At 70.8% G+C, this 56,890-nt stretch carries 58 protein-coding genes and 1 pseudogene (1 of these 59 cut by a window edge); 45 read left to right on the top strand and 14 right to left on the bottom strand.

Annotated features, from left to right (window positions below; genetic code table 11):
• The 10 genes from VGF64_08260 to VGF64_08215 all read left to right on the top strand — a co-directional run.
• Positions 1-1,026: the 3' portion of an FGGY-family carbohydrate kinase gene (locus VGF64_08260; protein HEY1634735.1), read on the top strand. The gene continues 309 nt to the left of window position 1, outside the view; only the last 1,026 of its 1,335 coding nucleotides appear in the window; the start codon falls outside the window, past its left edge; its stop codon occupies positions 1,024-1,026.
• A complete protein-coding gene (locus VGF64_08255) occupies positions 1,023-1,493 on the top strand; it encodes an SRPBCC family protein (protein ID HEY1634734.1) in 471 nt (156 codons plus the stop codon). The genes VGF64_08260 and VGF64_08255 overlap by 4 nt, the downstream gene beginning before the upstream one ends.
• A 23-nt stretch (positions 1,494-1,516) precedes the next feature.
• Positions 1,517-1,726 carry a ferredoxin gene (locus VGF64_08250; protein HEY1634733.1) on the top strand — a complete coding sequence of 70 codons (210 nt, stop codon included), beginning with the start codon at positions 1,517-1,519 and terminating at the stop codon, positions 1,724-1,726.
• A 25-nt stretch (positions 1,727-1,751) separates the two neighbouring features.
• Complete coding sequence (locus VGF64_08245; GenBank protein HEY1634732.1) at positions 1,752-3,929, top strand: acyl-CoA dehydrogenase; 2,178 nt, start codon at positions 1,752-1,754, stop codon at positions 3,927-3,929.
• A 92-nt stretch (positions 3,930-4,021) separates the two neighbouring features.
• Positions 4,022-4,453 (top strand): MaoC/PaaZ C-terminal domain-containing protein, encoded by a 432-nt coding sequence (locus tag VGF64_08240; protein HEY1634731.1) that lies wholly within the window; start codon positions 4,022-4,024, stop codon positions 4,451-4,453.
• Positions 4,454-4,506: 53 nt separating this feature from the next.
• A complete protein-coding gene (locus VGF64_08235; GenBank protein ID HEY1634730.1) occupies positions 4,507-4,854 on the top strand; it encodes a hypothetical protein in 348 nt (115 codons plus the stop codon).
• A gap of 126 nt (positions 4,855-4,980) precedes the next feature.
• Positions 4,981-5,391, top strand: a complete 411-nt coding sequence (locus VGF64_08230) for an OB-fold domain-containing protein (GenBank protein HEY1634729.1) — start codon at positions 4,981-4,983, stop codon at positions 5,389-5,391.
• A 20-nt stretch (positions 5,392-5,411) separates the two neighbouring features.
• The gene (locus VGF64_08225; protein ID HEY1634728.1) at positions 5,412-6,608 is read left to right on the top strand and encodes a thiolase family protein; all 1,197 of its coding nucleotides are present in this window, start codon (positions 5,412-5,414) and stop codon (positions 6,606-6,608) included.
• 48 nt (positions 6,609-6,656) lie between these two features.
• Positions 6,657-8,003, top strand: coding sequence for an acyl-CoA dehydrogenase family protein (locus VGF64_08220; GenBank protein ID HEY1634727.1), 1,347 nt, complete (start codon positions 6,657-6,659; stop codon positions 8,001-8,003).
• Between the two features lie 93 nt (positions 8,004-8,096).
• Positions 8,097-8,372: an HU family DNA-binding protein gene (locus VGF64_08215; protein HEY1634726.1), complete on the top strand. Its 276-nt coding sequence runs from the start codon at positions 8,097-8,099 to the stop codon at positions 8,370-8,372.
• On the opposite strand, the gene VGF64_08210 is transcribed toward VGF64_08215, so the two are convergent.
• On the bottom strand, positions 8,369-9,268 hold the full coding sequence (locus tag VGF64_08210; GenBank protein HEY1634725.1) for an LLM class flavin-dependent oxidoreductase: 900 nt from the start codon (positions 9,266-9,268) through the stop codon (positions 8,369-8,371). The genes VGF64_08215 and VGF64_08210 overlap by 4 nt on opposite strands.
• 194 nt (positions 9,269-9,462) lie before the next feature.
• Here VGF64_08210 and VGF64_08205 point away from each other — a divergent pair, with 194 nt between their 5' ends.
• Genes VGF64_08205 through VGF64_08195 form a run of 3 tightly spaced genes read left to right on the top strand, consistent with a single transcriptional unit; the run spans position 9,463 to position 12,605 of the window.
• Complete coding sequence (locus VGF64_08205; GenBank protein HEY1634724.1) at positions 9,463-10,272, top strand: enoyl-CoA hydratase-related protein; 810 nt, start codon at positions 9,463-9,465, stop codon at positions 10,270-10,272.
• Positions 10,273-11,769, top strand: coding sequence for an acetyl-CoA acetyltransferase (locus VGF64_08200; protein ID HEY1634723.1), 1,497 nt, complete (start codon positions 10,273-10,275; stop codon positions 11,767-11,769). It begins immediately after the preceding gene.
• The gene (locus VGF64_08195; GenBank protein ID HEY1634722.1) at positions 11,769-12,605 is read left to right on the top strand and encodes an SDR family NAD(P)-dependent oxidoreductase; all 837 of its coding nucleotides are present in this window, start codon (positions 11,769-11,771) and stop codon (positions 12,603-12,605) included. Before VGF64_08200 ends, VGF64_08195 begins: the two co-directional genes overlap by 1 nt.
• Positions 12,606-12,617: 12 nt before the next feature.
• Here VGF64_08195 and VGF64_08190 read toward each other — a convergent pair whose 3' ends face one another.
• The 4 genes from VGF64_08190 to VGF64_08175 all read right to left on the bottom strand — a co-directional run bounded on the left by VGF64_08190 (position 12,618) and on the right by VGF64_08175 (position 17,149).
• Positions 12,618-13,898 (bottom strand): acyl-CoA dehydrogenase family protein, encoded by a 1,281-nt coding sequence (locus VGF64_08190; GenBank protein HEY1634721.1) that lies wholly within the window; start codon positions 13,896-13,898, stop codon positions 12,618-12,620.
• Positions 13,899-13,989: 91 nt separating this feature from the next.
• The gene (locus VGF64_08185; GenBank protein HEY1634720.1) at positions 13,990-15,120 is read right to left on the bottom strand and encodes a nitronate monooxygenase family protein; all 1,131 of its coding nucleotides are present in this window, start codon (positions 15,118-15,120) and stop codon (positions 13,990-13,992) included.
• Between the two features lie 16 nt (positions 15,121-15,136).
• Positions 15,137-16,303, bottom strand: a complete 1,167-nt coding sequence (locus tag VGF64_08180; GenBank protein HEY1634719.1) for an acyl-CoA dehydrogenase family protein — start codon at positions 16,301-16,303, stop codon at positions 15,137-15,139.
• 12 nt (positions 16,304-16,315) lie between these two features.
• Positions 16,316-17,149 (bottom strand): TetR/AcrR family transcriptional regulator, encoded by an 834-nt coding sequence (locus VGF64_08175; protein HEY1634718.1) that lies wholly within the window; start codon positions 17,147-17,149, stop codon positions 16,316-16,318.
• A gap of 87 nt (positions 17,150-17,236) precedes the next feature.
• On the opposite strand from VGF64_08175, the gene VGF64_08170 reads away from it, so the two are divergent.
• The gene (locus VGF64_08170; GenBank protein ID HEY1634717.1) at positions 17,237-18,130 is read left to right on the top strand and encodes an SDR family NAD(P)-dependent oxidoreductase; all 894 of its coding nucleotides are present in this window, start codon (positions 17,237-17,239) and stop codon (positions 18,128-18,130) included.
• A gap of 4 nt (positions 18,131-18,134) precedes the next feature.
• Here VGF64_08170 and VGF64_08165 read toward each other — a convergent pair whose 3' ends face one another.
• The gene (locus VGF64_08165; protein HEY1634716.1) at positions 18,135-18,731 is read right to left on the bottom strand and encodes a nitroreductase family protein; all 597 of its coding nucleotides are present in this window, start codon (positions 18,729-18,731) and stop codon (positions 18,135-18,137) included.
• Between the two features lie 18 nt (positions 18,732-18,749).
• Here VGF64_08165 and VGF64_08160 point away from each other — a divergent pair, with 18 nt between their 5' ends.
• Both VGF64_08160 and VGF64_08155 read left to right on the top strand, forming a co-directional pair.
• Positions 18,750-20,561, top strand: coding sequence for an AMP-binding protein (locus VGF64_08160; protein HEY1634715.1), 1,812 nt, complete (start codon positions 18,750-18,752; stop codon positions 20,559-20,561).
• 10 nt (positions 20,562-20,571) lie between these two features.
• The gene (locus tag VGF64_08155) at positions 20,572-21,735 is read left to right on the top strand and encodes an acyl-CoA dehydrogenase family protein (GenBank protein HEY1634714.1); all 1,164 of its coding nucleotides are present in this window, start codon (positions 20,572-20,574) and stop codon (positions 21,733-21,735) included.
• Here VGF64_08155 and VGF64_08150 read toward each other — a convergent pair.
• Positions 21,698-23,419: a GMC family oxidoreductase gene (locus VGF64_08150; protein HEY1634713.1), complete on the bottom strand. Its 1,722-nt coding sequence runs from the start codon at positions 23,417-23,419 to the stop codon at positions 21,698-21,700. The genes VGF64_08155 and VGF64_08150 overlap by 38 nt on opposite strands.
• Positions 23,416-24,072, bottom strand: a complete 657-nt coding sequence (locus VGF64_08145; GenBank protein HEY1634712.1) for a gluconate 2-dehydrogenase subunit 3 family protein — start codon at positions 24,070-24,072, stop codon at positions 23,416-23,418. Before VGF64_08145 ends, VGF64_08150 begins: the two co-directional genes overlap by 4 nt.
• 44 nt (positions 24,073-24,116) lie before the next feature.
• Between VGF64_08145 and VGF64_08140 the strand changes: the two genes are divergently transcribed.
• From VGF64_08140 to queF, 3 genes are read left to right on the top strand one after another with little or no spacing between them, the layout of a single operon-like run.
• Positions 24,117-24,887, top strand: coding sequence for an iron-containing redox enzyme family protein (locus VGF64_08140; protein ID HEY1634711.1), 771 nt, complete (start codon positions 24,117-24,119; stop codon positions 24,885-24,887).
• Between the two features lie 39 nt (positions 24,888-24,926).
• A complete protein-coding gene (locus VGF64_08135; protein HEY1634710.1) occupies positions 24,927-25,820 on the top strand; it encodes a hypothetical protein in 894 nt (297 codons plus the stop codon).
• Between the two features lie 17 nt (positions 25,821-25,837).
• A complete protein-coding gene (gene queF / locus VGF64_08130; protein ID HEY1634709.1) occupies positions 25,838-26,188 on the top strand; it encodes a preQ(1) synthase in 351 nt (116 codons plus the stop codon).
• 63 nt (positions 26,189-26,251) lie between these two features.
• Here the strand turns inward: queF and VGF64_08125 are convergent, their stop codons facing one another.
• Positions 26,252-27,364, bottom strand: coding sequence for a homogentisate 1,2-dioxygenase (locus VGF64_08125; GenBank protein ID HEY1634708.1), 1,113 nt, complete (start codon positions 27,362-27,364; stop codon positions 26,252-26,254).
• Between the two features lie 10 nt (positions 27,365-27,374).
• Entirely contained in the window at positions 27,375-27,857 is a 483-nt protein-coding gene (locus VGF64_08120; GenBank protein ID HEY1634707.1) for an Lrp/AsnC family transcriptional regulator, read from the bottom strand.
• Between the two features lie 134 nt (positions 27,858-27,991).
• On the opposite strand from VGF64_08120, the gene VGF64_08115 reads away from it, so the two are divergent.
• The 11 genes and pseudogenes from VGF64_08115 (at position 27,992) to VGF64_08065 (ending at position 39,578) form a co-directional block, all read left to right on the top strand.
• Positions 27,992-28,819 carry a hypothetical protein gene (locus VGF64_08115; GenBank protein ID HEY1634706.1) on the top strand — a complete coding sequence of 276 codons (828 nt, stop codon included), beginning with the start codon at positions 27,992-27,994 and terminating at the stop codon, positions 28,817-28,819.
• Positions 28,816-29,907 carry a 4-hydroxyphenylpyruvate dioxygenase gene (gene hppD, locus VGF64_08110; protein ID HEY1634705.1) on the top strand — a complete coding sequence of 364 codons (1,092 nt, stop codon included), beginning with the start codon at positions 28,816-28,818 and terminating at the stop codon, positions 29,905-29,907. Before VGF64_08115 ends, hppD begins: the two co-directional genes overlap by 4 nt.
• A 58-nt stretch (positions 29,908-29,965) precedes the next feature.
• Positions 29,966-31,195, top strand: coding sequence for a 30S ribosomal protein S12 methylthiotransferase RimO (gene rimO / locus VGF64_08105; protein HEY1634704.1), 1,230 nt, complete (start codon positions 29,966-29,968; stop codon positions 31,193-31,195).
• Positions 31,192-31,818 (top strand): CDP-alcohol phosphatidyltransferase family protein, encoded by a 627-nt coding sequence (locus tag VGF64_08100; protein HEY1634703.1) that lies wholly within the window; start codon positions 31,192-31,194, stop codon positions 31,816-31,818. The genes rimO and VGF64_08100 overlap by 4 nt, the downstream gene beginning before the upstream one ends.
• Positions 31,819-31,914: 96 nt before the next feature.
• Positions 31,915-33,201, top strand: coding sequence for a competence/damage-inducible protein A (locus VGF64_08095; GenBank protein ID HEY1634702.1), 1,287 nt, complete (start codon positions 31,915-31,917; stop codon positions 33,199-33,201).
• An 84-nt stretch (positions 33,202-33,285) separates the two neighbouring features.
• On the top strand, positions 33,286-33,597 hold the full coding sequence (locus VGF64_08090) for a DUF3303 family protein (GenBank protein ID HEY1634701.1): 312 nt from the start codon (positions 33,286-33,288) through the stop codon (positions 33,595-33,597).
• A 60-nt stretch (positions 33,598-33,657) separates the two neighbouring features.
• Positions 33,658-34,542, top strand: a complete 885-nt coding sequence (locus VGF64_08085) for a hypothetical protein (protein HEY1634700.1) — start codon at positions 33,658-33,660, stop codon at positions 34,540-34,542.
• Between the two features lie 3 nt (positions 34,543-34,545).
• Positions 34,546-35,061 (top strand): RNA 2',3'-cyclic phosphodiesterase, encoded by a 516-nt coding sequence (thpR, locus tag VGF64_08080; protein ID HEY1634699.1) that lies wholly within the window; start codon positions 34,546-34,548, stop codon positions 35,059-35,061.
• Between the two features lie 123 nt (positions 35,062-35,184).
• A complete protein-coding gene (recA, locus tag VGF64_08075) occupies positions 35,185-37,545 on the top strand; it encodes an intein-containing recombinase RecA (protein HEY1634698.1) in 2,361 nt (786 codons plus the stop codon).
• Positions 37,546-37,714: 169 nt separating this feature from the next.
• Positions 37,715-37,972, top strand: a pseudogene (locus VGF64_08070) (stage V sporulation protein S).
• A 124-nt stretch (positions 37,973-38,096) separates the two neighbouring features.
• Positions 38,097-39,578, top strand: coding sequence for a MiaB/RimO family radical SAM methylthiotransferase (locus VGF64_08065; GenBank protein ID HEY1634697.1), 1,482 nt, complete (start codon positions 38,097-38,099; stop codon positions 39,576-39,578).
• 21 nt (positions 39,579-39,599) lie between these two features.
• On the opposite strand, the gene VGF64_08060 is transcribed toward VGF64_08065, so the two are convergent.
• A complete protein-coding gene (locus tag VGF64_08060) occupies positions 39,600-41,153 on the bottom strand; it encodes an aldehyde dehydrogenase family protein (GenBank protein ID HEY1634696.1) in 1,554 nt (517 codons plus the stop codon).
• Positions 41,154-41,226: 73 nt separating this feature from the next.
• On the opposite strand from VGF64_08060, the gene miaA reads away from it, so the two are divergent.
• The 7 genes from miaA to VGF64_08025 all read left to right on the top strand — a co-directional run bounded on the left by miaA (position 41,227) and on the right by VGF64_08025 (position 47,968).
• A complete protein-coding gene (gene miaA, locus VGF64_08055) occupies positions 41,227-42,195 on the top strand; it encodes a tRNA (adenosine(37)-N6)-dimethylallyltransferase MiaA (GenBank protein ID HEY1634695.1) in 969 nt (322 codons plus the stop codon).
• Positions 42,177-43,019 (top strand): diaminopimelate epimerase, encoded by an 843-nt coding sequence (gene dapF, locus VGF64_08050; protein HEY1634694.1) that lies wholly within the window; start codon positions 42,177-42,179, stop codon positions 43,017-43,019. Before miaA ends, dapF begins: the two co-directional genes overlap by 19 nt.
• A complete protein-coding gene (hflX, locus tag VGF64_08045) occupies positions 43,016-44,299 on the top strand; it encodes a GTPase HflX (protein ID HEY1634693.1) in 1,284 nt (427 codons plus the stop codon). Before dapF ends, hflX begins: the two co-directional genes overlap by 4 nt.
• Entirely contained in the window at positions 44,296-45,426 is a 1,131-nt protein-coding gene (locus VGF64_08040) for an aminotransferase class I/II-fold pyridoxal phosphate-dependent enzyme (protein HEY1634692.1), read from the top strand. Before hflX ends, VGF64_08040 begins: the two co-directional genes overlap by 4 nt.
• Positions 45,427-45,471: 45 nt before the next feature.
• On the top strand, positions 45,472-46,296 hold the full coding sequence (locus VGF64_08035) for a 2,3,4,5-tetrahydropyridine-2,6-dicarboxylate N-succinyltransferase (GenBank protein HEY1634691.1): 825 nt from the start codon (positions 45,472-45,474) through the stop codon (positions 46,294-46,296).
• Positions 46,293-47,363: a succinyl-diaminopimelate desuccinylase gene (dapE, locus tag VGF64_08030; protein ID HEY1634690.1), complete on the top strand. Its 1,071-nt coding sequence runs from the start codon at positions 46,293-46,295 to the stop codon at positions 47,361-47,363. The genes VGF64_08035 and dapE overlap by 4 nt, the downstream gene beginning before the upstream one ends.
• A 143-nt stretch (positions 47,364-47,506) precedes the next feature.
• On the top strand, positions 47,507-47,968 hold the full coding sequence (locus VGF64_08025; protein ID HEY1634689.1) for a peroxiredoxin: 462 nt from the start codon (positions 47,507-47,509) through the stop codon (positions 47,966-47,968).
• Between the two features lie 33 nt (positions 47,969-48,001).
• Here the strand turns inward: VGF64_08025 and lexA are convergent, their stop codons facing one another.
• On the bottom strand, positions 48,002-48,634 hold the full coding sequence (gene lexA, locus VGF64_08020; protein ID HEY1634688.1) for a transcriptional repressor LexA: 633 nt from the start codon (positions 48,632-48,634) through the stop codon (positions 48,002-48,004).
• Between the two features lie 270 nt (positions 48,635-48,904).
• Here lexA and VGF64_08015 point away from each other — a divergent pair, with 270 nt between their 5' ends.
• From VGF64_08015 to VGF64_08005, 3 genes are all read left to right on the top strand, one after another.
• Entirely contained in the window at positions 48,905-49,333 is a 429-nt protein-coding gene (locus VGF64_08015) for a LysM domain-containing protein (GenBank protein ID HEY1634687.1), read from the top strand.
• 91 nt (positions 49,334-49,424) lie between these two features.
• Positions 49,425-49,895: a transcriptional regulator NrdR gene (gene nrdR, locus VGF64_08010; GenBank protein HEY1634686.1), complete on the top strand. Its 471-nt coding sequence runs from the start codon at positions 49,425-49,427 to the stop codon at positions 49,893-49,895.
• A gap of 12 nt (positions 49,896-49,907) precedes the next feature.
• Positions 49,908-50,939, top strand: a complete 1,032-nt coding sequence (locus VGF64_08005; protein HEY1634685.1) for a 6-phosphofructokinase — start codon at positions 49,908-49,910, stop codon at positions 50,937-50,939.
• 14 nt (positions 50,940-50,953) lie between these two features.
• On the opposite strand, the gene VGF64_08000 is transcribed toward VGF64_08005, so the two are convergent.
• Complete coding sequence (locus tag VGF64_08000) at positions 50,954-51,826, bottom strand: inositol monophosphatase family protein (GenBank protein HEY1634684.1); 873 nt, start codon at positions 51,824-51,826, stop codon at positions 50,954-50,956.
• Between the two features lie 136 nt (positions 51,827-51,962).
• On the opposite strand from VGF64_08000, the gene VGF64_07995 reads away from it, so the two are divergent.
• From VGF64_07995 to VGF64_07975, 5 genes are all read left to right on the top strand, one after another.
• Positions 51,963-52,982: a GntG family PLP-dependent aldolase gene (locus VGF64_07995; GenBank protein HEY1634683.1), complete on the top strand. Its 1,020-nt coding sequence runs from the start codon at positions 51,963-51,965 to the stop codon at positions 52,980-52,982.
• Positions 52,983-53,045: 63 nt separating this feature from the next.
• On the top strand, positions 53,046-53,756 hold the full coding sequence (locus VGF64_07990) for a PIG-L deacetylase family protein (GenBank protein ID HEY1634682.1): 711 nt from the start codon (positions 53,046-53,048) through the stop codon (positions 53,754-53,756).
• 56 nt (positions 53,757-53,812) lie between these two features.
• Positions 53,813-54,364: an NUDIX hydrolase gene (locus VGF64_07985; GenBank protein HEY1634681.1), complete on the top strand. Its 552-nt coding sequence runs from the start codon at positions 53,813-53,815 to the stop codon at positions 54,362-54,364.
• The gene (dinB, locus tag VGF64_07980) at positions 54,361-55,668 is read left to right on the top strand and encodes a DNA polymerase IV (protein HEY1634680.1); all 1,308 of its coding nucleotides are present in this window, start codon (positions 54,361-54,363) and stop codon (positions 55,666-55,668) included. The genes VGF64_07985 and dinB overlap by 4 nt, the downstream gene beginning before the upstream one ends.
• A 161-nt stretch (positions 55,669-55,829) precedes the next feature.
• Entirely contained in the window at positions 55,830-56,204 is a 375-nt protein-coding gene (locus VGF64_07975) for a DUF3040 domain-containing protein (GenBank protein HEY1634679.1), read from the top strand.
• A 34-nt stretch (positions 56,205-56,238) separates the two neighbouring features.
• On the opposite strand, the gene VGF64_07970 is transcribed toward VGF64_07975, so the two are convergent.
• Positions 56,239-56,890, bottom strand: a 652-nt coding sequence (locus tag VGF64_07970) for a hypothetical protein (protein ID HEY1634678.1), incomplete at its 5' end; no start/stop codon positions are given.

Here is a 56,890-nt window from a genome sequence, read left to right as displayed (position 1 = left end):
GGCGCCGACCGCAGCGCCTCTCCGATCAGCGGGGAGCTGGAGGCCTTCGTGGGCTGGTCGGCCAGGCAGCTGCCCGACGCCCGCGGCTACTGGCCCGCTCAGGCGGTGACGAACCACGTGCTCTCCGGCGAGGCGGTCCTGGACACCGGCGCCGCCCTCTCCGGGTTCCCGTTGTTCGACGGACACGGCTGGGACGCCGGCCGGGCCGCGGCCATGGGCATCGACGTGGGCCAGCTGCCGCGCGTCGAGCCGACCGGTGAGGCGGTGGGGAAGGTGGGTGACGCCGTGCTCGCCTCCGGATCGGTCGACGCCCTGGCCGAGCAGATCGTGGCCGGGGCCGACGAGGAAGGCGACGCGCTCGTCATCTGCGGGACGACGCTCATCACCTGGATCGTCCTGCGGGAGTGGCGCCAGCCGCCGGGGTTGTGGACCATCCCCCATACCACGCCGGGAAAGCTGATGATGGGAGGTCCGAGCGGCTCAGGTGGCATGTTCATCAACTGGGCCACTCGCCTGATGGGACGGTCCGACGCTCCGGTCGACCCGCACCGGGTGCCTGTCTGGACCCCCTACCCCCACGGCGAGCGCACGCCCCTGCACGATCCCGACCGCCGGGCGGGGCTGCACGAGCTCGACCTCACCCACGACGCCGCCGCCGTTCGGCGGGCGGCGCTGGAGGCGGCCGGCTTCGTCGTTCGACACCACCTCGACCTCGGCGGCGTGCCCGTGCGGCGGATCGTGGCCACCGGTGGCGGCACCAGGGACCAGGGCTGGATCCAAGCGCTGGCCGACTGCACGGCGGTGCCCGTGGACGTGGTCGCGGTCCCCGAGGGCGGCGCCCTGGGAGCCGCCTTCCTCGCCCGCCAGGCGGCGGGGCTGGAGGTGGCCACGGCCGACGCGGCCCGCTGGGCCCGGATCTCGCACCGGGTGGAGCCGGATCCGCGCTGGGTCGGGCCGGCCGGCGAACGGTACGAGATCTTCCGTCAGCGAAGCGGTGGCCCGCCGGTCGAAGGAGGTCCGGAATGATCCGGGGCGAGGGAGAGGCGATCATCAAGGGGGTGGACCCGCAGGAGGTCTTCGACTTCGTGCTGGACCCCGCCCAGTACACCAAGGCCGACACCAAGATCGTCTGGGTCACGAAGCTGGGGGACACCTCCGACGGCATGATCGCTCGGGAGGACGGCAAGTTCCTGGGGCGCTTCCCAGGCTCGGTCGTCACCCGCTACCGGCTGGAGCCGCCGGGCAGGATCGACGTCACCCTGGAGCACGGGATCCCCCGCGCCCTGCATGCCTGGTTCGAGATCGAGCCCGTCGAGGGAGGCACCCGGGTGCACCATGTGGAGACGATGGATATGGGCTCGCCGCTGGGCTGGCTCTACGACGCCGTGGCCGCGGGCTGGTTCGCCCGGTCCGTGCGACAGGAGGTGGCCGAGATCGCGCGCCTTCTCGAGGCGGGTGAGCGCGGTCGTGGCGCACAGGCCCATGCCACCTGACGCGTGTGTCATCCTTTGGGGTGATGGGGCTGGAGATCTCGATCAACCGCGAGACGTGCATGGGCTCCGGCAACTGCTCGTACTGGGCGGGGGCGGTGTTCGATCTGGACGACGAGGGACTGGCCATCGTGATCGACCCCGAGGGCGACACCGAGGAGCGCATCGTGCTGGCGGCCCAGGGCTGTCCGACCCAGTCCATCACCGTCACAAGAGACGGCGAGCGAATCAGATGACGAGGGGTCGCATGGCGGGGTACCTGTGCCGCTAGGGGTGAGCGAGGAGCACGTCTCGCTCCACCGTGCCGTCCGACGCTGGACCGATGCCTATTGCCCGCCCTCGGTGCCCCGCGCCCTGCTCGATGCCGAGGGCGAGGACCTCCCGGCATTCTGGGGATCCTTGATCGAGCAGGGCTGGCTCGGTCTTCACGTCGCCGAGGCCGACGGTGGCCAGGGGTTCGGTCTTCCCGAGCTGGCCGTCGTCCTCGAGGAGCTCGGTCGGGCCGTGGCACCCGGGCCCTTCGTGCCGACGGTCCTGGCGAGCGCGGCGATCGCCGCCAGCGGGCCGCAAGCCCACCCTCGCGCCTGGCTCCCCGGACTGTGCGACGGGTCGGTGACGGGGGCGGTGGCGCTCGGTCCGTCTTCCATCACGGCCGAGCGTGACGGCGGTGGCGTGCGCCTCTCGGGGCGGGCCCGGCCCGTCCTCGGCGCCGGGCAGGCGGGCGTCTTCGTGCTCCCCGCCACCGGACCCGATGGCGAGCGTTGGTACGCGCTCGACGCCAACGACGTGACGGTCGAGGCCCTGCCCAGCCTCGACCCGACCCGGCGGGTCGGCGAGGTCGTCGTCGACGGCGTGACGGTCGGCACCGAAGCCGAGTTGCCGGGTGTGGACGGCCGGCTGGTGGCGGATCTGGCCGCCGTCCTGCTGTCGGCCGAGTGCGCGGGCGGTGCCGACTGGTGCGTCGATACCGCCGCCTCCCACGCCAAGGTCCGCGAGCAGTTCGGTCGCCCGATCGGCCAGTTCCAGGCCGTCAAGCACCGTTGCGCCGACATGCTCGTCGCCGCCGGCCAGGCCGCGGCCGTGGCCTGGGACGCGGCGCGAGGCGCCGACGACCGCGAGGAAGCAGCCCTCGCTGCGGCGGTCGCGGGGGTGCTCGCCCCGGAGGCATTCTTCACCTGCGCCAAGGATTGCGTGCAGGTCCTGGGTGGGATCGGCTTCACGTGGGAGCACGACGTCCACCTCTATCTGAAACGCGCCGCGTCCGTCCGCGCCCTGCTCAGCGGCCAGCAACCGTGGCGCGCGCGCGTCGCCGACCTCGCCCTGACCGGCGCCCGACGCAGCTTGGACATCGCCCTTCCCGAGGAGGCCGAGCCCGTTCGCGTCGAGGTACGGTCGCTGGCCGAGACCCTGGGCCGGGCCGATGCCCAGGAGGTGCGGCGCCGACTTGCCGACGAAGGGTATGTGGCGCCCCACTGGCCCCGCCCGTGGGGGAGGGGCGCCGGTGCGGTGGAGCAGCTGGTTGTGGAGGAGGAGCTCCAGCGCGCCCGCATCCGCCGTCCTCAGCTGGCCGTGGGGGCATGGGCGTTACCCACGATCATCGCTCACGGCACCGCCGAGCAGCAGGAGCGCTGGGTCGGCCCGACCCTCCGAGGCGAGATGACCTGGTGCCAGATGTTCAGCGAGCCGGGCGCCGGCTCCGACCTGGCCTCGCTTTCCACCAAGGCCACCCGGGTGGACGGGGGCTGGCTGCTGACCGGGCAGAAGGTCTGGACCTCGATTGCCCAGCGGGCCGACTGGGCGATCTGCCTGGCCCGGACCGACCCGGACGCGCCGAAGCACGAGGGGATCACCTACTTCCTGGTCGACATGCGCTCGGTCGGCATCGACGTGCGGCCGCTGCGAGAGCTCACCGGACAGGCCATGTTCAACGAGGTGTTCCTCTCCGACGTGTTCGTGCCCGACGACTGTGTGGTCGGACAGGTGAACGGCGGCTGGCGGCTGGCCCGCACCACGCTCGCCAACGAGCGGGTGTCGATGGGCAGCGGGTCGTCATTCGGACTCGGAGTGGAGTCCCTCCTCCAGCTCATCGCGCCCCGAGCCGCAGACGACCCCGTGGCGATGGACCATCTCGGGCGGCTGCTGGCCGAGGCGGAGTGCCTGGCCGTCCTCGGCTTCCGACTGACCCTGCGGGCGTTGTCCGGCGCCGACCCCGGTCCGGAGTCGAGCGTGCGCAAGCTCGTCGGCGTCGAGCACGACCAGCGGGTCCAGGAGACAGGGATGACGCTGCTCGGGCCGGAGGGGGCGACCGTGGAAGGTGCAGCGGCGCCGTGGACGGGTGGTTTCCTGGCCAATCGGTGCCTCACCATCGCCGGGGGCTCGAGCGAGATCCAACGCAACGTCATCGCCGAGCGCCTGCTCGGCCTGCCGAGGGACCCGTGAGCGGGGGGTCGCTCAGAGCCTGCTCTCGGCCCGGGCGGCGCCCCACCTCCTGTTGTTGACAGTGGTGTCAGGCTTGGCTAGCAAGGGGGCCCATGGGAGAGCAGAAGCTGTTCTTCGAGGACGTGAGCGAGGGTGACGCGGGTCCCGAGGTCCGCCACGAGCTGACGCGCACCGACCTCGTGATGTACGCCGGCGCGTCCGGGGACTTCAACCCGATGCACCACGACGAGGTCAAGGCCAAGGCCGCAGGTCTCCCCAGCGTGTTCGGCCACGGGATGTTCTCGGCCGGCGTCCTCGGGAGGGCGATCACCGACTACGTGGGCATTGGCAACCTCCGCCGGTACAAGGTCCGCTTCGTCAAGCAGACCTGGCCGGGCGAGGAGTTCGTCACGAGTGTCGTGGTGAAGGCCAAGCGCAAGGATGACAGCGAGAACCTCGTCGACCTCGAGTGCGCGCTGACGAACGCCGAGGGCGAGGTCAAGGTGGAGGGTGAGGCCACGGCGGCGCTGCCTTCGCGCAGCTGAGGGCCGGGCGTGCCGCCGTTCTACCCGCGCCGAGCGGGTGCATGATTGGGTCCGTGCCTGAGAAGGAGCCGGACTGGAACTTCCCGTTCGAGGGCCCCCTCCATGAGGTGTTTCCCGCCCTGCACGAGGCCCAGAACGCCTGGTTGGCCCAGATCGACTCGCTGCAGGCCCCCGACCGCAAGACCCACGAGCTGATCCGCATGGTCTGCACCGTCATCCTGCGCAATCCAGAGGGAGTGCAGCGCCACGCCATGCTGGCCAAGGAGGTCGGAGCCACCTGGGAGGAGCTCGTGGGATCGATCATGTTGACGCTCCCCGGCTTCGGCCTGCTCCCCGCGGTGGCGGCGCTGCCATACGCCAGGCGGGGCTTCGACTCGGCTCCCGAGAGCGAAACCGACTGAGGGCCCCCTCGGTCGGAGCCGGCCCGGAAGGCCGGCCCAGTGAATAGGAGGCCGGCTCGGGAGGCCGGCCCAGTGAATCGGAGGCCGGCCCGGGAGGCCCCCCCGACGGAAGGAAGCGACGACGAGATGGCGGATACGCCCTTCCGGGTGCTGCCCAGGGTGACCAGCGAGAACGAGCACTTCTGGCGGGGAGGTGAGGCGGGCGAGCTGCGCTTCCTCCGGTGCTCGAGCTGCGGATACCTGGTCCACCCCCCGGCGCCGGTGTGCCCACGCGACCTCAGCCGGGAGCTCGCGCCCCACACGGTCAGCGGCCGGGCCACGGTGGCGACCTACACCATCAACCACCAGCCCTGGTACCCCGGACTGGACCCGCCGTACGTGGTGGCCATCGTCGAGATCGAGGAGCAGCAGGACCTGCGCCTCATGACCAACGTCGTCAACTGCAATGTGGAGAACGTGCACGTCGGCATGCCGGTGCGGGTGCTCTTCGAGCACCACGACGACGTGTGGATCCCCCTCTTCGAGCCGGCGGCGTGACCGGCCGTGGTACCCGAGGCGTGAGCATCGGCGAGCGCGGCGCCGTCATCACGGGGATCGGCCAGTCCGATGTCGGCCGGCGTCTCAACCGGTCGCCGTTGGGGCTCACCCTGGACGCGTGTCTGGATGCCATCGCCGACGCGGGTCTCACCCGGGAGGACATCGACGGCATCGCCACCTACCCAGGGAACATGAGCACCCCACCAGGCTTCTCCGGGGCTGGCGTGGTCGAGGTCCAGGACGCGCTCCGCCTCGAGCTCGACTGGTACACGGGCGGCATCGAGCTGCCCGGTCAGCTGGGTTCGGTGATCGACGCCTGCGTGGCCGTGGCGGCGGGGCTGGCCACGCATGTGCTGTGCTTCCGGAGCGTGTGGGAGGCGACGGCCCAGGGGACGAAGGGCAGGGCGAGCGTCACCTCGGGCGGCGGTGGCGGGTCCTTCCGGGCCGACGGCTTCATGCAGTGGACCCTGCCGTTCGGCGCGCCCTCGGCCGCCAACTGGATCGCCTGCTACGCCCAGCGGCACTTCCACGAGTACGGCACGACTCGAGAGCAGCTGGCCCACATCGCCCTCAACGCCCGGAGGAACGCGGCTCGCAACCCGAAGGCCATCTACCGAGACCCGATGTCCCTCGACGACTACTTCGCAGCCCGTATGATCTCGTCGCCGCTCTGCCTGTTCGACTGCGACGTACCCGCCGACGGCGCCACGGCGCTCATCGTGTCACGAGCGGACGCCGCGTCCGGGCTGCGCCGGGATCCCATCCAGGTGGACGCGGTGGGTACGGCGATCCGAGGCCGCCCGTCGTGGGACCAGTGGGATGATCTCACCACGATGGCGCTGCGCGATGCCGGCGCCATGTTGTGGGAGCGGACCGATCTGCGCCCGAGCGACGTGGATGTGGCCGAGCTCTACGACGGCTTCAGCTTCATCGCGCTGGCATGGCTGGAGGCCCTCGGCTTCTGCGCCAAAGGTGAGGGTGGCCCGTTCATCGACGGGGGTGAGCGGATCTCCTTGGACGGCGAGATCCCCCTCAACACCAGCGGTGGCCAGCTGTCGGCCGGGCGCCTGCACGGCTACGGGTTCCTACACGAGGCGTGCCTCCAGCTCTGGGGAGAGGGAGGGGACCGTCAGGTCGCGGGGCCGCCCGAGGTGGCGGTGGCGGCCGCCGGTGGCGGCCCGCTGGCCGGCTGCCTCCTGCTCACCCACCGTCACTGACCGAGGCGTAGGTGACGCTGATGTCAGGTCGCACAGTATGGTGACCTCGTGCGACTCCGGTATCGGGACGAGGACGAGGACTTTCGTCGCGAGCTGAGGGAGTGGCTCGAGGCCAACGCCCCGCCCGAGCAGCAGTTCATGGAGGCCAAGCTGTCGAGCGCCCACCTCCCCGACTGGGCCCGGGCGTGGCAGCGCCGGCTCTTCGACGCGGGTTGGCTGGTGCCAGGGTGGCCGCCCGAGCTGGGCGGGCGCAACGCCAACGCCGTGCAGCAGATGATCTACTTCGAGGAGATGGCTGCCGGCGAGATCCCGCGGTCGCTCAACCCGCAGGGCCTGTCTATTGTCACGCCGTCGATCGTCGACCACGGCACGGATGACCAGCGTCGGCTGTGGGCACTGCCGACCCTCCGAGGCGAGATCACCTGGTGCCTGGGCATGAGCGAGCCGGGAGCCGGGAGCGACCTGGCGTCGCTCTCGACCCGGGCGGTCCTCGACGGCGACGGGTTCGTGGTGAACGGCCAGAAGGTATGGACGTCGGGCGCCCATCACGCCGATTGGTGCCTGTGCTTCGTCCGCAGCGACCCGGCGGCGCCGAAGCACCGTGGCATCAGCGCCTTGATCATCGACATGCGATCGCCCGGGATCACCTGTCGACCGCTGCCCGAGCTGACCGAGCCGCACCGCGCCGACTTCAACGAGGTCTTCTTCACCGACGTGAACGTCCCCGCCGCCAACCTGCTGGGCGAGCTCCACGACGGCTGGAGGATCACCCAGGGGTCGCTGTCGCACGAGCGGGGGATGCTGTGGATCGCCAACGCCCACAGCGTCCAGCGGGGGGTGGAGGAGCTCATCGAGCTGGGCCGGGCCCAGGGAGACGGCCGGCCCGGGAGGCCGGCCCAGGGAGACGGCCGGCCCGGGAGGCCGGCCCAGGGAGACGGCAGGCCCGGGAGGCCGGCCCAGGGAGACGGCCGGCCCGGGAGGCCGGCCCTGGGAGACGGCAGGCCCGGGAGGCCGGCCCAGGGAGACGGCAGGCCCGGGAGGCCGGCCGACGACGACGTGTTTCGCGACCGGGTGGCGTCGCTGGTGATCGACGCCCACGCCATCACGCTCCTGGGCTATCGGGGGTTCGGCAAGTTCTCCCGCGGCCAAGCGTCGCCTGAGCACCTCCTCCTCAAGCTCTACAGCAGCGAGGTGGAGCGGAGGCTCTACCTCACCGGCGTCGAGGCCCTCGGCGCCGAGGCCATCGACACCTCGATCCCGGGTCCGGGGGGCTGGCGGGAGGGTGCCTGGGCGGCCCAGTACCTCCGCTCGTTCTCGGGTACGATCGCTGGCGGGACGAGCGAGATCCAGCGGAACATCCTCGCCGAGCGGGTCTTGGGCCTGCCCCGGGGCTGAGGCCAGGCTGGGCGGAAATCACCCACTCGGGCGTCCCAACCCCGTACGGTCGTAGGACGCCCTGGCGGTGGCTGCCGGGGACGAGGAGGTGTCATGAACAAGGCTGAGCTGGTCGACAAGGTGGCGGCCGAGGCAGGCGTGGAGAAACGAGAGGCCGAAGCGGTCCTCGCGGCGGCCTTTCGGGCGGTCGTGGACGGCGTCAAGGCTGGCGACAAGGTGGCCTGGCCCGGGTTCGGGACCTTCTCGGTCTCCCAGCGGGCGGCGCGGATGGGTCGCAATCCCCAGACAGGTGCAGCGATCTCGATTCCCGCGAGCAAGGCGCTGCGCTTCAGTCAGGCGTCGGCGGTCAAGGAGACGCTGAGCAACTAGCGGCGAGCCGGCGACGCTGCGTCCCTGATGACGGGGGCGACGTCGCCGGCGAACCGGGCCAACGTCTCGGGCTCCCCGAAATCCGAGAACTGCAGGATGCACAGCTCCACCCCGAGAGCGGCCTCGGAGGCCAGGGCGGCGGCGATCTCGTCGGCGGTTCCGGCGAGTAGGCCGCCCCACGATCCGAAGCGTCGTTGGGCGGTGGCGACCACCTCGCCGCGATCCTGGCGGCTGGGGGCCAGTGCCACGGGGTGCTGCGTCGAGACCCGGGCCTGCCCGATCTGGTGCCGCAGCACACCGAGCCGGTCGACGGCGGTGGACGGGCAGTTCCACCAGTCGGCGTGGCGGGCCACCAGGGGCAGGGTGAGCCGGGGACCGGCGCCGCCGACGTGGATGGGAACCCGGCCCTGGGCCGGGACCGGTCGCCCGATGGCGTCGGTCAGGCGGTAGTAGCGCCCTTCGTAGTCGAATCGCCGGCCGTCGAACATGAGCCTCAGGATGTCGAGGGTCTCCGACAACCGGCCGGCGCGAACCCCGGGTCCGTCGGCGGCGAAGCCGTAGGCCCGCAGCTCCTGCTCCACCGATCCCCAGCCGATGCCGAGCTCCAGGCGTCCGCCGCTCAGCACGTCGAGCGTCGCCGCCATCTTGGCCAGCAGCGCCGGGTGTCGAAAGGCGTCACACAACACCAGGTGCCCGATGCGGATCCGCGACGTGCGCGCTGCCAACGCGGTTGCGATCGTCCACGCTTCGAAGGTGTCGGCCTCTGGCATCGCCGGCGCGGCGAGATGATCCATGAACCACACCGAATGGAAGCCGTGTGCCTCAGCGGCCAGCACCCGTTCCTCGATCGCCCTGAACGACATGCGCAGCTGGGGCAGGTACAGGGCGTACTCCACCACGGGACTCTATCGTGCCGGTCGCGCTGTTCCTCTGCTCGGACCCCAGCCGGTACCTGACGGGCCAGACCCTGTTGGTTGGACGGCGGCGGCTTCCTCTTCGCTCGAGTCGCCGAGTCACCCCGGAGTCCTGCTCTCGCCATCCCTGACTACCATGTCAGGGTCCGCTGAGCCCCCTGGAGGTCTCCGGCCGCATGCCGATCCACTATGAGGAGCGCGACGGCCACGTGGTGGTGATCACCATCGACCGGCCCGAGACGCGCAACGCGCTGGACATGTACCACTTCCGGGACCTGACCCAGGCGTGGCGGCGCTTCAAGGACGATCCCGACGCCTGGGTGGCGATCATCACGGGCGTCGACGACGCCTACTGCGTCGGTGCCGACCTCAAGACCTACATCCCACAGGTCACGGCGCTGGCGGAGAAGATCGGCTCGGGCGAGGTCACCGAGGTCGACGGCTGTCGGCTGACCGACGGGACGTACGCCGTGTTGCGCAACGTCGAGCTGTACAAGCCGATCGTGGCCGCGGTGAACGGGCCCTGCGTGGCGGGTGGGATGGAGATGCTGGGGGGCGTCGACATCCGCATCGCCAGCCCCGACGCCACCTTCGGGGTGATGGAGCCCAAGCGGGGTCTCTTCGCCGGGGGAGGGACCACCGTCCGCCTTCCTCGCCAGGTGGCGTTCCCGGCGGCGATGGAGTTCCTCCTCACCGCCGAGGCCTTTCCGGCGCAGCGGGCCCTGGAGGTCGGCCTCATCAACGAGATCGTTCCCCGTGAGCAGCTCCTCGATCGAGCGCTCGAGTGGGCCGGACGGATCACCGCCAACGGCCCGCTCGCGGTGCGGGCGACCAAGGAGAGCGTGCTGCGGGGCCTGGCCGTCACCCTCGAGGAGGCCTACAAGATCGAGCAACAGCTGTCGAACATGGTCTTCAAGAGCGAGGACGCCAAGGAGGGGCCTCTGGCCTTCGCCGAGAAACGGCCTCCGCGGTGGAAGGGGAGGTAGGTGGCCGACGTCGATCCCCGCACCCCGTGCCTGATCGGTGTTGGTCAGCGTGTCTGGCGCTCGGCGGACTTCCCGAACGGAGCCCCTGAGCCCCTCGTCATGTGGGACGAGGTGGCGCGCGCCGCCGCTGCGGACAGCGGCCGAGCCGCGGTCCTCGAGCAGCTGGACAGCCTGCAGATCGTGTACTGCCAGAGCTGGCAGTACGACGACCCTCCGGGGCGCCTGGCGGAGCCGCTGGGCGCGTCGCCGCGCCACCGTCTCTACTCGGGTATCGGCGGGACCACGCCCCAGCTGCTGGTGCAGACCACGGCAGAGTCCATCCTCCGGGGAGAGTCGGACCTGGCCCTGATCACCGGAGCCGAGTGCCTCGAGACACGACGCCAGATGAAGAAGGCGGGGACGAAGCCGGCGTGGAGCTACCCGGACCCCGAGCGCAAACCCTTCCCGTTCGAGGCCCCGTTCCACCCCGCCGAGGTGACGCACGAGGTCTTCCAGGCCTGGCTGACGTTCGCGGTGTGGGACATCGCCCGGCGCGCCCATCTCCACATCGAGCCGGAGGCCTACCGCCATCAGCTCGGTGAGCTGATGGCTCCCATGACCGACGTGGCCGCCGCCAACCCCTACGCCTGGTTCCCGACGCGACGCAGCGCCGAGGAGCTGACGACGGCCAGCCCCGACAACCGCATGGTCGGGTACCCGTACACGAAGTACATGGTCTCGATCATGGACGTCGACATGGCCGCCGCGGTCATCATCGCCAGTCACGAGAAGGCTGACGCCCTCGGTATCGCGCCCGACCGCCGGGTGTACCTCAGGGGGTGGTGCTTCGCCACCGATCCGGTGTACGTGGCCGAGCACGATCCCACGTGGGCGTCACCGGCCATGCGTGTCGCGGATGCCGAGGCCCTCCGGGTGGCCGGAGTCGGCATCGACGACGTCGGCCATCTGGATCTCTACAGCTGCTTCGGCAGCTCGATCAACTTCGCACTCGACGCGCTCGGCCTGGCCCAGGATGACCAGCGGGGTGTGACCGTTACAGGGGGCCTGCCCTTCGCCGGTGGGGCGGGGAGCAACTACATGACGCACTCCATCGCCACCATGGCTGACGTCCTCAGGCAGGATCCCGGTGCGCTCGGGTTGGTCACCGGCGTGGGGATGCACATGACCAAGCACGTCTCGGGCCTCTACTCCACGACACCCGGTCCGGTTCGCCCGCCGAGCTCGGCCGAGGTCCAGTCCGGCCTGGACGCCCGGCCCCGGCGGGCGATCCGCGACGTTGCCTCCGGTGAGGCCAGCATGGCTACCTACACCGTCGCCCACGGCCGTGACGGCGCCGCCGACTGGGGCCTGGCCGTGTGTGACCTGCCCGACGGCACGCGTTGCTACGCCAGGATGGAGGACGCCGATCTGCTGGCCGAGGCCGAGCAGCGCGAGCTCGTCGGTGCGCGTGTCGAGCTCGTCCCCGGAGAGGGGAACGTCAATCTGGTGAAGCCCTGATGCTGGCCTCGGACCTCGAAGGCCGCAACGCCGTGGTCATCGGCGGCGGCAGCGGTATCGGGCGAGGCATCGCCCTGGCGCTGGCCGCCGAGGGGATGCGCGTGGTGGTCGGCGACATACAAGGCGAGTCGGCGGCGGCGGTCGCCGAGGAGATCTTGACCACCGGGGGTGCCGCCACCCACGTCAGCGTCGACGGCAGGGACCGCGCCTCCCTGGCAACTCTGGCTGATCGGGCGGTCGCCCGCTACGGCGCAGTCCACGTCCTGTCGACGAACGTGGGAGTGTTCGCCAACCGTCCCCTCGACTCGGCCGCCGACGAGGATTGGTCCTGGATCATCGAGCTCAACCTGATGTCGGCCGTCAGGGCAGTCGACGTGTTCCTTCCGTATCTGCGCGCCAGCGGCCCGCCGGCGGCTGTCGTGGTCACGGCCTCGATGGCCGCCCTTCGGTGCGTGCCTCCTGCCCGGGCTGGTGGGGTTCATCTCGGCTTGTACACCACGACCAAGCACGCCCTTCTTGGCTTCACCGAGACGCTTCGCACCGAGCTCGAACCTGAGGGCATCGGCGTCTCGGTCCTCTGCCCGGGGCAGGTCCACTCCAACTTGATGGAGACGTCGCTTCGGCTCGCTCCGGGCGCCGGCGAACAGCGCACGGATGTCACCACGTGGGCGCAACGGCCGGAGCACGCGATGTCCGGAGAGGAGGTTGGCCAGTGTGTCGTGCGCGGCATCACCGCCAACCGTTTGCACATCCTGACCCATCCGGACGCCCGCGCCGGCATCGAGGCGCGGCACCAGGCCCTGATGGCGGACTTCGAGTATTTCGCCCGATCGTGACGCGGTGCGGCTCTAGTGGCCTCTCGCCATTGACCGCTCGGCGTGATCGGCCCACGCAGCCAGGTCGGGGTCGGCGGCCAGCTGCGTGGCGTACTTCTTCCTGGCTTCCTGGCGCTTGGCGGGCAGGTACTCAGTTGGCCAGAGGCCGGGGTGGGGCCGATAGCCCTTGAGCACGTTGCGGGCGACCGTGACCTTGTGGACCTCGTCGACGCCATCCTGAATTGCCATGGTCGGGGCGCTGGCCCACATGGCCTGGAGGGGAGTGAGGTTGGTGGTCCCGAGCGAGCCCAGGATGTGCAGGGCCCGGTAGGTCACCTCGCGGAGGACCTTTCCGCAGGTGTACTTGCACGCGGCGATCTGGGTGCGGGCCTCCTGGGTGCTGGAGTTGTCGATCGTCCACGCCGTCCACAGGACGAGGAGACGCAGCATGTTGATCTCGGCGTAGGAGTCGGCGATGGCCTCCTGGACCATCTGGTGTTCGCCGATGACCTTGCCGTGTGACTCGCGACTGAGGGCGCGCTCGCACATCATGTCGAAGGCCCGCTTCACCTGGGCGACGGTGCGCATGGCGTGGTGGATGCGGCCGCCGCCGAGGCGCCGCTGGGCAAGGACCTTGGCGCCGTCCTCCGGCCCGAGCAGGTGGTCCAGTGGCACCCGCACGTCGTTGTACCGGACGTGGTTGTGCGTCTGCGGGTAGTCCATGAACTCCACGCCCGGCGTCTCCCGGGGGACCACGAACATGCCGTTGGTGCACATCACGAAGAGGATGTCGGCGCGAGCACCCAGGCTGGTGAACCACTTCTCGCCGTTGATGACCCACTCCTCGCCGTCACGAATGGCGTGGGTGTGGAACAGGTTGGGATCCGACCCCCCCTGGGGCTCGGTCATCGAATAGGCCGAGAAGATCTCCTGGTTCATGAGCGGGCGCAGCCAGCGCTGCTTCTGCTCCTCGGTCCCGTAGGCGGCGAGCATCTCCATGTTCCCCGTGTCGGGGGCGGAGGTGCCGAAGACGACCGGCGCCGAGCCGTAGCGGCCGAGGATCTCGTTGAGGAGCGCCAGGTTGAGCTGGCCGTAGCCGGGACCGCCGAGCTCCTCGTCGAGGAAAAGAGCCCACAGCCCGCGGTCCTTGACCCGCTGCTTGAGCGGATCGGCAAGGGCCTTGGCCTTGGGGTTGCGCGACCAGGGCGCTCCGGGGAACACCAGGTCGAGGGGCTCGATCTCGGTCCGACAGAACTCCTCCACCCAGTCGAGCTGTTCCTGAAAGTCCGGATCGGTCGAGAAATCCCAGGCCACGATCGCCTCCTCTGTGGGCCCACGTCGGCGCGAGCGATGTCGAGATTAGTTCCGGCCCCGGAGACGACGCTGATCGAGGGTAGGCGGCGGGCTAGTCCTTCACTAGGTCGTCGAGGCGCTGGAGGGTGTCGATGAACTCCTCGACCATCTCCAGCACCACCCGGCGGGTAGGTCGCACCGTGTCCATCGAGCCCACGACCTGCCCCACGAAATACGTGACCAGGTCGTTCGCACCGGTGCCCTCTTTGCCGGCGACGCGGTGGATGCGGCGCATGGCGTCGCCGATGAGAAGTGGCTGGATCGGCATCGGCAGGGGGTCGGGGCCGTCGGGACGCTCCCACTCGTCGGTCCACGCTGTGCGCAGCATCCTCGCCGGCTTCCCGGTCATTGATCGTGACCGCACCGTGTCCCCGAGGCCCGCCCGTAGGAACTTGTCCTTGACCACCGGTGGTGTCTCGGCCTCCTCGGTCGTCAGCCACACCGAGCCGCACCACGCGCCGTCGGCCCCGAGGGCCAGGCCCGCCGCCAGCTGACGGCCGCGGGCGATGCCCCCGGCGGCGAGCACGGGAACCGGTGCGACCACGTCGACCACCTCGGGCACGAGCACCATCGTGGCGACCAGGCCCGTGTGGCCGCCGGCCTCGGTCCCTTGGGCCACGATCAGGTCGGCGCCCGCCTGCACATGCCTGCGGGCGTGCTCGACCGAGCCCGCGAGGGCGGCGACCGGGATGTCGGAAGCGTGGGCGCGCTCGATGAAGTGTGTCGGCGGCGGACCGAGGGCGGATGCCACCAGGCGGGTCTGATGCCCGAAGAGCACGTCGAGGAGGGGCGCCATGCTCCTGGGGTCGATCCGCAACCCGCCGATGCCACTGAAGGCTGCGCCGTCGGCGGGGGCAGGCGGCACGTGGTAGCGGCTCAGGAGGTCGTCGACCCAGGCCGCGTGCTCCTCGGGTACGAGGCCTCGCAGCTGGGTGCGATCGAGCCCACCCTCCTCGGCGCCGGCGAACTTCTCGGGTACGAGCAGGTCGACCCCGTAGGGCTTGCCCTTCACCTCCTGCTCGATCCAGCTGAGGTCGATGTCGAGCTGTTCCGGGTTGTGGGCCACGGCGCCGAGCACGCCGCAACCACCGGCATTGGTGACCGCCGCTACGACGTCGCGACAATGGCTGAAGCCGAAGATGGGAACGTCGATGCCGACGAGATCGGTTGCCGCAGTGCGCATGGATGAGTTTCCTCCGTCAGCTCGACCGAGGTAGCCCCAGGATACGTTGGGCGATGATGTTCTTGTTCACCTGGGTAGTGCCCCCGGCGATGGTGAGTGAGCGTGAGGCGAGCAGATCCCGCGCCCAGGGCCCGTCGGCGGCCACCCGACCGAGCACGTCGGCGGCGACCTCGGCGAGGTGTTGCCCGGCCTGGCTCCAGACGAGCTTGGCGACGCTCGACTCGGGCCCGAGCTCCCGCCCGTGGATGGCCGCCGAGAGGGCGCGGTCGCTGAGGAGCTTGAGGAGCTCTCCCTCGAGGTAGACGCCGGCCAGGCGCTGGCGGAGCACCGGGTCCTGCGACGCCGGTCGTCCGTCGATCATGGTCGATCGGGCGAGATCGAGGAGGGTCCTGATCCTCTTGCGCAGCCCCAGGTGGAGATCGGCGACGCCGCCGCGCTCGTGGGTGAGGGTGGTCATGGCCACCCTCCAGCCGTCGTTCTCCGATCCGAGGAGACTCGAGCTCGGTACCCGTACATCGGTGAAGAAGATCTCGTTGAAGTCCCGCTCGCCGGTGATGGTGACGAGCGGGCGGACCTCGATACCGGGGAGCGTCATATCGACGAGCAGGCAGCTGATGCCGCGATGGCGGGACACCGAGGGGTCGGTCCGCACGAGGACCTCGCACCAGTTCGCCAGGTTTCCCAGGGTGTTCCAGACCTTCTGGCCGTTGACGAGGTAGTGGTCGCCGTCCCGCACGCCAGACATCCTCAGCGAGGCCAGGTCCGAGCCGGCGTCAGGCTCGGAGAAGCCCTGGCACCAGATGTCGTCGCCACGCCGCATCCTGGGGAGGAGCCGCCGCTTCTGCTCCTCTGTCCCGTGCGCCATGATCGCCGGGGCGATGTTCGAGATGCCGATGGGGTTGAGCGTCCCTGGCGCGCCGGCCCGGTTCATCTCCTCGGCCAGCACGACCTGCTCCATCACGCCGGCGCCGCGGCCGCCGTACTCCTCGGGCCAGGCGATGGCGGCGTAGCCAGCGTCGGCAAGCTTGGCGTTCCACTCCCGTAGCAGGGCCACGTCCTCGTGGTCGGCGTCGGTCGCGCTGGCCCATGTCGCGCCCCGGAGGCGGTCGCTCAAGTTGGCGTCCAGCCAGGTCCGGAGCTCGTGTCGAAGCTTTTCCGCCTCGGGCGGGTAGTCGAAGTCCATGGCGATGGCGGGTCAGCGGGCGGAGGTGGCCCGGGTCGCTCGCGCCGTCCGGGCCGGCTGCTTTCCCGGGCCGGCCTCCCGGGCCGGCCGTCGCCGGCCTCCGAAGAGCCCGATGTGGGCGATCGTCGTCAGGGTGTCCAGCATCTGGTCTCTGGTCACCGTGGTCTGCCTGCTGAGCAGGTAGTAGTTGAAGCGCTCGATCATGGCCACCATGGCCAGGGCAGCGATCTGCGGGTCGACGCCAACCACGCTCGTCCGGTCGATGCGGTCGATGAGCACCTGGGTGAACCGGGTCATGAGCTCGGTTCCCAGGCGACCGAACTCGCTCGCTCCCGTCTCGGCCTCCGTCCAGGCCTGGATCACGGCGCGGTGGCGCCGATAGAGGTCGGCGAACCGACCCATCCACTGACGGAGCTCAGCGAAGCCCTCACGGTCGGGTCCCACGGGTCCCAGCGACTCGGCCAGGGCGACCATGGCGTCGGCCACGTCCAGGGCCAGGGCCCGAAACAGGTCTTCCTTATTGGCGAAGTACAAGTAGAACGTACCGTGAGAGGTCTCTGCCGCCTTGACGATGTCGTCGACCCGCGCCGCCTGGTAGCCCCGCTGGCGCAGCACGTCCACCCCGGCATCGAGCAGCCGACCCATCGTGCGCTGGCCCCGGGCCCGCAGGGCCCGATCCCGAGCGGGACCACCCTGCCCTGACCGGGCGCCGTCTCCGCTCGACCGGCCCGACCCGGTCCGTCGCTTGGACGCGGAGCCCGACCCCCTCGCCGCCGAGCCCGCCGAGCCCTTGGTGGCGGCAGTCCTTGTCGGCTTCTTGCCGGTCGCCCTCTTGCCGGTTGCCACCCGCGCCGAGCGTAGTGCCGAAACACGACACGCACGTCAGCTTGGGCCCGTCGAGCACCGCCGACTCGAGCGGCTAGCTTTCGACGCATGCTGCTCGACGGAAGGGTTGCGGTCGTGACCGGCGCCGGCCGGGGCATCGGCCGCGAGATCGCCTTATGCCTCGCCCAGCAGGGCGCCAGTGTCGTCGTCAACGATGTCGGCGTGTCGCTCGACGGCCGGGGCGGCGACAATGACGCCGCAGCCCAGGCGTGCGCCGACATCGAAGCAGCGGGAGGAAAGGCGGTACCGTCCTACGACTCGGTGAGCGAGTTCGCCGCCGCCGGACGCATCATCGAGACCGCTGTCGACACCTTCGGCCGGATCGACATCCTGGTCAACAACGCCGGCATCATCCGGGACCGGACCCTGGTGAAGATGAGCGAAGACGACTTCGACGCCGTGGTAGCCGTCCACCTGAAGGGCACGTTCAACTGCACGCGGCACGCGGCCGAGCGGATGCGGGAGGCGGGCTACGGACGCATCGTCAACATCACCTCGTCGGCGGGTCTTCGCGGCAACTTCGGCCAGACCAACTACGGCGCCGCCAAGGCCGGCATCATGGGGATGACCTTCGTGTGGGCCCTCGAGCTGGCCCGCAACGGCATCACGGTCAACGCCGTGGCGCCGGCGGGTACCACCCGCATGACGGCCGGGCTCTACGAGCGGACGGGGAGCGAGCCGCCCCCCGACCAGGACCCCTCGCTCAACGCTCCGCTCGTCGCCTTCCTCGCTTCCGAGCAGGCGTCGTACGTCAACGGCCAGGTCCTGGGCCGGACGGGCTACGCCTTCACCCTCTTCCAGACGCCCCGCCAGGTGGCGGCCATGTGGCGGGACGGAGGGTGGGACCCCGAAGGCGTGGCCGAGCACTTCCACGAGGTCCTCGGCCAGCATCTGCAGCCGGTGGGCATGCCAGCCCATCCCCTCATCGGCAAGAAGGACTAGGCGTTCACCACCGCGCCCCGTAGCGGTCGCGGTGGGCCTTCTCCGCGAGCGGTTGGCGCCGCGGGCGACCCAACGCACGAACCGGCCAACCCAGGGGGACGACGGCGAGAGGGTGGACCGGGTCGGGGAGCGCCAGCGCCGTGCGCAGCTCGCTGTCGAAAGAGACGGGCAGCGTGGTGAGCGCCGACCCCAACCCGAGGGCGGTGGCCGCAAGGAGCAGGTTCTGGATGGCGGGAAAGATCGATGCCTGCAGGGTCACCTCCAGGCCCAGCCGCGTGTCGCCACACACCACGACCAGGATCGGCGCCCCGGCCACGCCCCCCGCGGCGCCGCGATCGACGTCCGCGAGGAGACCGGAGGCCAGCCTGTCCTCCGAGTGCTGGCGACCCCCTCCCTCCCACGCCCGTCTGGTGAGGTCCCCGATCACGGCCCGCAGCCCGGGGTCCCGGACGACGACGAAGGCCCAAGGTTGACGGTTCTCAGCGCTCGGGGCGAACGTGGCCGCAGCGAGGCAGCGCACGACGAGCTCGTCCTCCACGGGATCGGGCCGGAACTGCCGACACGCACGCTGGCGGCCGACGACGTCGAAGAGGTCCGCCATCGGTGGGATCATAATAATGTGACGCCCGTGTCAGGAGACGGGGTGCTCGGTGCGACGGCAGCCAACGCGGGCGCGCCGCGGCGAGACGCGCCCGCTCCCGGAGCCGCGCCGATGCCAGCGCCGACCGCCGCCGCCCTCCTACGGCGCAATGCGTCAGACCCGGACATCTCGCCCCGGCCCGCCGTGCGCTTCGGCGAGCGCAGCTGGACCCACGGCGAGTACGTGGCCGAGTGCCGGCGGTGGGCGAACCTGTTCGTCTCCCGCCGTCTGCCGGGACGCCCCTTCCACGTCGGCGTGCTGCTGGACAACGTCCCGGACTACCTCTTCGCTCTCGGGGGCGCGGCCCTCGCCGGGGCCGCGATCGTGGGGCTCAACCACACCCGTCGCGGCGAGAGCCTGCGGCGCGACATCGCCCACACCGACGTGGCCATGATCGTGACCGAGCCCCGACACCAGCCCCTGCTGGAGCCCATCGTCGACGGTCTGGGCCTGTCGGAGGGCGGCGTGCTGGTGTCCCGGCGGTTCGCCGACCCGGGCGATCCCGAGCCCCGATTGGGCGGCTCGCTGGACGAGGCCCTGGCCGAGGTTGGTGACGGGGATCCGCCTGTCGACGATCCTTCGCCGGACTCCATCTGGGCCCTCGTGTTCACCTCCGGAACGTCCGACGCCCCGAAGGCGGTGATCTGCAGCCAGCGACGGATCATGGTCACCGGCAACCGCATGGGCATGCTGCTCGGCCTCGGTCCCGACGATGTCGGTTACGTCAGCATGCCGCTGTTCCATTCCAACGCCGTCATGGTCGGCTGGGCACCGTCGATCGTCCACGGAGGATCGGTCGGCCTGGCCCGGCGGTTCAGCGCCTCGCGCTGGCTCGAGGACGTGCGGCGGTACGGAGCCACGTACTTCAATTACACGGGCAAGCCGCTCTCCTACATCCTCGACACTCCGGCGCGGGCCGACGACGCCGACAACCCCATGCGGATCGCCTTCGGCAACGAAGGATCGCCGCAGGTGGTCGAGGCGTTCGGCGCCCGCTTCGGCGTCGAGGTGATCGACGCCTTCGGAGCCACCGAGGGTGGTGTGGCGGTCAACCGCGAGCCGGGGATGCCGCCGGGAGCCATGGGCCGGGTGGGCGAAGCGGTGAAGGTCGTCGGTGAGGACGGCCGGTTCCTTCCGGGGGCCCGCTTCGACGCGGCCGGCCGGCTGGTCAACGCCGAGGAGTGCGTCGGCGAGATCGTGAGCACTGCCGGTTCCGGTCCCTTCGAGGGCTACTACAACAACCTCGAGGCCAACGCCCGAGCCACCCGTCGGGGCTGGTACTGGAGCGGTGACCTCGGCTACGTCGATGGCGAGGGGTACCTCTACTTCGCCGGACGGACGGCCGAGTGGATCAGGGTCGACGGCGAGAACTTCCCCGCCGGCCCCATCGAGTCGGCGCTGTCCCGCCATCCCGACGTGGTCGTCGCCGCCGCCTACGGCGTACCTGACGAGCAGGCGGGTGATCAGGTCATGGCCTGCGTCGTGCTTCGAGACGGGCGCCGACCCGATGGTGCGGCGCTCGCCGCGTGGCTCGACGGCCAGGCCGACGTCGCCCCAAAGTGGCGGCCCCGCTACCTCAGGATGACCGCCTCCATGCCGGCCACGGCGACGAACAAGATCGTGAAGCGGACGCTCGTCCACCAGAAGTTCCGATCGGACCGGACGGGAGGCGACACGATCTTCGTGCGGGGTCGCGGCGAGCCCGCCTATCGACCATTCACCCCCGACGACGAGCGGCGCCTCGAGGAGTCCTTCGTCGCCGCCGGGCGTCAGCGGTTCTGGGACCTCTGAGAGTCGGCCAATGGATCTCTCCCTGCGAGCCGAGGACGAGGCCTTCGCCCGCGATGCCCAGCAGTGGTTCGGCGAGCACGGGGAGACACCGCCTCTGTTCCGATCGATCGACGAGGAGGTGGCGTGGGGCCGCCGCTGGCAGGCCAAGCTGGCGGCCGATCGCTGGGTGGGTATCGACTGGCCGGCCGAGCACGGCGGGCGAGGGGCCACGGCCGTGCAGGTGGCGCTGTTCAACCTCGAGTACGCCCGCTCGGGCGCGCCCCAGCCCGTCAACCGGGTTGGCATCAACCTGGCCGGTCCGACCCTGCTGGCCCACGGCACCGGGGACCAGCGCCGGAGATGGCTGCCGCCGATCCTCGACGCGACCGAGATCTGGTGTCAGCTCTACAGCGAGCCGGGCGCCGGCTCCGACCTCGCCTCGCTGGCGACGCGGGCCGAACCCGCCGACGGTGGATGGCGGGTCACGGGTCAGAAGGTCTGGACCTCCTACGCCCAGTTCGCCCGGTGGGGCCTGGCTCTGGCGAGGACCGATGCCGAGGGACCGCGTCATCGTGGCCTCTCGTGCCTGGTGATCGACATGGAGGGGCCCGGCGTCGACATCCGGCCGCTCGTCCAGATCACCGGTGACGCCGAGTTCAACGAGGTCTTCCTCGATGGCGCTTTCGTCCCGACCGACCGTCTCGTGGGTGCCATCGGCGGCGGCTGGGCGGTCGCGGGCACGACGCTGGCCCACGAGCGGGGCACCAACTTTCCCTTCAAGGAGCAGGTGCTCCACGAAGCCCGCCTGGATGCGCTGTACCGCCTGGCCGTCGACAACGGCAGGCTCGACGACCCCCTTGTCGCCGACGGACTGGCGCAAGCCTTCGTGGAGCTGCGCGTCCTGCGTCTCCATAACTGGCGGACCCTCTCGCGGCTCGAGCGGGGCGAGGCGCCGGGCCCGGAGTCGAGCTGGGTGAAGCTGGCTTGGACGGCGATGACCCAACACCTGTCACAGCTCGCCCTCGACGTGGTGGGTGAGGCCGCGCCACTGTGGGGTCGGGCCGACGGCAACCCCGCTGAAGGGGGCTGGCAGCGTCAGTGGCTGTGGAGCAAGGCGGCCAGCATCGCCGGAGGTACATCGGAGATCCAGCGCACGATCATCGGCGAACGGCTGCTCGGTCTTCCCCGCGGCTAGCAGTACCGCCATCGACCAGCGCCCTGCTCGCCCTGATGGCGAGGGCGACGATCGTGAGGGTTGGGTTGTAGCCCGAAGAGGTGACGAAGACCGACGAGTCGGTGCAGATCATGTTCTCCACGTCGTGGAACCGACCATAAGGGTCTACGACACTCGTGCGCGGGTCGGTCCCCATGCGGCAGGTGCCCATGACGTGGCGGCTGATCGGGGTCCACCCCATGGCGGCGGCCGAGTCCTCGTCCGTCGGGGGCGAGGTGGTTCTTGCGGTCCAGGAAGCTCCCGCCTCGGTGTGGATGGCCTCCAGCTTCGGTCCCCAGTGGTCGGAGGCGGCCAGCTCGTGGCGGTGCGGCGAGTAGGTCACCCGGCCTGCCGGCAGACCGTGGATGTCGTGCACCGAGGGATGGAGGTCGACGCGGTTGGCGGCTTGGGGCATGTCCTCGCCCTGCATGGTGAAGACCCACAGCCGATCGCGCAGCATCGACGAGCGCATGAGCTCCTTGTGGAGCGAGCCTGGCGGGCAGTTGAGTGCCTCGGTGATGGGGCCCGTGCCGCCACCATGCTCGACCGTGCCGCCGCTGAACCAGGGGAGGCCCGCCCGCCGGGCGGCGGCGAGGTCGTCGCCGTTCGGAGCCACGAAGTCGTCGTGGTGGTGCGTGACGGTTCGACCCCGGTTCGGATGGAGGCTGAACGGAAACGACGCCGCCACATAGGTCTGGAAGTGGAACATCAGGAGCCTTCCGACCAGACCCGAGGAGTTGGCGATCCCGGTGCGAAGCAGCAGGCGGGGCGTCTCGAAGGCGCCGGCGGCGAGCACGACGTGGCCGGCCGTCACCTCGTGGACGTCGCCGCCGGCGTCGAGGTAGCGCACGGACCGCGCCCGTCGACCCGATCCGTCGACGGCGACATCGGTGACCATTGCCCGGGCACGGATCTCGCACCGCCCGCTGCGCAGGGCTCGGCGCAACGAGGACACCGCGTCTCCCTTGGCGTGGATCGGGCAGCCGTACTGCCCGCAGAACCCGCAGTTGTTGCACGCCGGCCGTCCGTCGTAGTCCGTGCTGTTGACCCCGGTGGGTGCCCGGTAGGGGTGGTAGCCCAAGCGGGTTGCAGCGTCGGCCGACAGAATCGCTCCGTACATGTCGGGCCCGGGAGGCATCGGATAGGGCCCGGACCGCCAGGACTCGAAGGGGTTGATCCCAGCCTCGCCGGCGACTCCCACGAGACGCTCGGCCTCGGCGTAGCAGGGCTCGAGATCGGCGTAGTCGAGCGGCCAGTCGGCCAGGTCGGCGCCGTCGATCGGGCCGCGCTCGGACAGCAGGCGGAAGTCCACCTCGCGAAAGCGCGGCATCTTGGCGTCGGCGTGCACCGCGCCGCCGCCTAGGCCGGAGGGGAGGTTGTTCACCTCACCCACCAGGAGGTGGTCGCCGTCGCCCTCGGCCCTCCGGAAGGCCCGGGGCTCGAGAAGGGGATCCGGGCCGAGGAAGTGGCGGCGCCCGAACTTGATCTCGTCGTTGGAGAAGTCGCCCTTGAGGCCGTAGGGAGGCTCGAGGTCGAGCAGGTGGTTGCGGCCCTTCTCCAGCACGATGACGCTCCACCCGGCCGCGGTGAGCACGTCGGCGGCGGTGGCGCCGCCGGGCCCGCTGCCCACGATGACGGCGTCGGCGTCCAGGTCGCGCCCGTTCACGGCTCCGACACCTCGGCGGCAGTCCAGCCCCTCGGTTGGACGTCGCCCTCGAAGCCGATGGACCGCCAGCCGACGAGGTCGCGGTTGCCCCCGTACTCCGGGGGGCCGTACATCGCCTCGCAGGCGTGCTCGTAGAGCAGCGACCGGAACTCGGGCGCCGCGTCCAGGCGCGCATCCTGGTCTCCTGCCCCCAGCCCGGCGAAGTCGAGCCCGAGGGCCGCGATCCCCGCCTCGTACTGCTCCTGGAGCCCGATCACGGGGCCGTTCCACTCCCGCTCGACTCGGCCCCGCGAGCCCTCGATGCGCGTCCGCCAGGCGAGCTCGTCCAGTGGGTCGAGGGGAACGAAGTCGCCGAACCCCGCTCTTCCCCCGGCGCGGCCCGAGAACGGCCCCCCGGCCCAGATGCGGGGCGGGTCGAAGCGAAACGCCCCCAGCAGGGCGTCGATGTAGTCGGCTGCCCCGGCCGCGGCCGCCCCCGGTGACTCGTCGGCCGGGATCAGGCGCTCGCAGGCGGCGCCGACGACGGCGTGCTCAGCGCTGCTGAGGTGGACGGGCACGAGGCGGCTCCGCTGGTCAGGCCCGGGCGGTGAGGCGGCCGCGGCGACCGGCCAGCTCGACGAGATCGACGTCCATTCGGCTACTCCCCGTCCCACGACGAACCTGACACCAGCGTCACCAGGATCCTACACTTGGCCCTATGACCGAGGTCCGGGAGTTCAGAGACATCAGGCGCGGCGGGGCCGTCGAGGGAGTGCCCGTCGATGCGTTCATGGCCAGTCTCGAGGCCCTGCAGGCCGAGGTGGCGACGGCCCGCAACCACGTATGGGAGCGGGTGGCCGACGGGAGATTGTCCGTCGATCTGGTGAGGCGCCTGGCCAAGGAGTACTACTTCCTGGGGAAGTGGTACACCACCGAGTTCGGGTCACTGGTGGCCAACGCGCCGGACACCGATGCCCTCGACCTCGACTCGAGCGAGCACCACTTCCACTGGCTGCAGAACCTGGCCGACGAGACCGGCTTCGCCGGCGACCGCAACCACGTGGACATGAAGGTCGAGTGGGCGCGGCAGCTGGGCATCACCGACGAGGAGCTCCTGGCCTACCGCCCGCTGCCGGAGACCATCGGGTCGGTCTTCACCAGCCTGTACTACATGCGGCGTTCCTACGAAGAAGGGCTGGCTGCCTTCGGTTGGGCGGGGGAGCGGTTCGCCGCCTCCACCGGCTACGCCAAGATGATGTACGAGGGCCTCCGCGACCACTATGGCGCCGACGTCGAGAACTTCAAGGTCCACGCCTACGCCGAGGAGGACCACGGCGACAAGGCCGACTACCTGCTGCGCAGGGTCGTGATCACGGCCGATCAGCAGCGTCGCGTGCGGCGTGCCGTCGAGCACGTCCTCGTCCTGCGCAACTCCAGGACCGTCGCCTTGAACCGCTGGCTCGAGGAGCCGGGGGCGCTCCGCTCGTAGAAGCCCGCCCCGACGGGGCTGTCGCACTACCCTGACGCCGTGCGTGCGAGAGCCCCGGCATCGGCGGCCAACCTCGGCCCCGGCTTCGACTCCCTGGCCGTGGCGCTCGAGCTGTACGTCGAGGTGGAGGTCGAGTCGGCCCCTCGCCTGACCGTGAGGGCCGAGGGTCAGGGTGCCGAGCTGGCGGGCGACGCCTCGCACCTGGCGGCGCGGATCGCCATGGAGGTGCTCGGCCACGACCACTTCGCCATCGCGGTGCGGTCGTCCATCCCGCTCGGGAGGGGGCTCGGCTCGTCGGCTGCCCTGGCCGCGGCCACGGCCGCGGCCGCGGGCGCCAACGACCCCCTGGCCGTGGCGGCGGCGTCCGACGGCCATCCCGAGAACGCGGCCGCGTCCGTGTGGGGTGGGTTGGTCGCCGCCACCACCGTCGCCGGTGCCCCGGTGGTCGCCCCCCTCGCCCTCGACCCCGAGCTGGCCTTCGTGGTGCTCGTGCCGACGCGCACCCTGGCGACGAGCCAGGCCCGCCAGGCACTGCCGGCCACGGTGAGCCACCGTGACGCCACGTTCAACCTCGGTCGCATGGGCCTGCTGGTGGGCGGCCTGGCCAACCGTCGTTACCTCGTGCGGGCAGCCACCGAGGATCGCCTGCACCAGTCCGCCCGCAGCCCGCTCTTTCCGGAGGCCTCCCAGCTGCTCGGCCGCTTGGTCGATGCCGGGGCGCTGGCGGCGTCGTGGTCGGGTGCCGGTCCCAGCCTCATCGGCTTCTGCGACGCCGAGGTCGCGCCCCGCGTGCGCGACGCCGGCGAGCTGATGCTGAAGGAGCTCTCGGTGCCCGGACGGGTCCTGCTGCTCGGGCCCGACCGACGGGGCCTGCTCATGGCCCGCGGCGAATCGCCGCCGCCGGGCGGACCCGACTCTCGCCGCTGGCCCTGAGCGGTATCGTCGGCTCGGTGCCGACCTCCCCGTCGAAGGAGCTCGTGGCCCTGGAGAACCCGCGGCCGGGTCGTGACTACGAGATCCGCTTCGAGACGCCCGAGCTCACCTGCCTGTGCCCGATGACGGGCCAGCCTGACTTCGCGACGGTCACCCTCACCTACGTGCCCGCCGCCTCGATCGTCGAGCTCAAGTCGCTCAAGCTCTACTTGTGGAGCTACCGCGACGAGGGCGCCTTCCACGAGGAGGTCACCAATCGCATTCTCGACGACCTGGTTGCCGCCGTGGGCCCGAAGCGGATGACCGTGCGCACCGACTGGCTCGTCCGGGGCGGCATTCACTCGGTGGTGGAAGCCACTCACCCGTGAGGCCCGCCCGGGAGGCGGGCCCGATGAGTGAGCCCGCCCGGGAGGCGGGCCCGATGAGCGAGCTCAGCTGGTCGCCTGCCACGACTGCTCGTAGCCCTCGACGGTGATGGCCTCGGCGACCGGGGTCGTGTGGAGCGGACGGCGGGCGTCGACGTTGACAGCGATCTCGTCCGCGTAGCCGCCGGGGCCGCGCTCTTCGGCCCGCCGCACGGCCGCGGGCTGAGGACCGTGGTGGACGCCGTGCGGGTGGAAGGTGAGCATCCCCGCCGAGATGCCGGCCCGACTGAAGAACTCGCCCCGGTGGTAGAAGATCACCTCGTCCACGTCGACGTTGCGGTGGTAGAAGGGCACGCTGAGGGTGGCGGGATCGCGCTCCAGCGGGCGGGGCGCGAACGTAGCCACCACGAAGCCGTTCCCGACGAACGTGGTATGGGCCGAGGGCGGAAGGTGGTAGCGCTCCGACACGACAGGGCGGAAATCACCCGCCGCCAGCCGGAGCGGGGCCAGGTCGCCCTTCCAGCCCACGACGTCGAGGGGATGGAAGGGGTACCGGATCTCGCTGACGACCCCCTCCCGCAGCACGCGCACGCGGTAGTCGCCCTTGTCGTCGTGCGCCACGGGCTCGGGCACTTCGACCACGGCAGGGTCGAAGAGGGCGTGCCGACCAAGCAGGCCCCGGTCCGGAAGTCCGATGGTCCCGCCCAACGCCTCGATGGTCAGCAGCCGCGTCGTGCTCACCGGCTCGAAGCGATGGGTCGTGCTCCGGGGCACCAGCAGGTAGTCGCCGGGTCGGTAGGCGAGGGGGCCGTACTCGGTCGCGAGTCTCCCTTCGCCTTCATGCACCAGGTAGAGCACGTCACCGTCGGCGTCCCGGAAGAACCAGGTCGCGTCCGTCGCCGGTCTGGTCCACCATCCGATGCGCAAGTCGTCGTTCACGAGCAGCACCGAGGGAGTGCCGTCACCCGGATCGTCCAACCGATTGGCATCGAGCGCCATCGGCCGCAGGGGGCCGGAGATGGCGGTCCAGCCCGTTGGCGGGTGCAGACGGTAGAGGTGGCTGGCCGCGCCGGCGAAACCCTCCCGGCCGTGCTCCTCCTCCACCGTTCCGGTCGGCAGATCGGCGTGGGCCTGACGAGAGGCACGGCCCTTCACCCATTGGGGTGGCAGTGATGACACTTGGCCTCCTTCATTTGTCGTCGTCGGCCAGCGTGGCGACGAGGGGCAGGGCGCGGTAGGCGATCTGCTCGGACAGGGCGATCACCGTCGTGCTGCGGCCGATGCCCTGCGCCTCGAGGATGTGGTTGATGATGTCCTGGAGGTGCTCGTTGGTGCGGGCCGCCACCCGACAGTGCAGGTCGCCCGGCCCGGTGATGGCGTGGGCTTCGAGCACCTCGGGGACCTTGCGCAGGTGGTCGACGACGTCGCCGAGACGGCCCTGGGTGATCTCCAGGTTGACGAAGGCGGTGACCTCGTAGCCGAGCGCACCGAGGTGGAGGTCGGGGCCGAAGCCGGTGACCACTCCCCGGCTCACCAACTTGTCCAGCCTCGCCTGCACCGTGCCCCGGGCGACGTGGAGGCGGCGGGCCAGCTCGAGGACGCCGGCCCTCGGCGCCTCGGCCAGCAGTCCGATGAGGCGGGCGTCCAAGCGATCGATCGTCCTGGCCAACACGTCCAGAGGTTAGCGCGCCGTCCGGACCAGACAAGACAAATTGACCAGTGTTTCTCGAAACACTTGACCCTGACCGGTAGTAATGGCTCTTCTTGGGGTACAACTTGTGACGCCAGATGCCGAGAGGAGGGACGATGACGCTAACCCGGGGACCCTCAACCGGCACGGCGGGATGGCACGCCTTCGGGCCACGCGTGGACGATGTGGTCGGTCGCCATCCCGTGGTTGTCGACAACCGCTACACCCGGTGGTTTGCCACCGGCGTGGCCACCCGAGCGGACGTCCGCCACCTGACCGTGCAGTTCAGCGTGTTCAGCCACCTGTTCGTCGAGGCCCAGCTGCGGAAGGTGATCAACGCGCCCGATCTGGCGTCCTACCGGGCCGGGAAGGAGATCCTGATGAACGAGCTCGGGGTGCCGTTCCGTCCGCCCCGCGGGGCGGCGGATACTGACGCCGAGGCGGAGCTCGTCTCGACCGAGGGCAGCGTGGAGGGGGCGCGATTTCGCTTCCCGGCCGCCCATTTCGAATGGCTGCTGGGCTTCGCCGAGCCCCTCGGCCTCGGGTTCAGCGACCTCGGAAAGCGCCGGCAGGCAACGCCGGCCACGGCCTTCTTCTGCGACGAGCTCCTGCGCATCTACGGATCAGACGATCCATCGGTCGCCGCCGGCGCGTCGTACGCCGTCGAGCACTGGGCGGCGGCCGGGTTCTGGAAGGAGCTCATCTCCGGTCTTCGGGTCTTCTCGGCGCGCGAGTGCCCGGGTCTGACGCTGTCGTTCTGGACCTGGCACGACCGGGTGGAGGACCAGCACGCCGCGCACACGACCGACGAGCTGGCCGAGGTGTATTCGCAGCCGGGTTTCGATCAGGACATGTTCCTCGCCGGGGCGGGCGAGATGCTGGACGGGGTCAGGGCGTTCTGGGACGGGCTGGAACGTGACCGTGAAGAGGGGAGGGCACCATGAGCGCCATCGAGCTGGAGGGATGGGATCACGTCGAGCTCTGGGTCGGCAACGCCCGCCAGGCCGCGCACTTCTTCGCGGGCGGGCTCGGCTTCGAGGTGGTGGCCTACGCCGGTCCCGAGACAGGCGTGTCTGACCGGGCTTCTTACGTCCTCGAGCAGGGCGCCCTCCGGCTGGTCGTGACGGGCGCCCTCCAGGCGTCGTCGCCGATCGCCGCTCACCACCGCGCCCACGGTGACGGGGTGCGTTCGCTGGCATTCGCCGTGACCGACGCGGCGGCCGCCTATGACGCGGCGCTGGCACGCGGCGCGGTCGGCATCGCTGGTCCGCGCACCGACGAGGACGACAGCGGCAAGCTGGTGACGGCGACGATCGCCGCCTATGGCGACACCGAGCACACCTTCGTGGAGCGGACCGCCTACTCCGGCGCCTTCGCCCCCGGCTTCGAGTCCCGCCGGCTTCCTCCTCCGCCGGAAGGTGCGACGGTGGGGTTGCGCAGCTTCGATCACGTCGTGGCCAACGTGGGACCGGGTGACCTCGGTTGCTGGGTCGAGTTCTACGAGCAGGTGCTGGGCTTCGAGCGCCTGGTGCACTTCGGCGACGACCAGATCTCCACCGAGTTTTCGGCGCTGATGTCGACCGTGGTGTGGGACGGATCCCGGGTCGTGCTTCCCATCAACGAGCCCGCCCAGGGTCAGCGGCGGAGCCAGATCCAGGAGTTCCTCGATTTCTACGGCTGTCCCGGTGTCCAGCATCTGGCCCTGGCCACCGACGACATCGTCGCCACCGTGGACGCCCTGCGACGGCGCGGCCTGCGCTTCCTCGACGTCCCGGCCGACTATTACGACGACCTGCGCCGGCGTCTCGGCGACCTCGACCTGCCGTGGGAGGAGCTCAGGCGCCTCGGCATCCTCGTCGACCGCGACGAGGACGGTCACCTGCTGCAGATCTTTTCCGAGAACGTCGGCGATCGTCCGACGCTGTTCCTGGAGATCATCCAGCGCCAGGGGGCCCGGGGCTTCGGGGTCGGCAACTTCAAGGCCCTCTTCGAGGCGATCGAGGCGGAGCAGGCCAGACGGGGCAACCTGTAGGCGCCTGGAAGGAGGTCGCCTCGCCCTCCTGGAGGGTGGCGGCGGTAGATTTGAGCTCGTGCCCCGGCGTTACTGGCTCGAGACTTTGGGCTGCCCCAAGAACGATGTCGACTCGGCGAAGCTGGCCGGCACCCTCGAGGGCGATGGGCTGCTACCGGCGAACCGGCCCGAGGACGCCGACCTGCTTGTCGTCAACACCTGCGCCTTCATCGAGGCCGCCCGCGAGGAGTCGATCGAGACCGTGTTGACCATGGCCGGTGCCCGACGACCAGGGGCGGAGGTCGTCGTCACGGGCTGTATGGCCGAGCGCTACGGCGACGAGCTGGCCCGCGCGCTACCCGAGGTCGATCGAGTGGCCGGCTTCGGTGTACCGGTCAGCCTGTCGGCTCCCGCCGTGCCCAGTCTCGATCTACTCAATCTCGGCCGGCCGCCGGCCAGTGCGCCATGGGCGTACGTGAAGGTGGCCGAGGGCTGCGATCGGGCGTGCGGGTTCTGCGCCATACCGTCCTTCCGGGGGCGACAGCGGTCCCGCTCCGAGGGAGCGGTGCTCGAGGAGGTGGAGGCCCTCGGGGTGCGCGAGGTCGTGCTGGTCGCCCAGGATCTCGCCTCGTACGGAAGGGACGTGGGGCGGGCCGGCGCCATCATCGGGCTGATCGAACGCGTCGCCGAGCTCGTCGAGCGGACGCGCCTGCTGTACCTCTACCCGTCGGAGTTGAACGATCGCCTGGTCGATGCCATCTGCGGCACGGGCGTGCCCTACTTCGACCTGTCCCTCCAGCACGTCTCCAGGCCCCTCCTGCGGCGGATGCGCCGGTGGGGCGACGGCGCGCGCTTTGCCCGCCGCATCTCCGACATCCGGGCCCGCGAGCCCTCGGCGGCCTTCCGCTCCTCGTTCATCGTCGGTTACCCGGGGGAGACCGAAGAGGACCACGACCGGCTGATGGAGTTCCTGGGCGCGGTCCGACTGGACTGGGCCGGCTTCTTCGCCTACTCGGAAGAGGAGGGCACCTATGCGGCCGGCCTCGACCAGCGGGTGCCGGCTGGCCTGGTGGGCGAGCGCCTGGCCGAGCTGTCGGAGCTGCAGGACCTGATCACGGCCAGCCGTCGGGCCGAGCTGATCGGCGAGACCGTCGAGGTGCTGGTCGATCGGATCGGTGTCGGACGCTCCCACCGCGAGGCGCCCGAGATCGACGGCGTCGTGGGCGTACCCGATGATCTCCGCCCCGGAGACCTCGTCGACGTGGTGGTCACCGGGTCGGCCGGGCCCGACCTGGAGGCGACGCCGTGAAGTCGGTGGGTCCCGGCACGTACGGGCCCTCAGCCCTGGCCACGCCGGCCAACGCCATCACCGTCGCCCGCCTGCTGGCCACGCCCGTGCTGTTGGCGCTGGTGCTCGCCCTGGGCGCATCGTGGGTGACCGTCGTCGTGTGGGCGGTCCTGGCGGGCACCGACGGCCTCGACGGCTGGGTGGCCCGCCGCCACGGGGCGACGCGCTCCGGCGCCTTCCTCGATCCGCTGGCAGACAAGTTCCTCGTGGTGGGTGCGCTGGTCGCCCTGGTCGCGCGCGGTGAGATCTGGTGGTTGCCGGTCGCGCTCATCGGCGGGCGGGAGCTGGGTATCAGCGCCTACCGGGTCATCGTCGGCCGCCGCGGGGTGTCGGTGCCGGCCCGGTGGACGGGCAAGGCGAAGGCGTGGGCCCAGGACCTGGCCGTGGGCCTCGCCCTGCTGCCGCCGGTGGCCACCCACCACCACGGCCTGGTGGTCGCCGTCCTCTGGGTGGCCGTGGGGCTGACCTACGTCTCCGGCACCCAGTACATGGTCGACCGACGCGGCGCGGCGCAGCCGGTCGGAGCCGTGGGTGCGTCGGGCGCGGTGGCCGGCCTGGGCGCCCAGCCCAAGGGGGCGAGGTGACGGCCGGTCCTCCGCCCCCGGCACCTTGGTGCGCTTCCACGTCTTGTCGAAAGTGGGCGATGCGCTCGCAGCCGTCGCGCCCACTTTCGACCAAATGTGGAACACACCCAGGTCGACCGGAGCGCGGGCGCTGTGCGGGCTGAGGTCGTCGCCGTCGGCACCGAGCTGCTGCTCGGACAGATCGTCGACACCAACTCGGCCTGGCTGGGGGAGCGGCTGGCGCTCGCCGGCATCGACTCCTTCTTCCAGACCAAGGTCGGCGACAACCAGACCCGGATCGTGCTGGCGCTTCGCTCAGCGCTGGCTCGCAGCGACGCGGTCGTCGTCTGCGGTGGCCTCGGGCCGACCCAGGACGACATCACCAGGGACGCCATCGCCGAGGTCATGAACGTGCGCCTCGTGCGCGACGAGGCGATCGTCGAGCGGATCGCAGCCATGTTCGGGTCGCGGGGGCGGGAGATGCCGGCGAGCAACCTGCGCCAAGCCGAGGTGCCCGAGGGCGCCAGCGTGATCCCGCAGGTCCGGGGGACGGCACCGGGGCTCGTCTGCCCGGTGGGCCACAAGGTGATCTACGCCATCCCGGGTGTACCGCACGAGATGATGGAGATGGCGGAGCGGGGCGTCATCCCGGACCTTCAGGCCCGCGCCGGCACTGCGGCGGTGATCCTCAGCCGCACCTTGCGTTCGTGGGGACTGTCGGAGTCCAAGCTGGCGGAGATGGTGGGGCCGCGTCTCGTCGCCCTCGACGAGGCGGGCGGGAATCCCACCATCGCCTTTCTGGCCAGCGGGATCGAGGGCATCAAGGTCCGCATCACCGCCAAGGCGACCACCGAGGCCGACGCCCGGGCGCTCCTTGATGCCGAGGAGGCGGAGGTACGAGCGCTGCTCGGCGAGACGGTGTTCGGGGTCGACGACCAGTCGATGGAGCATGCCGTGGGGGCGCTGCTCGCCGAGCGCGGCCTCACCCTGGCCCTGGCCGAGTCCGTCACCGGCGGGCTGGTGGCGTCGAGGCTGGTGAACGTGCCTGGTGCGAGCGCCTGGCTCCGGGGCTCCGTCGTCGCCTACGAAACGGCCGTCAAGCGCGAGCTGTTGGGGGTGGGCGACGGACCGGCCGTGAGCGAGGAGACGGCGCGGGAGATGGCCGCCGGAGCGCGCCGGGTCCTCGGCAGCGACGTCGGCCTCGCCGTCACCGGCGTCGCCGGTCCGACGCCCCAGGATGGCGTGGCGGTCGGCACCGTGTGGTGCGGGCTGGCCGGACCCGGGCCGTCGCTCGAGGCCGTGCGGATGCAGCTTCCCGGCGATCGGGAGCGCATCCGGCAGTTCGCCGCCATCTCGGTGCTGGATGTCCTGCGCCGGCGGATGCTCGAGCCGGCGCCCGCCTGAGACAGAGCCCGTGCCGGGCCGTTGTGCCGAGACGGCGGCGGTGTTACAACGGCTGTCGTTGGTATAGGGGCAAGGGAGGGCACGATGAAGTATGTAGTCAGCTGGACGCCGCGTCAGGGGGGATCCGCAGCCGACAACGAAGCCTCACTGAAGCGGGGCTTGGACGTCTTCAGCAAGTGGTCGCCGGCCGCGGGAGCGACCTTCCATCAGTTCCTTGGTCGGGTTGACGGCGAGGGAGGCTTCTCGGTGGTGGAGACGGATGATCCCCGTCTCATCCTGGGTGATACGGCGAAGTTCTCGCCGTTCTTCGAGTTCCATGTCTACCCCGTGGTGGATATCACCGACGTGGCTCAGATCGGCAGTGAGGCCATCGAGTTCCGGAGCTCGATCTCCTGACGGTCGGCGGACGGGGCGACCGGTGGGACCCGCGATAGCGCCTTTCGGAGGCCTCGCCGCGTGACAGGAACGGCGTACCTCGATCACCTGACCGACGATGACCTCGAGCTGTTGTCGAGGGGTCATCGGGCCGCGACCGGGGACGTGCTGAGGGTCGTCGAGCTGCGTTCGCGCCCGGAGCTGATGGACTCCCTGCTCGCCCGACCAGAGGTGTTCGAGGCGGTCTTCGGCGTCGAGAAGGGGGCCGATCCCTTCCTGCGGGGCTCGCCGTTCCTCGTCTTCGCCGTCGCCGTCCACCGCTGTGTGGAGGACCTCGGACAGGCGGCGTTCGTGCCGGAGTGGCTCGGGCCGCGCCAGCGGGTGGCGGTGTTCGACGTCGGGGCGCTGCGCGATTTCCTGGCCGATTCGACACGGCGGTTCTTCCTGGTCGAGCTGCTGGCGTCGTACACCCACGTGGCCAGCGGCAGCTTCTGGGTGCAGACCCGACGCGGCTGGCGACGTCGGCGCTTCAGCGAGCTCGACCCGGTGCGCCTGGCGTCGCTGTTGGAGGTGGTGCCCGAGCCCGAGCGGGTCGGCATCTACCGGCGCCTGGGTGACCTGGCACTGTTCCTCACCGGCGTGTTCCCCGATCACACGGCGATGCGGGCGCTGGCGCCCATCGACACAGCCCGCCTGCTCCGGGCGGCGCGCCTGACGGCCGAAGCTGGTGAGCCATTCGGCCACGTCGAGTCGGTGGAGCCGGCGGGGCCGGTGGCCCTGCTGGAGCACCTCGGCCGCCGGTGGTACCGGCTGGCGTGCGACACGGCACCGTCGCCGACCGGAGCCATGCGGGTGGTGGGGGAGGTGGCGGAGCGCTTCCGGCAGGCTCGCCGGGTGCTCAACCTCGTCACCGACCGGCACCTGTTCGTGCTCCGCGACCGCTGGTTCTCGCCGCCGACGGCGTGAGTCGTGCGGCTGTTCGTCGCCGTCTGGCCATCCGCCGACGTCCTCGATGTGCTCGCCGACCTGCCCCGACCCGAGGTGTCCGGGGTGCGGTGGACGACGAAAGGGCAGTGGCACGTGACGCTGCGGTTCTTCGGCCACGTGGCGGCCGGGGAAGTCGACCAGGTGACCGGTACGTTCGGTCGGATCGACGTGGGCTCGGCCGGTCCGGTGACGGCCGACATGGGGCCGGTGACGGCCTGCTTGGGGCGGGGCATCCTCCAGGTCCCGGTCGAGGGTCTCGACGAGCTGGCCCGGGCAACCGTCGAGGCCACCACGGGCGTGGGCCAGCCTCCCGACGACCGCCCCTTCCGGGGGCACCTGACGCTGGCGCGCGCCCGCGGGCGAAAGGGGGATCTGCGGCGATGGCGGGGGACGCCGCTGGCCGCCCGCTGGAAGGTCGCCGATCTGACTCTCGTCGCCAGCACCCCCCACCGGGAAGGGTCCCGGTACGAGGTCGTGGCCTCCCTGCCGCTGGCGTGAGGCCAGGATCCTTCCCCGAACACGCGTTCGGAACTACACTGCTGGAGTTCCAACAGTGTGATCGTCACACCCCATCCATAGGGTGAGGCCCGAATCCAGACCGCCACGACGAGAGGGGATCCGGTGGAACGTGACAAGGCGCTCGACATGGCGATCGGGCACGTCGAGAAGCAGTTCGGCAAGGGCTCGATCATGCGCATGGGCGAGCGGGTGGACATGGCCATCGAGTCCGTTCCCACCGGCGCCATGGCCCTCGACCTGGCCCTCGGTGTCGGTGGGCTGCCCCGGGGCCGGATCGTCGAGCTCTACGGACCCGAGTCCTCGGGGAAGTCGACCCTGGCCATGCACGTCGTGGCCGAGGGGCAGCGCAACGGCGGCATCTGTGCCTACATCGACGCCGAGCACGCCATGGACCCGGTCTACGCCAGGGCCATCGGCGTCGACATCGACGAGCTGCTGATCTCCCAGCCCGACACCGGGGAGCAGGCGCTCGAGATCGCCGACATGCTCATCCGGTCGGGAGCCCTCGACGTGCTGGTCATCGACTCGGTGGCGGCGCTCACTCCCCGAGCGGAGATCGAGGGAGAGATGGGCGACGCCCACGTCGGCCTCCAGGCCCGTCTCATGTCCCAGGCGCTGCGCAAGCTCACCGGGACCCTCAGCCGGTCCAACACCATCGCCATATTTATCAATCAGCTGCGAGAAAAGATAGGTGTCGTGTACGGCTCACCTGAGGTGACCCCAGGCGGGAGGGCGCTCAAGTTCTACTCGTCGGTCCGACTCGACATCCGCAGGATCGAGTCCATCAAGGACGGCGGCGAGGTCATCGGCAACCGCACGCGGGTCAAGGTGGTGAAAAACAAGTGCCTGGCCGCCGGTACCCGCGTCTTCGACCCCACCACGGGCTGCACGCATGCCATGGAGGACATCGTCGAGCGGGACGAGGGTGTCGCGGTGATGGCCGCGGACAAGCTCGGCAAGCTGCACGTTCGGCGCGTGACCGGTCGCATGGACCAGGGCGAGCACGAGGTCATCGGTCTGCATCTGCGGGACGGCACGGCCTTGTGGGCTACCGGCGACCACCGGATCCTCACGGACAGAGGATGGCGCGAGGCGGGTGAGCTGGCCGTTGGTGATCGGGTCGCCCGACCCCGGCGGGCAGTTGGCTTCGGAGCCGAGCAGCCAGTACCCCCGGATCGGGCCCGGATGCTCGGCTATCTCATCGGAGACGGCTGCGTGAGCGGGAAGACGCCGATCTCCTTTACCAATGTTCAAGAGTCGCTCCAGGCTGACGCGGCCGCCATCGCCTCTGCGCTGGGGTGCGATTCCCATCCTCGCGGTATCCAGGTCAGCTTCTCGCACCGAACTGGCGAGAAGAACGGGCTACTGGAGCTGGCCCGGTGGGCCGGTATCTGGGGCCAGTTGGCGGCTACAAAGCGCATCCCAACCGCCTTTTTCGCTTCGGACGTGTCCGAAGAGGTGGTGGGCAACCTGTTGTTCGGCCTCTGGGAGAGCGATGGCTGGGTCAGTCGGGAGCAGACCGGCGGCATCCGCTGCGGGTTCACCACGACGTCCGAACAGCTGGCTCAGCAGCTTCACTGGCTTCTGCTGCGCTGGGGCATCGGCAGCTCGGTCCGGGTCTACGACCCAACGTCCAAGCGGCCGAGCATCGTCAAGGGGCGCAGGGTGCAAGGGAAGCTCCCTTGTTGGGAGGTTCGGGTGAGTGGCATCGACAACGTCACCCGCTTCTCATCGGCTCTCCCGATGTGGGGTCCCAAGGGACAGGTGCTCACTGCTGAGCTGTCCGATCCCGAGCTCGGCAAGCACCGTGGCTCTCAGCGCGGTTACCTTCCGGCCAGCCAGACCGAGCCGGTGCTCGACTACCTGAGGGGTCAGGGCGTCACGGTCGAGCTCGCCTGCCAGTTGCTGGGCTACGGGCCGGGCAGAGGAGGGGCACGGAGCTTGAGGGTGTTGCTTGGCCCGTCCCGGCTCCGCCGTGACCGCGTGGAGCGGCTGGCCGATGCGCTGGAGAGCGAGTTCCTCGAGGGCGTGCTGGACGAGGACGTCTGGTACGACCGGATCGTCGCCGTCAGCCCCCCGGAATGGCGACCCATCTACGACATCGAGGTGGATGATCTCCATACCTTCGTGGCCAATGACGTCGTAGTGTCGAACTGTTCGCCGCCTTTCAAATCGGCGGAGTTCGACATCATGTACGGCCGGGGCATCAGCCGGGAGGGGTCGGTCATCGACGTCGCCGTCGACCTGGGCATCGTGAAGAAATCCGGTGCCTGGTACACCTACGAGGGCGAGCAGCTCGGTCAGGGCCGGGAGAACGCCAAGCAGTTCCTGCTCGAGAACGCCGAGCTGATGGTCGAGCTCAACGAGCGTGTCCGGCAACAGGTGGGAATGGGGTCGGGGTCCGAGGACGTTCCATTGGGAACACAGGCTGCCGACGACGAACCCATCTCGTTGAAGGAATGACCGACTAGGGATCTTCCAGGGCCGGCCGTCGCTCTCCCCCCCGAGCGACGGCCGGCCACCTCCCCTTGTGGCGGTAGCCACAGAAGGGACATTTGTCCGCGACGTCGAATCACACGATGGCGCGTGGCCGAACCACGACGTACGCCGATGGGTCCTAGCTGGGGGCAACATGGAAGTGCTCAAGGTCTCGAGCAAATCGAGTCCAAATGCTGTCGCCGGTGCAATGGCCAGCGTGCTGCGGCAAGTGGGAGCGGTAGAAGTGCAGGTCGTCGGCGCTGGGGCCCTCAATCAGGCCGTGAAGGCCATGGCCATCGCTCGGGGTTTCGTAGTCCCGTCGGGCATCGACCTGATCTGCGTGCCGAACTTTGCCGACATCGAGATCGATGGGCAGAGCCGCACCGCCCTCAGGCTGCTCGTCGAGCACCGCGGCGGGGTAGGCCAGCTGCCTCCCGCTGGGGAAGACGCCCACGGTCACGCCGTCTCGCGAGAGACGGAGTAGCGCGCCCGCACAGAACGGGGGCAGGGGAGGGAACGCGCCCTATTCTGGGCCGGTGACCCGGAAGTTCCTCGTGCGCACCTTCGGGTGCCAGATGAACGAGCACGATTCCGAGCGGCTGGCGGGCCTGCTCGAGACCGAGGGCATGGAGCCCACGGACGAGGTCGGCGAAGCCGACGTCGTGGTCCTCAACACCTGCTGCATCAGAGAGAACGCGGACAACCGGCTCTACGGGCACCTCGGCCAGCTCAAGGCGGTGCGCGACCACCGACCGGGCATGCAGATCGCCGTCGGTGGCTGCCTGGCCCAGAAGGACCGGGGCCTGGTCCAGCAGCGGGCCGGCCAGGTCGACGTGGTCTTCGGTACCCACAACGTGGGCCGGCTGGCCGAACTGCTCCGCCAGGCAGCGCGCGAGGGTCCCGTCATGGAGATCCTCGACGAGGCACCGGCCGACGACAGCGCGCTGTTCCCGTCGGCGCTTCCGGTCCGTCGACAGCTCGGCCACGCCGCCTGGGTCACCATCCAGATCGGCTGCGACAACAGCTGTGCCTTCTGCATCGTGCCCGCCGTGCGGGGTCGCGAGGTGAGCCGACCGTTCGGCGATGTGGTGGCCGAGGTGGAGCACCTCGCCCGGGCCGGCACCGTGGAGGTAACCCTCCTCGGCCAGAACGTCAACTCCTACGGCCGGGACATCACCGCGGCCCTGCGCTCGGGCGCGACGGTCGGAGACTCCAGTGGGAGTGACGCGATCCAGCGGGCGGGTCAGGTCTGGGTCGAGGCGGGCGCGTCGCGGGCCCGTCCCCTGTTCGCCGACCTGCTGCGGGCGGTGGGAGCCGTTCCCGGCATCAGGCGGGTCCGCTACACCAGCCCCCATCCCAAGGATCTCCGGCCCGAGACCATCGCCGCCATGGCCGAGGTGGGCGCCGTCTGCGAGCACCTTCACCTGCCCCTGCAGTCGGGGAGCGATCGCGTACTCGCCGCCATGCGTCGGGGCTACACCGCCCGTCGGTACCTCGACCGGCTGGCTGCGGCCCGGAGCGCAATCCCGGACCTGGCCGTCACGACCGACATCATCGTCGGGTTCCCCGGTGAGACCGACGATGACTTCGATCGCACCCTCGAGGTCGTCGCCGAGGCCGAGTACGACAGCGCCTACACGTTCCTGTTCTCGCCCCGTCCCGGCACGCGGGCGGCGGACATGACCGACGAGGCGGTGCCGGCGGAGGTGGCCGCCGAGCGCTTCGCCCAGCTGCGGGTGGTGGTCGAGCGCTCGGCGCTCGCCAAGCACCGGGCACGGATCGGACGGACCGAAGAGGTACTGGTCGAGGGGCCGAGCAAGCGTGATCCGAACGTCACCTCCGGGCGCACCAGGCAGAACAAGCTCGTCCACTTCGCGGCGCCGGAGCCCGCACCCAGCCCGGGCACCTCGGCCCTAGTGCACGTGACCGCCGCGGCACCACATCACCTCGGCGGCGAGCTGCTGTCGGTGGGTGACCGACCTCGCCAGCGGGGCCGCATCCCGGTCACGGCAGGCTGACCGGCTGACCGGGCCCGGCCCTCAGGTCGGGGGGTAGCGCTGGTAGTCCGGGAAATGCCCGAAGAGACGCTCGCCCGGTGGGCCCTCGGTGACGGCCTGCACCAGGTACTCGCCGCCCACGAAGGCGCCCTTCCACGACGCCCCCCGGCCTCCGAAGGGCTCGTCGCGGTCGCCCCGGGATCGGGGCTTGTTCACGCCGACCTTGAACGACTGGAGCTCGGCCGCCAGCTTGTTGGCGACCTCGGCGTCGTCGCAGGCGATCGAGGCCACGAGGGCCCCGTTGGAGACGTTCATCGCCGCCAGCAGCTCGGCTTGGGTGTCCACGACCACCAGTGTGTCGATGGGCCCGAAGGGCTCGGCGTGGTACAGGGCCGAGCTCCGCGGGGGGTCGAAGATGGCGACCGGCGGCACGTAGGCCGAGGTGTCCTGACCCTCGACGAAGTGGGCCCGGGCGGTGGACCCTCGGTACAGCGGGACACCCCCTCGGTCGATGGCCTCCTCCACGTCGGCGGCCAGCTCGGTCGCCTTGCCGGCGGTGATGAGCGGGCCGAAGTCGAGGTCGGGAAGGGGGTCGTCAGCATCGCTCACGGCCAGGGGATTGCCGAACTCGAGGGAGTCCAGCACCGGCAGGAGGGTGGCGAGGAACTCGTCGAAGTGCGACCGCTGGACGACGTAGCGGGGGTAGGCGGTGCACCGCTGCTTGGCGTACTCGAAGCCCTTGCGCAGGTGGACAGCGAGGCCCTCCCAGTCGGAGAACTGCCAGATGCCCCAGGCGTTGAGCCCCTCCTGCTCCAGCATGTGGCGCTTGTCGGTGCGGACCAGCTCGGAGACGATCTGTCCGCCCGCTTCCCGGCCCCCGACGAAGGCAAGGCACCCGATCTCGGGGGACCGCACCAGCACGGGAGAGAGCAGACCGCCGGACCCGCTCACCAGGGTCACGGGCAGCCCTGCCCGCCGGGCCAGGGCCAGGGCCAGGGTGAGGGTCGAGACGCCCCCGTCGGTCGGCGCCTTGGCGATGCAGGCGTTGCCCGCCAGGGCCTGGACGAACATGGCGTGCACCAGCACCGAGAGCGGATAGTTCCACGAGGCGATGTTGGATACCGGTCCGTAGAGTGGCCGACGTCCTTCGAGCATGGGCGCGATGTTGTCGACGTACCAGGTCACGCCGGAGATCGTGCGGTCCACCTCGACCATCGACTGCCGGAAGGGCTTGCCGACCTCCCACACGAGCAGCAGGGCGAGGAGCTCGCGGTGGGCCTCGAGCGCCTCGACGGCGGCGCTGACCCGCTGTCGCCGCTCGTCGAGGGGGACGACGGCCCATGCCCGGTGGTCGGCCACCGCCGCCCGCAGGGCCTCTTCGGCCTCCTCGGGCTCGAGCATCGGCGGCCCCGCGATGGCGGTGCCGTCGATGGACGACACCGAGCGGAGGGCGGTGCCGCTCTCACGCCACTCGCCTCCCCAGAGGTTGCGGACCCCGTCGGGACCGAACGCCTCGGGAGCGATGGTCCGACAGCGGTCGTAGACCTCGGACCAGCTGGTGCCGGGCTTGATCTGGAGGGTCTGATCGGACTGCACCGCGTCATGGTGACACGCGGCGGAGCCCTCGGTCGCACCCGATCCGACGGTGGCGGGTAGGTTGGGATCCGACATGACAGCGGCGCCCGAGCCGACGAGCCGGCACCTGGCCCTTGTGGGCACGACGGCCTCCGGCAAGTCAGCGGTGGCGTTCGAGATCGCCCGGCGCCGGCCCGACGTCGAGCTCGTGTCGGTCGACTCGATGTGCGTGTACCGCGGCATGGATATCGGGACCGCCAAGCCCACACCCGCCCAGCGGGCCGAGGTGCCTCACCACCTCCTCGACCTGGCCGACCCGTCGGAGGACTACTCGGTGAGCCGGTTCCAGGCCGATGCCCGCGCTGTCCTGGATGGCATCGAGGCGAGGGGTCACAGGGCCCTGCTCGTCGGCGGCACCGGCCTGTACCTCCAGGCCGTGGTCGACGAGCTCGAGCTGCCGGGCCGGTGGCCCGAGGTCGCTGCCGGGCTGGAAGCCGAGGCCGACCGCCCGGGTGGCGTCGGCACCCTGCACGCCCGCCTGAATGACCTCGATCCCGTGGCGGCGGGTCGGATGCGGCCGTCGAACCGCCGGCGGGTCGTGCGGGCGCTGGAGGTGACCCTCGGGAGCGGACGACGCTTCTCCTCCTTCGGACCGGGACTCGCCACCTATGCCGCCTCACGGTTCCAGCTGGTCGGGCTGCGCCTGTCGCCACGGGAGGTGGCCAGGCGCATCGAAGAGCGGTTCCTGGCCCAGCTGGGGGCCGGGTTCCTCGACGAGGTGCGCGGGCTGGCCAGCAGCGGGCCTGGGCTGTCCCGGACGGCTCGCCAGGCCCTCGGCTACCGCGAGCTGCTCGCCCACGTGGAACAGGGCGTGCCGCTGGATGAGGCGACGGCCGACGGCATCCGCCGGACGCGGTCGTTCGCCCGCCGGCAGCGGGCCTGGTTCCGGCGCGATCCGCGCATCACCTGGATCGACCCCGTCGATCCAGGTGGTCACGCCAATCCGCTCGCCGCTGTGCCCACCCTGCTGGGAAACTGGATCGGATGCCTGTCCTCCGCCTGACCAAGCACCACGGCCGGGGCAACGACTTCCTCGTGCTGTTGGATCCCGATGACCGCCACCCGCTTGACTCCGCGACAGCTCGGCAACTGTGCGATCGCCGCCGCGGTGTGGGCGCCGACGGGGCGATCCGGGCCACGCTGGCCGAGCCCGGTGACGACGGCGCTGCGCTGTGCATGGAGCTCCGCAACGCCGACGGCGGCATCGCCGAGATGAGTGGGAACGGTGTCCGATGCCTGGCCCAGGCGGCGGTGGACGCGGGCGTGGCGTCGGGGCCCGCGTTCGTCATCCGCACCCTCGCGGGTCCCCGAACGGTGACGGTCGGCCCGAGCGAGCGGGCGGGAACGATGCAGGTGAGCGTCGACATGGGCGAGGCGGAGCTGGGGGAGGAAGAGCCCGATGGGACCGTCGAGAAGCTGCTTCCCGACGGGAGCTGGCGGGCGCGCACAGTGAGCGTCGGCAACCCCCACTTGGTGCTGCTCGGCCCCGATCTCGACGGCCCCGATCTCGAGAAGATCGACATGGCCCGCACCGGATGGGAGGCCCAGGACGCCTACCCCGGCGGCATCAACGTCGAGCTCGTCGCCCCCGGTCCGGGCCCTGGCGAGCTGGTCCTGCGGGTCTGGGAGCGGGGGGTGGGCGAGACGCTGGCGTGCGGCACGGGAAGTTGCGCGGCGGCGGCCGCGGCCAGGTCGTGGGGAGTGGTTGGCGACCAGGTGCTGGTGCACAACCCGGGAGGCACGCTCGAGGTCGGTGTGAACGGTCTCGGCGTCGTGCTGGCCAGTCCGGTGCGGCGCATCTGCACCGTCGAGGTGGAGGTTCCTTGAGCCTCATCGAGCGCGCCTTCAGGGAGCGGATCGTGATGGTGGGTGTGGCCATGCCTCCGACCGGGGTGGCCGAGGCCGAGGCCAGCCTGGACGAGCTGGCGCTGCTCGTCGATACGGCCGGCGCCGACGAGGCGGCGCGGGTCCTCCAGCGACGCGACGCCCCGGACCCGGCGACCTACGTGGGCAAGGGCAAGGCGGCCGAGCTCCACCGGCTGTCGGAGACCGTCGACGCCGACACCGTCGTGTTCGACGACGAGCTCACCCCCGCGCAGCAGCGCAACCTCGAGCGCATCCTCGGCCGGACGGCGATCGACCGCACCGCGGTGATACTCGACATCTTCGCCCAGAACGCCCACACCCAGGAGGGCAAGGCCCAGGTCGAGCTGGCGCTGCTGCGCTACCGGCTGCCGAGGCTGCGAGGCAAGGGAAAGGCGCTCAGCCAGCAGGCCGGCGGGATCGGTACCCGAGGCCCCGGCGAGACGCAGCTCGAGGTGGACCGCCGTCGTCTCGTGCGCCGGATGACCCGACTCGAAGCCGACCTCCGGCAGCTCTCGCGGACCCGCCGCACGCAGCGTCGATCCCGCCAGCGGTCCCGCCGGCGCTCGATCTCCCTGGTGGGCTACACCAACGCCGGCAAGTCCACCCTGCTCAACCGGCTCACGGATGCGGGGGTGTTGGTCGAGGACCGCCTGTTCGCCACCCTCGATCCCCGCACCCGCCGCCTGGAGCTGCCCGGGGGCGAGCAGGTGCTGTGCTCCGACACGGTCGGGTTCGTGCGCAAGCTGCCGCACCAGCTGGTGGAGGCCTTTCGCTCGACCCTGGAGGTGGTGTCCGAGTCGGATCTCCTCGTCCACCTCGTCGACGGAGACGCGCCGGACCCCGAGGCCCAGATCGACGCCGTGCGGACGGTGCTGCGCGAGATCGGTGCCGGCGACGTGCCCGAGCTCCTCGCGTTCAACAAGGCCGACGTGGCGCCGACCGCAGTCAAGCTGGCGGGAACGCACCCAGGATCGGTGGCGATCTCCTCGCTCACCGGCGCCGGCGTCGAGGATCTGCTGACAGCGGTGCGTGATCGACTGCGCTCGCTGTCCCGGCCGATCGAGCTCGTCGTGCCCTACAGCCGAGGCGACGTCCTCGCCGCCCTTCATCGCGAGGCCGAGGTGCTCGTCGAGTCGCACGAGGAGTCGGCGACCCGGCTGCGGGCCCGCCTCGATCCCGCCGAGGCGGGTCGCTTCGGCGAGTTCGTGGTCGATCCTGACCGGCAGGACGAGGTCTCGTGAGCGAGGGGTTCCAGCCCCCGGTGTACCCCTACGAGCGGCTCGCCGGCGCCCGAGCGAAGGCCGACGCCCACGAGGGCGGGCTCGTCGACCTGTCCGTCGGCACGCCCGGCGACCCGCCGCCGCCGGCCGCGGTGGCCGCCCTGTCCTCGTCGGGGACCGAGCGGGGCTACCCGATGTCGGTGGGCAGCCCGAGGTACCGGGAGGCGGCGAGGAACTGGGTGGCCAGGCGGTTCGGGGTCGACGTTCCCGTCGAGGCGGTCGCCGCCTGTGTCGGGACGAAGGAGCTGGTCGCCACCCTGCCCCAGTGGTTGCGGCTGCGGAGCCCGAGCCGCGACACCGTGCTGCATCCGGGCGTCGCCTACCCCACCTACGAGATGGGAGCGGTCCTGGCCGGCTGTCGGTCGGTGGCGGTTCCCGTCGACGAGGGCTGGCACCTCGACCTGAGCGCCATCGACGACGCTGACGCCGATCGCGCCCTGGCCCTGTGGGTCAACAGCCCGGCGAACCCCACGGGGGCGTTGCACGACCTGGCGGCGGCGGCGGCGTGGGGACGGGCGAGGGGAGTGCCCGTGCTCAGCGACGAGTGCTACGCCGAGCTCACGTGGGAAGGCCGACCACGGACCATCCTCGAGGACGGGCTCGACGGGGTGATCGCGGTCCACTCCCTGTCGAAGCGCTCGAACCTGGCCGGCCTCCGGGTCGGCTTCTACGCCGGCGACCTGGCGCTGGTGCACTACCTGTCGGAGGTGCGCAAGCACGCCGGGATGCTGGTGGCGGGGCCCGTCCAGGTGGCTGCTGCGCTCGCCCTCGACGACGACGACCACGCGTCCGAGCAGCGGGAGCGGTATCGGGAGCGCCTGGCGGGCTTTCGGTCGATACTGGCTGCCATCGGGGTCGCCGTGTCGCGCCCGGCTGGTGGGCTCTACCTGTGGGCACCGGCCCCGGGGGAGGAAGACGACCCGGCGGCACGTTCGTGGGCGTTCACCGAGCGGCTGGCGGCCGACGGGGGCGCGCTGGTCAGTCCCGGTGACCTGTACGGGTCGCAGGGCGCGGGTCACGTGCGGGTGGCGCTGGTGCAGCCCATGGAGCGCCTCGACCTGGTGGCCCGTCGCCTCGGCGTCGGGTGACCAGCACGCGGAGCGGGCGCAGCACCGCTGAGTAGGGTCGCGGCCATGGCGGATCTCCAAGCCAACATCGACGACCTGTGGGAACGCCGGGACTCGCTGGGCCCGGATGACGGGGATGCCCAGGCGACCGTGCGCCAGGCCGTCGACCTGCTCGACACCGGCGAGGCTCGGGTCGCCGAGGTCGCAGGTGACGGCGAGGTGGTCGTCCACCAGTGGCTGAAGCGGGCCATCCTGCTCCTCTTCCGCCTGTCGGCCATGGAGACCATCGAGCTCGGGCCCTTCGAGTACGCCGACCGGATCCCCTTGAAGGGACGCTTCGCAGCTGCCGGGGTGCGAGTCGTACCCGGCGCATCGGCGCGATGGGGATCGTTCCTCGACCGGGGCGTGGTACTCATGCCGAGCTACGTGAACATCGGCTCCCGGGTGGGAGCCGGCACCATGGTCGACACGTGGGCCACGGTGGGCTCGTGCGCCCAGATCGGTACCAACGTGCACCTGTCGGGAGGGGTGGGCATCGGCGGCGTGCTCGAGCCGGCGCAGGCGGCCCCGGTGATCGTGGAGGACGAGGCGTTCGTGGGCAGCCGCTGCATGGTCACCGAGGGCGCCCGGGTCGGTGAGGGTGCCGTGGTGGGCTCGGGCGTGATCGTCAATCCGTCGGTTCCGGTGGTCGACGCCGAGACCGGCGCCGAGGTGAGCCGCGGCATCATTCCCCCGTGGTGCGTCGCCATCAGCGCGTCCCGGCGTCGACAGTACCCGGGAGGGGAGTTCTTCGTCCCGTGCGTGCTGGTGATCAAGCGGCTCACCGAGGGGGAACGACACGACAAGTCCCGGCTCAACGAGGTGCTGCGGGATCACGGGACCTCGGTGTGAGGGACCTCCTGGCCCGCAGCGCCGAGCTGGTCGACATCCCCTCGGTCAGCCACCACGAGGGCGCCATCGCTGACCGCGTCGAGACGTTGCTCAAGGCAGCGCCCTGGCTGCAGGTCGATCGGGTAGCCAACACGGTGGTGGCTCGGACCCAGCTGGGCCGTGCCCAACGGCTGCTCCTCGCCGGTCACCTCGACACCGTGCCGCCCAACGGCAACGAGGGCGCCCGCGTAGAGGGTGACACCCTGTGGGGGCTGGGCGCGACCGACATGAAGGGCGGCCTGGCCGTGCTGTGCGAGCTGGCGATCAGCGAGCCCGATCCCGTCGTGGACCTGACCTACGTGCTGTACGAGTGCGAGGAGGTGGACCAGCGCCACAACGGGCTGAGCCTGCTACGGGCCGAGCGTCCGGGCCTGCTCGCTGGCGACGCGGCGGTCCTCGCCGAACCAACGGGCGGCCGCGTCGAGGCGGGCTGCCAGGGCACGATGCGGGTCGCCGTGACGCTCGTGGGGGAGCGCGCCCACACCGCTCGACCGTGGATGGGAGTGAACGCCGTCCATCGTCTGGCGCCGGTGCTGACCCTCGTCGCCGGGTACGAGGACCGCCGGCCCGTGATCGACGGGTGCGAGTTTCGGGAGTCGCTCCAGAGCGTCGGCGTCGAGGGATCGGTCGCCCACAACGTGGTCCCGGATCGAGCCCGGGTCGTGCTCAACCATCGCTTCGCGCCCGACCGCGACGCCGAGGCCGCGTTCTCCTCGTTGCGCGAACTGCTGGCCCCCGCCCTTGACACCGCCGCCGGCGACACCATCGAGCTGGAGTCCGTCTCCCACCCGGCGCCACCCGCCCTCGATCATCCCCTGCTGTCTGGGCTGGTCGAGCGGTCGGGGATACCACCGCGGGCCAAGTTGGGCTGGACCGACGTCGCCTTCTTCAGCGCTCTCGGCGTGCCGGCGACAAACTTCGGACCGGGCGATTCGACGCTGGCCCACACGGCGACCGAGCGGGTGGCGCGTGGCGAGCTCGAGGCGGCGTACGGCACGCTGTGGTCGGTCGCGCGGGGAGCCCCGTAGACTGACGGGCCCGCCCACGCTCGTGGAGACGATCGCCGGCCCGGGAGGTCGGTGCATCGCATCGCCGGCCCGGGAGGTCGGCCCATCGCATCGCCGGCCCCGGACGCCGGCCAACGGAATCGGAACGGAATGGAGGATCGTTCGTGGCAATCGAGGTCGGCCAGGAGGCCCCGGATTTCGAGCTCAGTCAGGGCCGCAACAAGGTGAAGCTGTCGGATTACCGGGGCAAGGAGAACGTGGTGCTCGTCTTCTACCCGTTCACCTTCACCGGCGTGTGCCAAGGGGAGCTCTGCGAGCTGCGCGATGACCTGTCGTCGTTCCAGACGGCGAACGCACAGCTCATCGCCGTCTCCTGCGACAGCCCTTTCGCCCAGGCCCGGTGGGCCGAGGAGCAGGGCTTCGGGTTCCCGGTGCTGGGCGACTTCTGGCCTCACGGTGCGGTGGCACGCGCCTACGGGGTGTTCAACGAGGCCTTGGGCTGCGCCGACCGGGCGACGTTCGTGATCGACAAGACCGGTACGGTCGTGGCCACGTTCGCCTCGCCCGAGCTGCTCACGCCGCGGAACCGAGCCGACTACGAGGCGGCCCTGGCCAAGCTCTCCTGATCGGGGCTCTCCTGATCGGGGCGCGGCACCGTGTCACAGGCGGCGGAGGACGGTCACGACCTTGCCGTAGACGGTCACCTCCGCTGCGTCGTGCTCGATGGGGTCGTAGTCCGGGTTGGCCGGCTTGAGCACGACCTTCCGCCCTCGGCGGCTGTAGAACTTCACCGTGGCGTCCCCGTCGGGTAAGCCGGCGGCGACGATGTCGCCCCGCTCGACCTCCGGCTGTTGACGCACCACGACGTAGTCGCCGTCGAGGATCCCCGCGTCCACCATCGAGTCGCCCCGCACCTTGAGCATGAACAGGGTGCCGGTCCCGGTGAAGTCCTGGGGGAGGGGCATGAGGTCCTCGACGTTCTCTTGGGCGAGCACATCGGTCCCGGCTGCCACCTCCCCGACGAGTGGAACGTGGCGTACCGGCCGGCTGGCCAGCGCCGCCCCTGACGAGGGGTCGTAGCTGACCGTGATGGCGCGGGGCTTGGTCGGGTCGCGCTGCAGGAAACCCTGGCGCTGGAGCGTGGCCAGGTGGGCGTGGACGGTCGACGACGAGTTGAGGCCCACGGCCTCGCCGATCTCGCGCACCGACGGGGGATAACCGCGCTCCTGGAGCCGCTCGGCGATGAAGTCGAGGATCTCCCGCCGTTTGCCGCTCAGCGTCGCCTCGGGCATGGTCTCGCTCTCCTCCCGTCGGCCCGTCCTGCGGGCGCCTTCCCTGGATGTTCCCTGGTCGTTCCCACCTACCGAACCCCTCCAGGGGCCCGGCGTCGAACGTGCGTTCCCAGCGTACCAGCACGATCCGGCCGAGGGAAACATCTGTTCGATCGCCGCTTGACAACGAACAGATGTTCGTGATCTGCTGGGCACGCAGGAGAACAGGTGTTCGGTAGAAGGACACAGTAGAAGGACGCAAGAGAAGCCAGCGAGTAGGAGCGAGCGAGCATGGCCGCCATTGCCTACCCCCTCCCACGGGATCGTGTCGCCCGTCCGCCGGCGCGGTCGCCCGAGCCGCGTGGGCCGGCCGGCGCCGAGCGCGTCGATCGGAGTCGCCGTCGTCCCCCCACCTCGGCGGCCCGGCGGCGGGCCACGATCCGGCGTCGGCTGACGGCCATCGCCTTCGCTGCCGGGCTGGTGCTGGTCATCCGGCCTCTCGTCCTGCCCGGGGGCGATCCCCTCGTCGTCCCCGGGCGGGTGACGCCGGCGGCGGCTGCGGTCGGCACCCGGACCTACATCGTCCAGCCGGGCGACACGCTGTGGAGCATCGCCCGCCACGTGCACCCCGACCAGGACCCGCGGCCGCTTGTGGACCAGCTGTCCACCCAGGTTCCCGGGGGCTCTCTCCAGGCGGGTCAGCACCTCGTGCTGCCCTGATCCGGCGCCCGGCCGCGACGGCGGTCAGCGTCAGCGGGACGCACGACAGACGAGACGCGCTGGCGCGGTTGGAGCGATAGCGTCCGCGGCCGTGCGCTGTCCGATCTGCTCGAGCCTCGAGGACCGGGTCGTGGACTCGCGGTTGGCTGATGACGGCGCGGCTATCCGCCGGCGGCGCGAGTGCGCGACCTGCGGGCGCCGGTTCACCACCTTCGAGCGCATCGAGGAGGCGGCGCTGATGGTTGGCAAACGGTCGGGCGACCGTGTGCCGTTCGACCGGGCCAAGGTCGTCGCCGGTGTGCGGGCGGCCACCAAGAACCGGCCCGTGAGCGCTGAGGCCATGGACGCGCTGGCCGGCGAGGTCGAGGAGGCGATGCGGCTGCTCGGTCCCGAGCCGACCAGCCAGCAGATCGGCGTGGCGGTCCTCGACCGGCTTCGACGGCTGGACCAGGTGGCGTACCTGCGCTTTGCCAGCGTCTACAAGGGCTTCGAGGATGTGGGCGATTTCGAGCGGGAGGTCGGCTTGCTGAGCAAGACGACCGAGCCCAAGCGGCGAGTGTGAGGAGGTGAGTCGGTGCGAGTGGGAGTGCTGACGGGTGGGGGCGACTGCCCGGGGCTGAACGCGGTGATACGGGCCGTGGTTCGCAAGGGCGAGGTGGCCTACGGAGACGGGTTCGTCGGCCTAGCCGACGGCTGGCGCGGGGCGATCGAGGGCCGCACCCTGCAGCTGGACGTGGAGCGGTGTCGAGGGATCCTTCCCCGAGGGGGGACGATCCTGGGCACGTCGCGCACCAACCCCTACAAGGTCGACGGCGGCGTGGCGGGGGTGCGCGAGACGGTGACCGACCACGCCCTCGACGCCCTGATCGCCATCGGGGGCGAGGACACCCTTGGAGTTGCCCATCGTCTCGCGGACGAGGGCCTGTCGGTCGTCGGGGTGCCCAAGACGATCGACAACGATCTGTCGGCGACCGAGGTGACCTTCGGCTTCCATACGGCGGTTCAGATCGCCACCGACGCCATCGACCGCCTCCACACCACGGCGGAGTCGCACGACCGGGTCATCGTGTGCGAGGTGATGGGCCGACACGCGGGATGGATCGCGACGTACGCCGGCATCGCCGGCGGTGCGGCCGAGATCCTGGTGCCCGAGGAACCGTTCGACATCGACGTCGTGTGCGAGAGCCTGAAGCGCCGCCACCAGAAGGGTCGGTTCGCCTCCATCGTGGTCGTCGCCGAGGGGGCGAAGCCCCGGGAGGGCACGCTGCAGCTGGCGTCTTCCACGGTCGACCAGTTCGGTCACGAGCGCCTCGGGGGCATCGGCAACCTCCTCGCTGAGGAGATCGAACGGCGCACCGGGTTCGAGGCGCGGGTGACGATCCTCGGCCACGTGCAGCGGGGCGGCACGCCCACGGCCTTCGACCGGGTCCTGGCGACCCGGTTTGGTGTTGCGGCCATCGATGCCGTCCACGCCCGGGCCTTCGACACCATGGTTGCTCTCAGATCGAACGCCATCGTCAGCGTACCGCTGGCCGAGGCTCTGGCCGAGCTCAAGACGGTTGACGAGCAGCTGGTCCGCGATGTTGCCGAGGTCTTCTTCGAGTGAGGACCGCCCCGCGTTCAGCCCGGAGCATCGAGGGGAGCGTTCCCGGCGCCGGCCTCGACGAGCAGCGCTCGTAGGCGACCAGCCAGCTCGGGCGCGGCGGCCAGCGTCATCGATCCCGACGGCGGTCCACCCTCGAGGTCACCGACCCAAGCCCCCGACTCGGAGGCGACGAGGGCACCCGCGGCCCAGTCCCATGGCTGGAGCCCGGCTTCGAAGAAGGCGTCGACGCGCCCGGCGGCGAGCCAGCACAGATCGAGGGAGGCGGCGCCCGCTCGGCGGATGTCACGCACGACCGGGAGCACCCGGGTGAGGACCTCGGCCTGGCGGGCGCGCAGGGCGGCGTCATAGTTGAAGCCGGTCCCGACCAACGCGTCGGCCAGCCTGGGCGGAGCGTCGAGCCGCAGTGAGGTCCGGCCGTCTCGCGCGGGCACCGTCCCGGGCGCGCCATCGACCCGGTCGGGGTCACTGGAGCTGGATAGCCAGGCTCCAACGCCGCGGATGGCGGCGAAGGTCTCGGCGTGCGAGGGATCGTGGACGACGCCGACGGCGACTCGACCGTCGACTTCAGCCGCGATCGAGACGGCGAAGGCAGGCCACGCGTACAGGTAGTTGGTCGTCCCGTCGAGTGGGTCCACGATCCAGCGGACTCCTGTGCTGCCTTCCTGTCGCGCCCCCTCCTCGCCGAGGATGGCGTCGCTCGGTCGTTGGCGGTGGAGCGCCGCGGCGATGAGGGACTCGCTGGCGAGGTCCATCTCGGTGACCATGTCGGTACGGCTGGATTTCGTGCGGACGCTCGTCCGGGTGCGGTGGAGGCCGTCTAGGAGAAGAACGCCGGCCGATCGGGCCACGGTCGCCGCGATCTCGAGGAGCTCGTCGGGGTCCGCCATGCGGACGGTCTATCGCGGGTGGGCGCGGTCCGGGGCGTGCGGCCGCAGCGGCGCCGGGCCGCAGCGCTGGTGGCGCGGGGCCCGGGTACTTCGGAGCCGGCCAGGGCGCCGCGCCGCCGGCGATACGCTGGCTCCGATGCGCGACGGGCTGGTCGACCTCCGCTCAGACACCGTGACCCGTCCCACGCCCGAGATGCGGCGCGCCATGGCCGAGGCCGAGGTGGGCGACGACGTGTACCGGGAGGACCCCACGGTCAACGCCCTCGAGGAGGCGTTCGCGGCGCGCGTCGGCAAGCAGTCCGCCCTCTACGTGCCCTCGGGAACCATGGGCAATCAGGTGGCCCTGCGGGTGCTCGCCGAGCCGGCGACGATCGTCGTCGCCGGCCGCCGCCAGCACGTGGTCGTGCACGAGCACGGAGGTGGCGCACGCAACGCCGGCATCCAGTTCCACACTGTGGGCGACGACCATGGCCAGCTGTCGGGAGACGACGTCGCGTGGGCGCTCGATGCCGCCGAGCACCACATGCCCGAGGTCAGCCTGGTGGCGGTGGAGAACACCCACATGCACGCCGGCGGACGTCCGTGGTCGCTGGAGGCGCTCCAGGCGGTGGGGCGGGCCGCTCGGGGCCTTCCCCTGCACATGGACGGGGCCCGGTTGTTCAACGCGGAGGTGGCGACGGGCATCCCGGCAGCCGAGTACGCGGCGCGCGTGACCACGGTGATGTGCTGCCTGTCGAAGGGCCTCTGCGCACCGGTCGGCTCGATGCTCGCCGGGAGCGACGATGTCATTGTTGCGGCACGGGCAGAACGGGCCCGGCTCGGTGGCGGGATGCGCCAGGCGGGCGTCATCGCCGCTGCTGGCCTGGTGGCGTTGGACCGCATGGTCGTGCGGCTGGCCGATGACCACCAGCGGGCGGCACGACTGGCCCGGGCCGTGGCCGAGCGCTGGCCGGACGCCGGGTGCGACGCGTCGCAGACGCCGACCAACATCGTGCTCTTCCAGCATGATCGACCCGAGCTCGTGCTCGACCACCTCCGATCGGAGGGCGTGCTCGCCGGCACCGTCGCCCCGCGGATGGTTCGCCTCATGACGCACCACGATCTCGACGACGATGGGATCGAGCGCGCCGCCAAGGCGCTGTCGAGCGCACCGTAAGACGCCGCAGGGGTCCGGCGCTGCCGATCCCTGACGGGCCCCCACCTCGCTACGCTCGCCCGGATGGCCGAGCTGGTCCGTGACGCACCGACGAGGGTGCTCGCCTGCTACGCCCACCCCGACGATCCCGAGGTCTCCTGCGGCGGCACCCTCGCCCGTTGGAGCGCTGCCGGATCAGAGGTGCACACGGTCGTGTGCACGAGCGGCGACAAGGGCTCGTCGGACCCCGAGACCGATCCGGTGGAGCTGGTGTCCCGTCGGGCGGACGAGGTGGCGGCGGCGGCCAGGCTCGTCGGCCTGAGCGGACACCACCTCCTCGGTCACCCCGACGGTGAGCTCGAGAACGGGGCCGCCCTTCGGCGGGAGCTGGTCGCCATGGTTCGGGAGGTGCGGCCCCAGGTGGTCGTGTGCCCCGACCCCCAGGCGGTGATGTTCGGCCAGGACTACTACAACCATCTGGACCACCGCGTGGTGGGCTGGGCCGCCCTCGACGCCGTGGCCCCCGCTGCCGCCCTCCCGCTGTATTTCCCGGAGACCGGGCCCCCGCACCAGGTCGAGGTGGTCTATCTCTCGGGCACGCTCGAGCCGGACGTGTGGGTCGATGTCTCGGCCACCCTGGAGATCAAGCTCGGGGCGGTGCTGTGCCACCGCAGCCAGCTGACCGAGACGGGGGAGTGGCTGCGCACGGTCATCAGAGAGCGGGCGGAGGAGAGCGGTCGACAGGCCGGAGTGCGCTATGCCGAGGGATTTCGGCGGTTGCGCCTCACCGGCTGAGCCTCACCGGCTGAGCCCTCCGGCGGTGGCAAGGTTCGGGAGGGCAGAATGCTTCTGTGCGTGAGTGGCTGGTTGCCGGTGGACTCGTCGAGAACCACGACGGCCTCCTACTGGTCCAGAACCGTCGGCGTGACGGATCGCTGGACTGGTCGCCCCCCGGCGGCGTGATCGACGTGAGCGGCGGCGAGTCCGTCCGGGGTGGGCTCACCCGGGAGGTGGACGAGGAGACGGGACTGATCGTCGACGAGTGGGCCGGACCCGTCTACAAGGTCGAGGCGCTGGCCGAGAGCCTGGGCTGGCTGTTGCGCGTGGAGGTCCACCTGGCCCTGTCGTACTCCGGGGACCTGGCCGTCAATGATCCGGACGGGATCGTGGTCGATGCCCGGTTCGTGGCATGGGACGCCGCCGAGCTCCATCTCGACGGCTGTCGCCCCTGGGTGGCCGAGCCGCTTGTCGCCTGGCTGGCCGAGCGACCGCCGGGCTGGGAGGGCGGGTCGAGGGAACGGCCGGAGCGGGCCGCCGGGCCCGGGTCCGGGAGGGAGGATCGCTCGTACCGCTACCGCCTCGAAGGCAACGACGCCCGTCGCCTCGAGGTGATCAGGCTGTGACCGGTTCCGTGGCCGAGGAGGTCGACGCGCCGCACCTCGACATCCTGCACCTCGATATGGACGCCTTCTACGCCGCCGTCGAGATCCTCGAGGATGCCGGCCTCGCCGGCCGCCCGGTCATCGTCGGCGGGTCGGGATCGCGCGGAGTGGTCGCCTCCTGCTCGTACGAAGCCCGGGCGTACGGGGTTCGCTCGGCCATGCCGTCGGTCCAGGCCAGCCGCCTGTGTCCGCAGGCCGTGTTCCGGCCCGGACGGTTCGACGTGTACGCCGCCGTCAGCCAGCGGTTGCACGAGGTGCTGAGCTCGTTCACGCCGCTCGTCGAAGGTATCGGGCTCGACGAGGCCTTCCTCGATGTGCGGGGTGCCCGTCGGCTGTTCGGATCGGGGACCGAGATCGCCCGCGCCGTCCGCGGGCGCGTCCACGAGGAGCTCGGTCTGTGGTCGTCGGTGGGGGTGGCCCGCTCGAAGCTGCTGGCGAAGCTGGCGTCCAGGGCGGCCAAGCCGGCCGCCACCCCCACCGGGCCCCGAGCCGGTGCCGGAGTCGTCGCCGTCGAGCCGGACGCCGAGCTCGGCTTCCTCCACCCGCTGCCGGTGTCCGCCCTGTGGGGTGTCGGGCCCGTGACCGCCTCCCGACTGACCCGGCTCGGCGTGTCGACCGTGGGCGATCTGGCGGCGGTGCCGGTCGAGACGCTCGTGATCACTGTGGGTCAGGCGTTGGGTCGCCATCTGCACGAGCTGGCCTGGGCCCGTGACCCCCGGCCGGTCGAGCCGGATCGCGAGGTGAAGTCGATCGGGCACGAGGAGACGTACGCGCAGGACGATCACGATCTGATCAGCCTGCGTCGTCAGGTCGTCCGCATGTCCGACGCCGTGGCAGCCCGGCTGCGGGGCAGTGACAAGGCAGGCCGGACGGTGACGCTCAAGGTGCGCTTCGGCGATATGTCCACGATCACCCGTTCACACAGCCTCGCCGACCCGGTTGATCAGGGGCCCGTCATCGCCAGGCTGGCGTCCGTGCTCCTCGGCGCCGTGGACGTGCGCCCCGGGGTCCGCCTCTTGGGCGTGAGCGTCTCGGGGCTCACCGGGGCATCGGACCGAGGCGCACAGCAGCTCAGCTTCGGTGGTCTCGACGCTGGGTCCCGCGATCGGGACAGCGACGCCTCGGGCGCTCTGGACGCGGTTCGGGCGCGGTTCGGGAGTGAGGCCGTCGGGCCCGCCTCGCTAGCCGGGCCGGACGGCGTCGACGTCAAGCGGAGGGGTGACACCCAGTGGGGCCCCCGGTCCGGACAGGCCGGATCCAGCTAGGCGGGCGGGTCCGGCGGGTCCGGCGCACGAACCTGCGCCGAGGGGCCCAGCGGGGGCGTGCCCGGGACCGGTCTTGCCACAACGCGTTGTTGTAGCGCAGCCACTGCGCGAAGATTGAACCCGAGAAGACATCGACGGCCAGGGGTGGCAAGGGGGCGGTAGTGCCGCTTTCCGAAGAAGAGCAGCGGATCCTCCACGAGATCGAGCGCAACTTCTATGAGCACGATCCGGATTTCGCTGCTCGGGTGCGGCGGGAGACCGTCTACCGCCACGCCGGTCGCAACTGCAAGTGGTCGGCGCTCGCCTTCCTGGGCGGGCTGGCCATCCTGGTGGTGTGGTTCTCGACGTCGCTGCTGCTCGGCCTGCTGGGCTTCTTCATCATGTTGTTCTCGGCCATCTACTTCGAGCGCAACCTCCGCAACATGGGTCGAGCGGGCTGGCAGCAGGTGACCAAGTCGGTGCGGGCCCAGGGACTGTCGGAGACGCTGGGAGACACCCAGCGCCGTCTCCGTGAGCGGTTCAAGCGAAGCGACTGACCGAACTGCCGTCCGCGGCCAGCGGAGGGCCCAGCTAGGAGACTGACACCTCGGACGAACGGCGCTCGGCGTCGTCGTGCGTGCCGGCCGGTGGGCGCGGGCCCGGCCGACGATCGGGATCGTGCCCATTCCACGCGCCGTCCCGCCCGCTGGCGCGGAGCAGCTGACGAGGATCGAGCCTCCAACGCAGCCGTTGCCACCAGGTCGCCCGCTTCCACACGGCGCCCTCGATCACCGCCGCGGCCACGACCGACCTCGTGACGACCTCGGTGCCTGGTGGCACCGGCGCGTAGCTGGCGACGCTGGCGTCTCGGGCTAGAGCCGACAAGGCGGGAGCCACCTCGGTGGGCGCGACCGGCGAGTGGGCGGTGCGCCGGGCGTGCTCCTCGAGCGTCTCGGACGCCTGTCGCCCGGCTCCGACGAGCGCCAGGGAGTCGGCCGCTTCGGACCACGCCACAAGGACCCGCTCGGCGCCGTGCGCCGTGGCGCGTCGTCGGAAGCGTCGTCGTCGCGCCAGCAGGGGAATGCCGACACCCCACGCCAGCGCCAGGGCCACCACGATCGCCGCCGCGGTGACGCCGGCGACCGGGAAGTGGCCGCCATGGTGGGCGGTCGGACCGGCATGCACGAGATTGGGGGAGGGCTTCACCGGGACCGCTGGCGCCGGCGCCGGAGGCGTGGGAGCG

The sequence above is a fragment of the Acidimicrobiales bacterium genome, assembly GCA_036491125.1.
GTDB lineage: Bacteria > Actinomycetota > Acidimicrobiia > Acidimicrobiales > AC-9 > AC-9.
Note: the sequence above shows the minus strand (reverse complement) of the source record. Positions and strands in the feature narration are given on the sequence as shown.

Coding starts and splice junctions, on each gene's coding strand:
- VGF64_08255 (HEY1634734.1), top strand. CDS start 1,023: ATGATCCGGGGCGAGGGAGAGGCGATCATCAAGGGGGTGGACCCGCAG.
- VGF64_08250 (HEY1634733.1), top strand. CDS start 1,517: ATGGGGCTGGAGATCTCGATCAACCGCGAGACGTGCATGGGCTCCGGC.
- VGF64_08240 (HEY1634731.1), top strand. CDS start 4,022: ATGGGAGAGCAGAAGCTGTTCTTCGAGGACGTGAGCGAGGGTGACGCG.
- VGF64_08230 (HEY1634729.1), top strand. CDS start 4,981: ATGGCGGATACGCCCTTCCGGGTGCTGCCCAGGGTGACCAGCGAGAAC.
- VGF64_08215 (HEY1634726.1), top strand. CDS start 8,097: ATGAACAAGGCTGAGCTGGTCGACAAGGTGGCGGCCGAGGCAGGCGTG.
- VGF64_08205 (HEY1634724.1), top strand. CDS start 9,463: ATGCCGATCCACTATGAGGAGCGCGACGGCCACGTGGTGGTGATCACC.
- VGF64_08195 (HEY1634722.1), top strand. CDS start 11,769: ATGCTGGCCTCGGACCTCGAAGGCCGCAACGCCGTGGTCATCGGCGGC.
- VGF64_08185 (HEY1634720.1), bottom strand. CDS start 15,120: ATGCGCACTGCGGCAACCGATCTCGTCGGCATCGACGTTCCCATCTTC.
- VGF64_08180 (HEY1634719.1), bottom strand. CDS start 16,303: ATGGACTTCGACTACCCGCCCGAGGCGGAAAAGCTTCGACACGAGCTC.
- VGF64_08170 (HEY1634717.1), top strand. CDS start 17,237: ATGCTGCTCGACGGAAGGGTTGCGGTCGTGACCGGCGCCGGCCGGGGC.
- VGF64_08165 (HEY1634716.1), bottom strand. CDS start 18,731: ATGGCGGACCTCTTCGACGTCGTCGGCCGCCAGCGTGCGTGTCGGCAG.
- VGF64_08155 (HEY1634714.1), top strand. CDS start 20,572: ATGGATCTCTCCCTGCGAGCCGAGGACGAGGCCTTCGCCCGCGATGCC.
- VGF64_08140 (HEY1634711.1), top strand. CDS start 24,117: ATGACCGAGGTCCGGGAGTTCAGAGACATCAGGCGCGGCGGGGCCGTC.
- VGF64_08115 (HEY1634706.1), top strand. CDS start 27,992: ATGACGCTAACCCGGGGACCCTCAACCGGCACGGCGGGATGGCACGCC.
- hppD (HEY1634705.1), top strand. CDS start 28,816: ATGAGCGCCATCGAGCTGGAGGGATGGGATCACGTCGAGCTCTGGGTC.
- VGF64_08090 (HEY1634701.1), top strand. CDS start 33,286: ATGAAGTATGTAGTCAGCTGGACGCCGCGTCAGGGGGGATCCGCAGCC.
- miaA (HEY1634695.1), top strand. CDS start 41,227: ATGACAGCGGCGCCCGAGCCGACGAGCCGGCACCTGGCCCTTGTGGGC.
- dapF (HEY1634694.1), top strand. CDS start 42,177: ATGCCTGTCCTCCGCCTGACCAAGCACCACGGCCGGGGCAACGACTTC.
- VGF64_08035 (HEY1634691.1), top strand. CDS start 45,472: ATGGCGGATCTCCAAGCCAACATCGACGACCTGTGGGAACGCCGGGAC.
- lexA (HEY1634688.1), bottom strand. CDS start 48,634: ATGCCCGAGGCGACGCTGAGCGGCAAACGGCGGGAGATCCTCGACTTC.
- VGF64_08015 (HEY1634687.1), top strand. CDS start 48,905: ATGGCCGCCATTGCCTACCCCCTCCCACGGGATCGTGTCGCCCGTCCG.
- VGF64_08000 (HEY1634684.1), bottom strand. CDS start 51,826: ATGGCGGACCCCGACGAGCTCCTCGAGATCGCGGCGACCGTGGCCCGA.
- VGF64_07995 (HEY1634683.1), top strand. CDS start 51,963: ATGCGCGACGGGCTGGTCGACCTCCGCTCAGACACCGTGACCCGTCCC.
- VGF64_07990 (HEY1634682.1), top strand. CDS start 53,046: ATGGCCGAGCTGGTCCGTGACGCACCGACGAGGGTGCTCGCCTGCTAC.